General features: G+C 59.8%; 55 protein-coding genes and 2 pseudogenes (1 of these 57 cut by a window edge). 30 read left to right on the top strand and 27 right to left on the bottom strand.

Going from position 1 to position 56383, the window contains the following annotated elements:
• The 3 genes from ABMA59_RS27750 to ABMA59_RS27740 form a co-directional block, all read right to left on the bottom strand.
• Positions 1-374, bottom strand: the 5' portion of a protein-coding gene (locus ABMA59_RS27750) for a LuxR C-terminal-related transcriptional regulator (RefSeq protein ID WP_349008611.1). 346 nt of this gene lie to the left of the window's left edge; only the first 374 of its 720 coding nucleotides appear in the window; it begins with the start codon at positions 372-374; its stop codon lies off the left edge, out of view.
• Complete coding sequence (locus tag ABMA59_RS27745; RefSeq protein WP_349008610.1) at positions 371-1753, bottom strand: sensor histidine kinase; 1383 nt, start codon at positions 1751-1753, stop codon at positions 371-373. Before ABMA59_RS27745 ends, ABMA59_RS27750 begins: the two co-directional genes overlap by 4 nt.
• Positions 1754-2034: 281 nt before the next feature.
• A complete protein-coding gene (locus tag ABMA59_RS27740) occupies positions 2035-2391 on the bottom strand; it encodes a low affinity iron permease family protein (RefSeq protein ID WP_349008609.1) in 357 nt (118 codons plus the stop codon).
• A gap of 687 nt (positions 2392-3078) precedes the next feature.
• Between ABMA59_RS27740 and ABMA59_RS27735 the strand changes: the two genes are divergently transcribed.
• Positions 3079-3378: a DUF1236 domain-containing protein gene (locus ABMA59_RS27735; protein ID WP_349008608.1), complete on the top strand. Its 300-nt coding sequence runs from the start codon at positions 3079-3081 to the stop codon at positions 3376-3378.
• Positions 3379-3727: 349 nt separating this feature from the next.
• Entirely contained in the window at positions 3728-4366 is a 639-nt protein-coding gene (locus ABMA59_RS27730) for a BA14K family protein (protein WP_349008607.1), read from the top strand.
• Between the two features lie 93 nt (positions 4367-4459).
• Here the strand turns inward: ABMA59_RS27730 and ABMA59_RS27725 are convergent, their stop codons facing one another.
• From ABMA59_RS27725 to ABMA59_RS27700, 6 genes are all read right to left on the bottom strand, one after another.
• The gene (locus tag ABMA59_RS27725) at positions 4460-4927 is read right to left on the bottom strand and encodes a phage terminase small subunit P27 family (protein WP_349008606.1); all 468 of its coding nucleotides are present in this window, start codon (positions 4925-4927) and stop codon (positions 4460-4462) included.
• The gene (locus ABMA59_RS27720) at positions 4927-5244 is read right to left on the bottom strand and encodes a DUF7220 family protein (RefSeq protein WP_425475993.1); all 318 of its coding nucleotides are present in this window, start codon (positions 5242-5244) and stop codon (positions 4927-4929) included. Before ABMA59_RS27720 ends, ABMA59_RS27725 begins: the two co-directional genes overlap by 1 nt.
• Positions 5225-6256 (bottom strand): DNA modification methylase, encoded by a 1032-nt coding sequence (locus ABMA59_RS27715; protein WP_349008604.1) that lies wholly within the window; start codon positions 6254-6256, stop codon positions 5225-5227. Before ABMA59_RS27715 ends, ABMA59_RS27720 begins: the two co-directional genes overlap by 20 nt.
• Complete coding sequence (locus ABMA59_RS27710) at positions 6253-6597, bottom strand: ParB/Srx family N-terminal domain-containing protein (RefSeq protein ID WP_349008603.1); 345 nt, start codon at positions 6595-6597, stop codon at positions 6253-6255. The genes ABMA59_RS27715 and ABMA59_RS27710 overlap by 4 nt, the downstream gene beginning before the upstream one ends.
• 388 nt (positions 6598-6985) lie before the next feature.
• Positions 6986-9082 (bottom strand): response regulator, encoded by a 2097-nt coding sequence (locus tag ABMA59_RS27705; RefSeq protein WP_349008602.1) that lies wholly within the window; start codon positions 9080-9082, stop codon positions 6986-6988.
• Positions 9079-14790 carry a hybrid sensor histidine kinase/response regulator gene (locus ABMA59_RS27700; protein WP_349008601.1) on the bottom strand — a complete coding sequence of 1904 codons (5712 nt, stop codon included), beginning with the start codon at positions 14788-14790 and terminating at the stop codon, positions 9079-9081. The genes ABMA59_RS27705 and ABMA59_RS27700 overlap by 4 nt, the downstream gene beginning before the upstream one ends.
• A gap of 272 nt (positions 14791-15062) precedes the next feature.
• Between ABMA59_RS27700 and ABMA59_RS27695 the strand changes: the two genes are divergently transcribed.
• A complete protein-coding gene (locus ABMA59_RS27695) occupies positions 15063-15674 on the top strand; it encodes a cold-shock protein (RefSeq protein WP_349008600.1) in 612 nt (203 codons plus the stop codon).
• Positions 15675-15765: 91 nt separating this feature from the next.
• Here the strand turns inward: ABMA59_RS27695 and ABMA59_RS27690 are convergent, their stop codons facing one another.
• Positions 15766-16794: a toprim domain-containing protein gene (locus ABMA59_RS27690; RefSeq protein ID WP_349008599.1), complete on the bottom strand. Its 1029-nt coding sequence runs from the start codon at positions 16792-16794 to the stop codon at positions 15766-15768.
• Positions 16795-16839: 45 nt separating this feature from the next.
• Positions 16840-17310, bottom strand: a complete 471-nt coding sequence (locus ABMA59_RS27685) for a hypothetical protein (protein ID WP_349008598.1) — start codon at positions 17308-17310, stop codon at positions 16840-16842.
• Positions 17311-17322: 12 nt separating this feature from the next.
• Here ABMA59_RS27685 and ABMA59_RS27680 point away from each other — a divergent pair, with 12 nt between their 5' ends.
• A complete protein-coding gene (locus ABMA59_RS27680; protein ID WP_349008597.1) occupies positions 17323-17604 on the top strand; it encodes a hypothetical protein in 282 nt (93 codons plus the stop codon).
• A gap of 54 nt (positions 17605-17658) precedes the next feature.
• Here ABMA59_RS27680 and ABMA59_RS27675 read toward each other — a convergent pair whose 3' ends face one another.
• Entirely contained in the window at positions 17659-17847 is a 189-nt protein-coding gene (locus tag ABMA59_RS27675) for a hypothetical protein (RefSeq protein WP_349008596.1), read from the bottom strand.
• Positions 17848-18056: 209 nt separating this feature from the next.
• Between ABMA59_RS27675 and ABMA59_RS27670 the strand changes: the two genes are divergently transcribed.
• Positions 18057-18338 carry a hypothetical protein gene (locus tag ABMA59_RS27670; protein ID WP_349008595.1) on the top strand — a complete coding sequence of 94 codons (282 nt, stop codon included), beginning with the start codon at positions 18057-18059 and terminating at the stop codon, positions 18336-18338.
• 54 nt (positions 18339-18392) lie between these two features.
• On the opposite strand, the gene ABMA59_RS27665 is transcribed toward ABMA59_RS27670, so the two are convergent.
• Both ABMA59_RS27665 and ABMA59_RS27660 read right to left on the bottom strand, forming a co-directional pair.
• Positions 18393-19175, bottom strand: coding sequence for a hypothetical protein (locus ABMA59_RS27665; protein WP_349008594.1), 783 nt, complete (start codon positions 19173-19175; stop codon positions 18393-18395).
• A 171-nt stretch (positions 19176-19346) separates the two neighbouring features.
• Positions 19347-19538, bottom strand: a complete 192-nt coding sequence (locus tag ABMA59_RS27660; RefSeq protein WP_349008593.1) for a response regulator — start codon at positions 19536-19538, stop codon at positions 19347-19349.
• 474 nt (positions 19539-20012) lie between these two features.
• On the opposite strand from ABMA59_RS27660, the gene ABMA59_RS27655 reads away from it, so the two are divergent.
• The 12 genes and pseudogenes from ABMA59_RS27655 (at position 20013) to ABMA59_RS27600 (ending at position 33011) form a co-directional block, all read left to right on the top strand.
• On the top strand, positions 20013-21686 hold the full coding sequence (locus ABMA59_RS27655) for an arylsulfatase (RefSeq protein WP_425475995.1): 1674 nt from the start codon (positions 20013-20015) through the stop codon (positions 21684-21686).
• A 146-nt stretch (positions 21687-21832) separates the two neighbouring features.
• On the top strand, positions 21833-23884 hold the full coding sequence (locus ABMA59_RS27650) for an alkyl/aryl-sulfatase (protein ID WP_349008592.1): 2052 nt from the start codon (positions 21833-21835) through the stop codon (positions 23882-23884).
• A gap of 57 nt (positions 23885-23941) precedes the next feature.
• Positions 23942-24985: an HAD family hydrolase gene (locus ABMA59_RS27645; RefSeq protein ID WP_425475992.1), complete on the top strand. Its 1044-nt coding sequence runs from the start codon at positions 23942-23944 to the stop codon at positions 24983-24985.
• Between the two features lie 208 nt (positions 24986-25193).
• Positions 25194-25754, top strand: a pseudogene (locus ABMA59_RS27640) (IS3 family transposase); the annotation flags it as partial.
• 781 nt (positions 25755-26535) lie between these two features.
• The gene (gene groES, locus ABMA59_RS27635) at positions 26536-26850 is read left to right on the top strand and encodes a co-chaperone GroES (protein ID WP_349008590.1); all 315 of its coding nucleotides are present in this window, start codon (positions 26536-26538) and stop codon (positions 26848-26850) included.
• A 59-nt stretch (positions 26851-26909) separates the two neighbouring features.
• Positions 26910-28541 carry a chaperonin GroEL gene (gene groL, locus ABMA59_RS27630; protein ID WP_349008589.1) on the top strand — a complete coding sequence of 544 codons (1632 nt, stop codon included), beginning with the start codon at positions 26910-26912 and terminating at the stop codon, positions 28539-28541.
• Between the two features lie 66 nt (positions 28542-28607).
• On the top strand, positions 28608-28859 hold the full coding sequence (locus ABMA59_RS27625) for a hypothetical protein (RefSeq protein ID WP_349008588.1): 252 nt from the start codon (positions 28608-28610) through the stop codon (positions 28857-28859).
• Between the two features lie 657 nt (positions 28860-29516).
• Positions 29517-30092, top strand: coding sequence for a tyrosine-type recombinase/integrase (locus ABMA59_RS27620; RefSeq protein WP_349008587.1), 576 nt, complete (start codon positions 29517-29519; stop codon positions 30090-30092).
• Between the two features lie 69 nt (positions 30093-30161).
• Positions 30162-30548, top strand: a complete 387-nt coding sequence (locus ABMA59_RS27615) for a DUF3768 domain-containing protein (protein WP_349008586.1) — start codon at positions 30162-30164, stop codon at positions 30546-30548.
• Positions 30549-30632: 84 nt separating this feature from the next.
• The gene (locus ABMA59_RS27610) at positions 30633-31217 is read left to right on the top strand and encodes a hypothetical protein (protein ID WP_349008585.1); all 585 of its coding nucleotides are present in this window, start codon (positions 30633-30635) and stop codon (positions 31215-31217) included.
• A gap of 164 nt (positions 31218-31381) precedes the next feature.
• On the top strand, positions 31382-31657 hold the full coding sequence (locus ABMA59_RS27605; protein ID WP_349008584.1) for a hypothetical protein: 276 nt from the start codon (positions 31382-31384) through the stop codon (positions 31655-31657).
• A 331-nt stretch (positions 31658-31988) separates the two neighbouring features.
• The gene (locus ABMA59_RS27600; protein ID WP_349008583.1) at positions 31989-33011 is read left to right on the top strand and encodes a hypothetical protein; all 1023 of its coding nucleotides are present in this window, start codon (positions 31989-31991) and stop codon (positions 33009-33011) included.
• Positions 33012-33058: 47 nt separating this feature from the next.
• Here the strand turns inward: ABMA59_RS27600 and ABMA59_RS27595 are convergent, their stop codons facing one another.
• Entirely contained in the window at positions 33059-33286 is a 228-nt protein-coding gene (locus ABMA59_RS27595) for a helix-turn-helix domain-containing protein (protein ID WP_349008582.1), read from the bottom strand.
• A gap of 249 nt (positions 33287-33535) precedes the next feature.
• On the opposite strand from ABMA59_RS27595, the gene ABMA59_RS27590 reads away from it, so the two are divergent.
• Positions 33536-33925 carry a hypothetical protein gene (locus tag ABMA59_RS27590; protein WP_349008581.1) on the top strand — a complete coding sequence of 130 codons (390 nt, stop codon included), beginning with the start codon at positions 33536-33538 and terminating at the stop codon, positions 33923-33925.
• A gap of 36 nt (positions 33926-33961) precedes the next feature.
• Complete coding sequence (locus ABMA59_RS27585; protein ID WP_349008580.1) at positions 33962-34597, top strand: DUF4339 domain-containing protein; 636 nt, start codon at positions 33962-33964, stop codon at positions 34595-34597.
• A gap of 571 nt (positions 34598-35168) precedes the next feature.
• On the opposite strand, the gene ABMA59_RS27580 is transcribed toward ABMA59_RS27585, so the two are convergent.
• Positions 35169-36125 carry a LysR family transcriptional regulator gene (locus ABMA59_RS27580; protein ID WP_349008579.1) on the bottom strand — a complete coding sequence of 319 codons (957 nt, stop codon included), beginning with the start codon at positions 36123-36125 and terminating at the stop codon, positions 35169-35171.
• 100 nt (positions 36126-36225) lie between these two features.
• On the opposite strand from ABMA59_RS27580, the gene ABMA59_RS27575 reads away from it, so the two are divergent.
• Together ABMA59_RS27575 and ABMA59_RS27570 are read left to right on the top strand one after the other, a co-directional pair.
• The gene (locus tag ABMA59_RS27575) at positions 36226-36549 is read left to right on the top strand and encodes a nuclear transport factor 2 family protein (protein WP_349008578.1); all 324 of its coding nucleotides are present in this window, start codon (positions 36226-36228) and stop codon (positions 36547-36549) included.
• Positions 36546-37325, top strand: coding sequence for an SDR family oxidoreductase (locus ABMA59_RS27570; RefSeq protein ID WP_349008577.1), 780 nt, complete (start codon positions 36546-36548; stop codon positions 37323-37325). Before ABMA59_RS27575 ends, ABMA59_RS27570 begins: the two co-directional genes overlap by 4 nt.
• A 23-nt stretch (positions 37326-37348) precedes the next feature.
• Here the strand turns inward: ABMA59_RS27570 and ABMA59_RS27565 are convergent, their stop codons facing one another.
• The gene (locus ABMA59_RS27565) at positions 37349-37819 is read right to left on the bottom strand and encodes a MarR family winged helix-turn-helix transcriptional regulator (RefSeq protein ID WP_349008576.1); all 471 of its coding nucleotides are present in this window, start codon (positions 37817-37819) and stop codon (positions 37349-37351) included.
• A gap of 145 nt (positions 37820-37964) precedes the next feature.
• Here ABMA59_RS27565 and ABMA59_RS27560 point away from each other — a divergent pair, with 145 nt between their 5' ends.
• The gene (locus tag ABMA59_RS27560; protein ID WP_349008575.1) at positions 37965-38753 is read left to right on the top strand and encodes an alpha/beta fold hydrolase; all 789 of its coding nucleotides are present in this window, start codon (positions 37965-37967) and stop codon (positions 38751-38753) included.
• Between the two features lie 123 nt (positions 38754-38876).
• A complete protein-coding gene (locus tag ABMA59_RS27555) occupies positions 38877-40493 on the top strand; it encodes a GMC family oxidoreductase (protein ID WP_349008574.1) in 1617 nt (538 codons plus the stop codon).
• 322 nt (positions 40494-40815) lie between these two features.
• Here the strand turns inward: ABMA59_RS27555 and ABMA59_RS27550 are convergent, their stop codons facing one another.
• A complete protein-coding gene (locus ABMA59_RS27550) occupies positions 40816-41058 on the bottom strand; it encodes a hypothetical protein (protein ID WP_349008573.1) in 243 nt (80 codons plus the stop codon).
• On the opposite strand from ABMA59_RS27550, the gene ABMA59_RS37310 reads away from it, so the two are divergent.
• Together ABMA59_RS37310 and ABMA59_RS27540 are read left to right on the top strand one after the other, a co-directional pair.
• Complete coding sequence (locus ABMA59_RS37310; protein WP_425475994.1) at positions 40945-41619, top strand: methyltransferase domain-containing protein; 675 nt, start codon at positions 40945-40947, stop codon at positions 41617-41619. The two genes, ABMA59_RS27550 and ABMA59_RS37310, sit on opposite strands and share 114 nt — an antisense overlap.
• Before the next feature lie 405 nt (positions 41620-42024).
• Complete coding sequence (locus ABMA59_RS27540) at positions 42025-43062, top strand: IS110 family RNA-guided transposase (protein ID WP_349008571.1); 1038 nt, start codon at positions 42025-42027, stop codon at positions 43060-43062.
• Positions 43063-43655: 593 nt separating this feature from the next.
• On the opposite strand, the gene ABMA59_RS27535 is transcribed toward ABMA59_RS27540, so the two are convergent.
• The 3 genes from ABMA59_RS27535 to ABMA59_RS27525 all read right to left on the bottom strand — a co-directional run bounded on the left by ABMA59_RS27535 (position 43656) and on the right by ABMA59_RS27525 (position 47327).
• On the bottom strand, positions 43656-44753 hold the full coding sequence (locus tag ABMA59_RS27535) for a sensor histidine kinase (protein WP_349008570.1): 1098 nt from the start codon (positions 44751-44753) through the stop codon (positions 43656-43658).
• A gap of 82 nt (positions 44754-44835) precedes the next feature.
• Positions 44836-45879, bottom strand: a complete 1044-nt coding sequence (locus ABMA59_RS27530) for a sensor histidine kinase (protein WP_349008569.1) — start codon at positions 45877-45879, stop codon at positions 44836-44838.
• Positions 45876-47327, bottom strand: a complete 1452-nt coding sequence (locus ABMA59_RS27525) for an ATPase domain-containing protein (RefSeq protein ID WP_425475991.1) — start codon at positions 47325-47327, stop codon at positions 45876-45878. The genes ABMA59_RS27530 and ABMA59_RS27525 overlap by 4 nt, the downstream gene beginning before the upstream one ends.
• Before the next feature lie 301 nt (positions 47328-47628).
• Here ABMA59_RS27525 and ABMA59_RS27520 point away from each other — a divergent pair, with 301 nt between their 5' ends.
• Genes ABMA59_RS27520 through ABMA59_RS27510 form a run of 3 tightly spaced genes read left to right on the top strand, consistent with a single transcriptional unit; the run spans position 47629 to position 49892 of the window.
• Complete coding sequence (locus ABMA59_RS27520) at positions 47629-48009, top strand: DUF2147 domain-containing protein (RefSeq protein ID WP_349008568.1); 381 nt, start codon at positions 47629-47631, stop codon at positions 48007-48009.
• Positions 48010-48021: 12 nt separating this feature from the next.
• Positions 48022-49461 (top strand): cryptochrome/photolyase family protein, encoded by a 1440-nt coding sequence (locus ABMA59_RS27515; RefSeq protein WP_349008567.1) that lies wholly within the window; start codon positions 48022-48024, stop codon positions 49459-49461.
• Positions 49462-49481: 20 nt separating this feature from the next.
• Positions 49482-49892: a DUF2177 family protein gene (locus ABMA59_RS27510; protein ID WP_349008566.1), complete on the top strand. Its 411-nt coding sequence runs from the start codon at positions 49482-49484 to the stop codon at positions 49890-49892.
• Here ABMA59_RS27510 and ABMA59_RS27505 read toward each other — a convergent pair.
• From ABMA59_RS27505 to ABMA59_RS27485, 5 genes are all read right to left on the bottom strand, one after another.
• Entirely contained in the window at positions 49831-50463 is a 633-nt protein-coding gene (locus ABMA59_RS27505; protein WP_349008565.1) for a hypothetical protein, read from the bottom strand. The genes ABMA59_RS27510 and ABMA59_RS27505 overlap by 62 nt on opposite strands.
• Before the next feature lie 4 nt (positions 50464-50467).
• Positions 50468-51496 (bottom strand): SAM-dependent methyltransferase, encoded by a 1029-nt coding sequence (locus ABMA59_RS27500; protein WP_349008564.1) that lies wholly within the window; start codon positions 51494-51496, stop codon positions 50468-50470.
• Entirely contained in the window at positions 51493-52323 is an 831-nt protein-coding gene (locus ABMA59_RS27495; protein ID WP_349008563.1) for a DUF1295 domain-containing protein, read from the bottom strand. The genes ABMA59_RS27500 and ABMA59_RS27495 overlap by 4 nt, the downstream gene beginning before the upstream one ends.
• A 77-nt stretch (positions 52324-52400) precedes the next feature.
• A complete protein-coding gene (locus ABMA59_RS27490) occupies positions 52401-53054 on the bottom strand; it encodes a ChrR family anti-sigma-E factor (protein ID WP_349008562.1) in 654 nt (217 codons plus the stop codon).
• The gene (locus ABMA59_RS27485) at positions 53051-53707 is read right to left on the bottom strand and encodes a sigma-70 family RNA polymerase sigma factor (protein WP_349008561.1); all 657 of its coding nucleotides are present in this window, start codon (positions 53705-53707) and stop codon (positions 53051-53053) included. The genes ABMA59_RS27490 and ABMA59_RS27485 overlap by 4 nt, the downstream gene beginning before the upstream one ends.
• 118 nt (positions 53708-53825) lie before the next feature.
• Here ABMA59_RS27485 and ABMA59_RS27480 point away from each other — a divergent pair, with 118 nt between their 5' ends.
• Both ABMA59_RS27480 and ABMA59_RS27475 read left to right on the top strand, forming a co-directional pair.
• On the top strand, positions 53826-55175 hold the full coding sequence (locus ABMA59_RS27480) for an NAD(P)/FAD-dependent oxidoreductase (RefSeq protein WP_349008654.1): 1350 nt from the start codon (positions 53826-53828) through the stop codon (positions 55173-55175).
• Positions 55175-55966 (top strand): DUF1365 domain-containing protein, encoded by a 792-nt coding sequence (locus tag ABMA59_RS27475; protein WP_349008560.1) that lies wholly within the window; start codon positions 55175-55177, stop codon positions 55964-55966. Before ABMA59_RS27480 ends, ABMA59_RS27475 begins: the two co-directional genes overlap by 1 nt.
• A gap of 236 nt (positions 55967-56202) precedes the next feature.
• On the opposite strand, the pseudogene ABMA59_RS27470 reads toward ABMA59_RS27475, so the two are convergent.
• Positions 56203-56383, bottom strand: a pseudogene (locus ABMA59_RS27470) (hypothetical protein); the annotation flags it as partial.

Raw genomic sequence — 56383 nt, 5'->3', positions numbered from 1 at the left:
GTCTCGCCTTCGTTCACGGCTGAAAGAATCTCCGCCAGCGAGCGCGAACCTATACCCTTGAGCACGTAGCCCTTCACCCCGGCATTGAGCGCGGCGATAACATCGTCGCTGCTTTCGGACGCCGTCAACACGACGATGCATTGACAGGCATTGCGGGTCAGTATCGGTTTAATGGCGTTGTGGCCGCCGCCTGGCATTGAAAGGTCGATCAGCAAGATGTCGGGCCGTTGGTCCCCCGCAATGCGCAGGGCATCTTCGGCGGTGCAGCCGGCAGCCACGATCTCGAAGCGCCCCGTCTCGGCCAAACTGCGTATCACGCCTTCGCGAAACAAAGGGTGGTCGTCGACGACTCCGATAGTGATTGGCCGCGTCATGACGGCGCCGGTTCTTTGAGGCTAAGAGTGACCGTAAGGACTGTGCCTTTCTCCGACGTGTCCAGGTCAAAACTCCCACCCAGGCTTTTGACCCGTTCTCGCAGACCAGCCAGACCAAGGCTCCCGGGCGCAACCCCGTCGGGATCGAAACCCGGCCCTTCATCCGATACCGTGACGACGACCTTGTCCTTATCACAAGTCATCGTCACTATCTGGGAGGCGCCGCGACAGTGGCGATAGCCGTTGTTGAGCGCTTCCTGCAAGAAGCGATAAATGCAGATCCGTTCGGAGATCGGCAGCGCCGGAGTGACCGGGTCAAGCCGCTGCTCGACCTGCATTCCTGTGCGCCGCTCATAGGCGGCGATGGCGTGTCCAATAAGCTCCGGCAGGTCGGCCATCTCGATTTGTGGAAGCACGAGACCGTTGCAGATGTCGCGGATTTCCTGAAGCGCTTCCTCCAGGCTGGCGCGGATTGACGAAACCTCGCTCTCACGCTTGTCGTGTGGGATATGCTTGCCCAGTACCGTCTCGCTGTCGAGGCGCATCGAGGCCAACGCGACGAACTGCGTCGGGCCGTCATGCAGATCGGCCGCCAGCCGCCGCAGATAACTTTCATTGAGCGCCGTTGTGCGTTGCGTCGCGGTCTGTACGCGCTGGTGCAAGGCGCGGTTCTGATCAAGCAGTGTCGTCAGCTCTCCGACACGCCTGCTGAGGTCCCTGGCTTGCCGATCGATGGTGCGGCTGCCCCGTACCACAACGGCATAGAGGGCCAGGAAGAAGGCGACGGTCACGCCCGCCACCGCCAGCCAGCTTCGCAGCCGCGCATTCTGCAGCGTCGCTTCGAAGTCGTGGGCATACTCGTAGAACTCGATCACTGCCACCACATTGCCGGACCAAGGTTGTAGGATCGGATTGTAGATTTCGAGCAGGGGACCCGAGGGTTCCATCATATCTTTGTCGAGGATATCGAAGCGGTCATAGTTCGCCACCATGTTTCCCGCAAAGGCGCTTTTGATGTCGGGCGTCAGCACAAAGCGACGGTCAATCAACGACTCGTCTTCGGCATAGAGGATGGTCCCGTCGCGGGACCACAGGCGCATCGCCGCAAGACGCCGCCCGAGCGCGCCTTGTCCCAAGGTTTCATCGAGCGCCTGCCGCGCTGCGTCGTCCAACACCTGCGTATTGCGCATGTCGGGCAGCAGAGGAGCAATCACGCTGTCGACATAAAGGGCGGTCGTGGCGCCTGCATTCCGCGTAACCGCCCTCTCGATAAGTGTGGTAACTACGGCGCCGACCATTAACATGGCCAGCAGCGAGACCAAGCCGCCGACAACGAAGAACTGGACCGCAAGCGAAAGTCCGTTTACCCGGGCGGCCAATCGCCTGAAAAACTCGCTCCCTGGGTTGCCCAACCGGTGGCGCTCAGCGGTCCCCGTCCTGGAAGGCAATTGAACAATGCTCTGCCCCTGCCCAATCACCGTGGTCGTTGCCTTTTCGATCGTCTTAGCTGGAACAGAAATCGCCCTATTTGAACGGCTTACGCGACAGAGTGGTTCCACGCTTGCTTGATCGAGTGACGGGTATGCAAAAGACCTGCCGATGCTTGAAGTCGGGGCTAAGGTGACCGCACTTCGAACGTCCAGGAACCCGCGGAGCTCGCCTAATCATCTACTGGCCATGGCGGCATCTGGTGGGCCTCACGTTCCAACCGACGCACCGTCTCTCGGATGTGCTTCGGATCTTCATGCTCCAGGCCGACGACGTCGTTTCGCGTCTCCTTCAAAGCGACGATTATCTCGTCGAGCTTTGCATGGATTGCGGCGGTGTCACGATAACCTTGGACGAGCACAACGCCTGTGATGACAATTGCCGCAACGCTGAGACCGAAGGTGACGACATCAGTCCACCCGAGGGGGACGAGAAGCGTGCATCCGATCATCAGTACTAGAATGAAGTAGAAACCCGGTGGCCTGCTGAGGAAGTCGGCTGCTCGGAATAGATGTGGATCAGGGCGCATAGCTGTCGTCTCAAACGTTAGATTTCGGACGCGTGGGCTGACCGGTCTGGCAGGTCGGAGAGCCGGATAAGTTCGTCTCGATCTCTGACGCCACGCTGGAACGCGAGGATGAGCGCGCTTGCGATTTCCTCCGACCTCTCCGATCGCGAGTCAAGGAAATGCGTTGCCACGATCACGTCAAAGCACTCCTGGAGGAGCCTAACCTCATCGGGTCGAAATGCCTGTGCCTCGCGGCGACTCCACATGCGCAAACCTCCAGGGTGCACCCGTCGCCGAGAAGAGATTGAGAGAGGCCCGGCGACGGGTAACAACCCTTCAGCTTGCTTCTGGCCGAAGGGCCTGTCAGCGCAGTGAGGGACGGGACCTGCGCATCTGCGAAATTGTGAACTCAACTGACGATCATTCCCAGGCTGAGGAACGCAACGCCGACTGCGATAACTGGGTAGAAAAGCCATCGCGCCTCGCGAACGCTGTTGTTCATGATTGCCTCCCTTAGCGTGCCGGGCCAACGGAATGCGGTGCCGCTACGTTCCCTGACCCTGCGATTATGGGACCAATGCGTCATACGTTGGGCCTTTAGTCCAACCGCCATGCGTCTGAAGTCCCATAAAGGAACATCCAGCTCCGGGCCCCGTTGGTTAGCGCTTCGACGTGATCGAAGCTTTATCCTCCAAAAAGGACATTGCTATGAGATATTTCACAAGCGCTGTCGCCGGCCTGGCCCTAGCTACATTTGCAGGTTCCGCGATGGCTGACGAAGTTGTCGTGTTCAAGCCGGAACAGGAAACGGTCGTTCGCGAATATGTGAAGAAGAAGCCGATCGCTTCGATCCAGTTGCTAGGTGTGGAGCTGAACGTCGGCAACACGGTCCCGGACACCGTGGAATTGTACGAAGTGCCAGACCAGAAGTATCGCTACACGATCGTCGACAACCGGACGGTGGTAGTCGATCCCGCAACCCACAAGATCATCCATGTGATGGACTGATCGGGAGGGTTCAAACCTCGGCCCCAGGCCGAGGTTGGAACCCAGCGGCAACTCAATGGTGAAAAAAGAGGTCAGCGCGAACTTGTTCACCGCCGTTGACCTTCACGGTTTGATTCATGTCGTTGAAGAATCGGATACACCCAACAAGGGGAAGGTTTTCTGGAAGCGCTGTGGCGGGGGCGACATACCGGCAGGAGCCAAGCTCCTGAGCAATCGTGAGGTAACCTGTCCAAACTGTGCGACGATCTTGCAACGTGAGCGCCTCATACGATGAACATCCGGCTGTATCCCGCGCAGACCGAACCAATGCCGCTGCTTTTTGGTTATCGAAGCGCGAGAGATAAGTAGCATGAAACTATTTCTGGCCGGGCTGAGTGGCTTCGTCTTAACACTCGCAATATTTGCCACCGGGGCAATCTTCGCGATCTACTTGACCACCGCCGAGCCCGTTCCAGACTGGGAACTTAATAATGGGTCGCGCTGGGCCGTTGAAACGACCCCAGCCTATGCCGAGCCCTCGAAGCGTCTGCCTGCGAGACCCTCCACCCCCGCTGCCGTAGTAGGAAAAAATCTGGAGTCTCCGCCTGTCGACATGACTGTAACCGGCGCAGTTCCGGATCAAACATCCGAAACTCCCGCTGAGCCAGAACCCGCTGAAGCCATGGATATGGCGCACCTGCAATGGTGCAACGATCATTATCGATCGTATCGGCCTCAGGACAACAGCTACAGATCTTACAGCGGCAGACGGAAGGAATGCGTCTCTCCGTTCAATGCGGGATCCAGCAGTCCCGACGACAAATCATTTGACGCTGCGGAGCCGACTCTGGATGAGACCTATCTTGGGTACGCCGTAACCGAGGACGAGCCCACGGCCTACACCAACTCAAGACATATCGCATCGTGCTTCGCACGCTACCGATCCTACAATCCAGAAGACAACTCCTATCAGCCTTATGGACGCAGATCGCGCCGGCAGTGCGAATAGTCCATTGTGGCGTACCGGAGCGGCCACATCAACATTGTCACCTGCCGTGGCGGCGTTGACAGGCTCACGATCGAGAATAAATGCAGACGGAGCTTAGCGCCTCGGCTTCAGATACGCATCGGCAGGCCGACTACCGAACTCCCAAGGCTTCTGCTCGTGGGAGCGCAGCTTGGTGACTCGGCTGCGTGAGACCGGCGAAAGGCCGAGTTCTGCGGCGTATCTGTGCATGATCTCCAGTTGCTTCGTGGCAATCGCCAGCCAGGGGCTTTGCTGGATGTAGCCAGAGGGTAGCTTGATCAGCAGCGGCGTCTCGACCAGCTTGCGCTCGGCTTCGACCCACCGGCCATAAGCCTGGCAATAAGCCGCCAGCACCGCGCGGTCGTTGTCGCCGATGATGCCGCGCAGATGCAGGCTCGCGATGAGCCTTTTCCACTCGGTCTTGGCGGTCTGGCTGAGATGCGCAGGACAGGTCGGCGGCTTTGGTTTGCGCCTGGATTTCGAGCCGGGATCGTCATCGCCGTCGATGAGGTAGAGCTGCGGTTTTGGCTTGCGTCCACGCATCATGGCCTCCGGACAAGACGCTGCTTCAGCCGCTCGCTGCACTGAAGATCGTGCTGCTTGTCGACATCAGCGAGATACTGGAAGAAGCGTCGCAGCACATAGGGGCGAGCCAGCGAGGCCGTGGTGAAGATGGCCGCGATCAAGCCGTCGGTGGCCAGTGTCGTTTCGATGCCGAACTGGGGATAGGCGAGCCGCTGCACGATGATGGCGACGATATAGCCGGCGATGACGTTGGCGAGGGCCTCCATCAAAGAACCTGTGCGGGACTGGCTACCTATAATGGTGGTGGAAGTGTCATCATGACCGAACCTCGTCATGAGCCTGGCTTGCCCCGCCAAGCCGCTCGGCCCGCACTTCCTCAAAGCTCTGGCCGGTTGCCTCCAGTGTCGCGGACTCGCCGGTAAAATCCTGCCAGCGGGTGATGGTCACATCGACATAGGCAGGGTTGAGTTCGATGGCATGGCAGACACGGCCTGTCATCTCGGCGGCGATGATGGTGGTGCCCGAGCCGCAGAAGGGTTCGTAAACGGCCTGGCCGGGCGAGGAGTTGTTCTCGATCGGCCGCTTCATGCATTCGACCGGCTTCTGGGTGCCGTGACCTGTCTCGGATTTCCTGTGCGGGATCTGCCAGACCGTTGTCTGTTTTCGGTCGCCGGACCAGTGGCCCTTCTTGCCCTTCCTGACTGCGTACCAGCAGGGCTCATGCTGCCAATGATAGTCTCCCCGGCCGATCACCAGCCGGGTTTTATCCCAGACGATCTGCGAGCGGATGGAGAAGCCGCACGCCTCCAGGCTTTCGGCCACGGTGGCGGCGTGCAGGGCGCCGTGCCAGACGTAGATGACATCGCCCGGGAATAGCGCCCAGGCTTCACGCCAGTCGGCGCGGTCGTCATTCAGGACTGTGCCGCGGGCAAGGTCGACACCGGCATGGTCTGGAAGCTGGCTGCGCCAGGTCGGATCATAGGCAACGCCATACGGGGGATCAACCACGCACAGGTGCGGCTTCACACCAGATAGCACCTGCTCGACGTCGGTGGAATTGGTGCTGTCACCGCAAATCAGTCGATGCTTTCCAAGAACCCAGAGATCACCCGACTGGTTGACCGGTTGCCTGGGTGTTTCGGGAACTTCATCGGGATCGGTGAGGCCTGCCGTGCCGTGGGCAAGTAGTGAAGAGACCTCCTCTTCGCCGAACCCGGTGAGCGCCAGGTCAAAGCCCATGCTCTGCAGATCGGCCAGTTCGACGCCGAGCAGATCGATGTCCCACCCGGCGTTCAGGGCCAGCTTGTTGTCGGCAATGATCAGCGCCCGCTTGTGCGCCTCGCTCAATCCGGCAAAAGCTCGATCACCGGCACGTCGGTCATGCAGAGCTTTCGCGCTGCCAGTAGTCGCCCATGGCCGGCAATGAAGCCATTGTCGCCATCCACCAGGATCGGGTTTGTCCAGCCGAACTCGCGGATCGAGGCGGCGATTTCGGCGACCTGCCGCTCCGAATGCGTCCGAGCATTGCGGGCGTACAGGATCAGCGTCGAGACCGGGCGATACTGCACCGCCAGTTGCCGGTCAAACCCCAGTTTAACCCCAGACTTTGTCGAGTGGATCGCGGCGCTTTCGCCACCAATGCCAAGGCCAGAATGGCTGATTTCTGCGGTTTCGGGCGGGATCGTCATTGGCAGATACCCCTTTCCCAATTTCGAGGCAGTGAAAGCGAAGGGGCCGGCCGGGTCTAGGGCTCGATCCCTACCAGCTCTTGACCGCCCCCCCCCGGGGTCATCGGCGGTGTGCCTTACTGGCCAGGGGGATGGCTACGAACCGATTCTATCACGGCAGCTAAAGTCATGATATCCTGACATTTTCCGACATTGGTACGCAGGGGGACGATGATGAGCAGGAGTTCGGCGCCGCGCTATGATCAGAGGTGCGCTATCGCAAGCCACCCGGCCCCGAAGCCCTCATTGGCAACGAATGGCAGTCGGCCGACAATTGCTCTCGTACCGCCTAACGGAGTCCGCGAACGATTGACAGCAGAAGACGTCAGCGCGCTGACGGAGGCAGACGTCACGCAAGGCCTTGCCGCACGGCAGGGTGACGGCTGTTTTTTAAGAGCTGCAAGATGACGTCGACCAGTGCTTCGTCGGGATAAGGCTTGCCAAGAAGTGGAACATCGTCTGGACGCTCTTTCATCTCCGTCTCGTCTGCATAGCCGCTGATGATGATCGCCGGCCAGCCCGGACGCAAGTTGCGGGCGTAACGTACTACGTCTAGGCCGGATAGCAGCGGCATGGCGAAATCCGTGATGATGAGGTCGAAGCGGTCCGGATCGCGCTCGATTGAAGCAAGGGCCTCGGCTCCGCCGGCGGCCGCGAGGACCTTAAAACCGCGATCTCGCAGCATTGCTGCGGTGATCTCCCTTAGGCTTTCGCTGTCATCGACGAGCAAAATCTCAGGTGTTGCTTTCTCCTGTTCTAGACGAGGCGGGTCCGGAGCCGGGGGAAGGGTTGCAACAACGGGAGTGCCGGCTTCGTTGGAGCGGGGCAGCCAGAGTTCGACCCTCGTGCCCTGCCCGACCTCGCTCTGGATATGCAGCCCTCCTCTCGACTGCTGCGCGAAGCCATGAACAGTACTCAAGCCCAAGCCAGTTCCCTTGCCAACTTCCTTGGTCGTGAAGAACGGCTCCACGACCCTGTCGAGCAGTTCGGGTGAGATGCCGACGCCGGTGTCTTCAACACTGATTACTACGTAGTCCCCGGGTTCCATGTTGGACCCGGCTTCAACCCGACCGTTTCGTGCGTCCAATGTGATCGTGCCTCCTTGAGGCATTGCGTCTCTGGCATTGAGGACGAGATTCATGATTGCTAGTTCGAGCTGTCCCTTGTCGGCATGCGCGGGCGCGGTATCTGGGTTTATTTTCCAATTGAGCCGAATGCGCCCGCCGAGCACCGGCTCCAAAAGCCCCTTCAGAGTTGCGGCCAGAGCGGCAAGATCGATCGCAGTCGGCCTCAACTGCTGGCGCCGCGAGAAGGCGAGCATGCGGGTAATAAGCTCGGCACCCTGCTTGGCAGCGTGGCGCGTCATCTCCAGCACCTGCCGCGTATTATCTGGCAGATTTACCTGACGCTGTATGAGCGACAATCCGCTGAGGATCGATCCGAGCAGATTGTTAAAATCGTGGGCGATGCCGCCGGTCAACCGGCCTACAGTTTCCATCTTCCGCGCCTGCGCCAACTGCTCTTCGATCTGTCTCCTCTCGGTGACGTCCAGAAGTGTGCCAAAGAGCGCCCGCTGCTGATCTCCACTCGCCGGTGCCAGGACTCCCTGATCCAAGAAAATCTTCCAGCTTCCGTCTGCAGTCTGCCAGCGGTATTCGCAGCTGTAGCTACCTTGCCCAGCGGCTTCGCGATGTGCCTGGGCAACCCCGTCCCGATCTTCTGGGTGAACTCTGCTCACTCCGAAATCCGGTTCGGAGAGGAAGCGCTCAGGCGTGAAGCCGGTAACAGCTTCAACACTGTCGCTCACGAAAAGAGGCGCGAACGGTTCCTCGGTCGATCGCGAATGAAAGACAATGGGAAGGGACCGCAGGATGGCTTCCTGCTGTTCCTTGCTCCGGCGTAAGGCGTGCTCGGCTTCGAGCTTCTCCGCCTGTGCCTTCAAAGTCGCCTCGAGCAGCCGCTGTTCGCGCCCAGCTTTCTCCTCGATTTCACGGGTCTTTTCATAGAGGTCTACGAATACGGCCACCTTAGAGCGCAAGATCAGCGTGTCGAACGGTTTGAAGACGTAATCTACCGCGCCGGCATCGTAGCCGCGCAGCATGTGGGCATCTTCCTTGTTAATCGCCGAGAGGAAGATAATAGGGGTGCGCTTCGACCGCTCCCTTTGTCGGATCAGGCTTGCCGTCTCGTACCCATCCATGCCCGGCATGAGGACATCTAGCAGTACGACAGCAAAGTCTTCCTTGAGCAGGCAGCGCAGCGCCTCCTCGCCGGAATTGGCGCAAACGACTTCACCAACCGGATCCAGCACCTCCCGAAGGGCAAATAGATTGCGTTCGTCATCATCGACCGCGAGGATGCGCGTTCGACCGCGGGGCACGCCGACCATTGGCATGATGCCCGATTTGCCGGATCGAGGCAGGCGCCCCGCGACTGAACGCGTCATGCGACCACCGTCAACAGGGAAGTCTCGCCTGTGGCCACAGCGCGACGTACACGCGACCTGCCGATCCATACCCGAAGCAGCGCCATGAGGAGGTCTAGATCGACCGGTTTGGCAATATAGTCGGAAGCGCCGGCTTCCAGGCACTTAACGCGATCTCCTTTCATAGCCTTCGCGGTAACCGAAATCAGCGGCAGCTCCTTCAGTTGTGGCCGACGCCGGATTTCCCGCATCGTCTCATACCCATCCATCTCGGGCATCATAATGTCGATTAGCGCCACATCCACATGGGACGTTTGTTCCAGGATACGGATGCCATCCTGGCCACGTTCGGCATGAAGCACTTCGATGCCGCAGGTCTCGAGCACGCTGGTCAGCGAGTAAATGTTGCGAATATCGTCGTCTACGATCAGAACGCGCGAGCCAGTCAGATCGCTGGTGCCGGCTCTTTCCTGATCAGCCATATCAACGTCTTCAGGAACTTCGAAAAGCGCCGACAGTTCTTGCCCGATAAGAGATTGGCTGTGCACGCGCCGGGCGGACTGGAGTTCGGGGTGGTCGGCAAGTGCCTTATCAGTTGCCTCCGACGCCTCATTAAACATGAGGAGCTTGGCCGAACTCGGATGGAAGCCGGCCAGCGTCTGCTCGTTCTCCACGGCCGAGCGACCTAGCCCAACCACCACAGCATCGTACCGGCCGACTTCGTTCTGTTCGGCATTGGCCGGGAGCGTTCCCAGCGCAATTACGGACGTGACCCCGTCGCGCACCGCCTCAACGATAGAAAGCCGGCGGTCTGCATTGCTATCCAGCACCAAAATGTTGCGCTGGACCCGCAGCTTGCGTTGGATATCCTTGAAGACGCCGACGAGTTCTTCCGGCTCGACCGGCTTCGTCCATACGCTTGCCGCACCCTTTTCGGCCAGCGCACTCAGGTTCTCCCCGCCCGAGATGACATGGATCGGGATGCGTCGCGTCTTCGGGTCGTGCCGAAGCAGATCGAACAGTACCCAGCCGTCGATATCGGATAGGCCGAGATCGAGCGTGATCGAATCCGGCATGAAGCGCCGCGCGAGCGCGACCGTGCCGGCGCCCGCAGTCGAAAGGATGCCCTTAAGGCCGGCATTCTGTGCCAACTTCAGCAGGAGCGATCCGAATGTCGGGTCGTCCTCTACGATCAGGACGACCCGATCGTCGGGCGATATGGAGTCGCGGTCATCCGCGAACTCGACCGCGATTTCAGCGCCGACAGGTTCGCTCACTACGTCAACTTGCGTCGGGACGGAGCCGCCCGCAGGACCCGCCACGCTCTGAGGTCCGTCCAGCGGAATGGTCAGCGTGAAGGTCGAGCCCCTTCCAGGCTCGCTCTTAACCTTGAGCTCGCCACCCAGCAACCGAGCGATCTCGCGGCTAATGGAAAGTCCGAGCCCGGTTCCACCATATTTTCTGCTGGTGGTGCCGTCGGCTTGCTGGAAAGCCTCGAAGATCAGTTTTTGCTTTTCAGCGGGTATGCCGATGCCGGTATCATTAACTGCGATTGCCAGCGCAGGACCGCGTCGTCTGCCAGCGTTGTCATGCGGGGACCGGTTGACGATCTCTGCATGCAGCTTGACCTCGCCCTCGGACGTAAACTTGAAGGCATTGGAGAGCAGGTTAAGAACGACCTGCTGCAAACGCTTTTCGTCGGTACGTACGGCTTCCGGCACGTCCGGATCAATTTCAATCGTAAAGCCCAGCCCCTTGTCCGCCGCCAGCTGGCGGAAAGTGCGCTCCATGTGCTGTTTCAGATGCGCCATCGGCATCTCGTTGATGTCGATCGATACAGTCCCGGATTCGATCTTCGACAAGTCCAAGATGTCGTTGATCAGGCTCAAGAGGTCGGTGCCGGCAGAGTTGATCGTGCGGGCGAATTCCACCTGCTTGTCGTTCAGATTGCCCTGCTGGTTGCTAGCCAGGAGTTTGGAGAGGATGAGGAGCGAGTTGAGCGGCGTCCTAAGCTCATGACTCATATTGGCCAGGAATTCCGACTTGTATTTCGAGGTGAGGGCGAGCTGTTCCGCCTTCTCCTCAAGCGCCCGGCGTGCCATCTCTATCTCGAGATTTTTGTTCTCGACCTGCTTCTTCTCGTTTTCGAGAAGCTGGGCCTTTTCCTGCAGCTCCTCGTTGGTGGTGTGCAACTCTTCCTGCTTCTTGGTCAGCTCGGCCTGCCGCGCCTGGAGTTCCGCGGTGAGCAGCTGCGACTGCTTGAGCAGCCCTTCGGTTCTCATCGTCGCGGCGATCGTGTTCAGCACGATGCCAACAGATTCCATCAGCTGATTCAGGAAAGACTGATGCGTGTCGCTGAACTCGCCGAAGGAGGCTAGCTCAATTACCGCCTTGACGTCATCTTCGAACAGCGCAGGCAGGATGATCACGCTCGCAGGGCGTCCCTGGCCGAGTCCAGAGCTGATCTTGACGAAGTCCGGCGGCAGATTATTGAGCACGAGCACGCGCTTATCAGCGGCCGCCTGCCCGACAAGCCCCTCGCGCGCCTCAATCTTCTGGCGGATCGAGGCGCTGCTCTCGGCCCCGTAGGAGGCGGCCAATTCGAGATAGAACTGCTCCTCCTCGCGGTTGGTTACATAGAAAACGCCGTATTGCGCATTCACCAGTGGCGCGAGTTCAGACATGATCAGGCGCGAGACCGTCGACAGGTCTCGCTCACCCTGTAGCATGCGGGAGAAGCGCGCCAGATTGGTCTTCAGCCAGTCCTGCTCGGCATTCTTCAGCGTCTGATCCTTGAGATTGCGGATCATCTCGTTGATGTTGTCCTTGAGCGCGGCAACCTCTCCCGAAGCCTCCACCGAAATGGAGCGCGTTAGGTCGCCCTTCGTAACGGCGGTAGACACTTCCGCGATGGCCCGCACCTGGGTAGTTAGATTGGCGGCGAGCTGGTTGACGTTGTCGGTTAGGTCGCGCCACAAGCCGGCAGCACCCGGCACGCGAGCTTGCCCGCCCAGCTTACCCTCGATGCCCACCTCGCGGGCGACATTGGTCACCTGATCGGCGAACGTCGCGAGCGTTTCGATCATGCCGTTGATGGTGTCGGCGAGCGCGGCGATTTCGCCCTTGGCGTCGACCGTCAGCTTGCGCTTTAGGTTCCCCTGCGCGACGGCAGTGACGACATCGGCGATGTTTCGCACCTGGTTGGTGAGGTTGGTAGCCATAAGGTTGACGTTATCCGTCAGATCCTTCCATGTGCCGGCGACTCCCTTCACCTGCGCTTGGCCGCCAAGCTTGCCTTCGGTGCCCACCTCGCGCGCGACGCGCGTCACTTCCGAAGCAAACGAGTTCAGCTGATCCACCATCGTGTTGATGGTGTCCTTGAGCTCCAAGATTTCGCCGCGAACGTCGACGGTAATTTTCTTAGACAGGTCACCTCTGGCGACCGCGGTCGTCACTTCGGCGATGTTTCGCACCTGGCCGGTCAGGTTCTGCGCCATTGAATTGACGTTGTCAGTGAGGTCTTTCCAGGTCCCTGCGACGCCCTTCACCTGCGCCTGACCTCCAAGCTTGCCTTCGGTGCCCACCTCGCGAGCGACGCGCGTCACTTCCGAGGCAAAGGAGTTCAGTTGATCCACCATCGTGTTGATGGTGTCCTTAAGTTCCAGGATTTCGCCGCGGACATCGACTGTAATCTTCTTCGACAGGTCCCCCTGCGCCACCGCCGTGGTCACCTCGGCGATGTTGCGCACCTGACCAGTCAGGTTCGCGGCCATGGCGTTGACGTTGTCGGTCAGGTCCTTCCAAGTGCCCCCGACGCCCTTCACCTGTGCCTGGCCGCCGAGCCGGCCTTCTGTGCCGACCTCGCGCGCGACGCGCGTCACTTCGGAAGCGAAGGAGTTGAGCTGGTCCACCATTGTGTTGATGGTGTCCTTGAGTTCGGCAATCTCGCCTTTGACGTCGACGGTGATCTTCTTCGACAGGTCGCCACGGGCCACCGCGGTAGTCACCTCGGCGATGTTGCGTACTTGGCCAGTCAGATTGCCGGCCATGGCGTTGACGTTGTCGGTCAGGTCCTTCCAGGTGCCGCCTACGCCGTCCACATGCGCCTGACCGCCAAGCTTGCCGTCGGAACCGACTTCGCGGGCAACACGTGTCACTTCCGAGGCGAAAGAGTTAAGCTGGTCTACCATCGTGTTGATGGTGTCTTTGAGTTCGGCAATCTCGCCCTTTACGTCGACGGTAATCTTCTTCGATAGGTCGCCTCTCGCGACGGCGGTAGTCACCTCCGCAATGTTGCGCACCTGGCCGGTCAGGTTCTGCGCCATGGAGTTGACATTGTCAGTCAGGTCTTTCCAGGTCCCTGCGACGCCCTTCACCTGCGCCTGACCTCCAAGCTTGCCTTCGGTGCCCACCTCGCGCGCCACGCGCGTTACCTCACCGGCGAAGGAGTTAAGTTGGTCCACCATCGTATTGATGGTCGATTTCAGCTCCAAAATCTCGCCCTTCACATCGACGGTGATCTTTTTTGAAAGGTCGCCGGATGCCACCGCCGTCGTCACTTCGGCGATGTTGCGCACCTGACCGGTCAGGTTCTGCGCCATCGAGTTGACGTTGTCGGTCAGGTCCTTCCAGGTGCCGGCCACACCCTTTACCTGCGCCTGGCCACCGAGCTTGCCTTCGGTGCCAACCTCGCGGGCCACGCGCGTCACTTCGGAGGCGAATGAATTCAGCTGGTCCACCATGGTGTTGATGGTGTTCTTCAACTCGAGGATCTCGCCTTTCACGTCGACCGTTATCTTCTTCGACAGGTCGCCGGAAGCTACCGCGGTCGTCACCTCCGCGATATTGCGGACTTGGCTAGTGAGGTTCTGCGCCATTGAATTGACATTGTCGGTTAGGTCTTTCCAGGTGCCACCCACACCCTCGACGCGCGCCTGGCCGCCAAGCTTGCCTTCAGTGCCCACCTCGCGGGCGACGCGCGTCACTTCGGAAGCGAAGGAGTTGAGCTGGTCCACCATTGTATTGATGGTGTTCTTCAGCTCGAGAATCTCGCCTTTCACGTCGACCGTAATCTTCTTTGACAGGTCGCCGGAAGCCACTGCTGTCGTTACCTCAGCAATGTTACGGACCTGGCTGGTCAGATTGGTCGCCATGGCATTGACGTTGTCGGTCAAGTCCTTCCAGGTGCCGGCGGCGCCCTTGACGCGTGCCTGGCCCCCGAGCTTTCCCTCGGTACCAACCTCGCGCGCGACGCGCGTCACTTCGGAGGTGAAGGACGCAAGCTGGTCCACCATGGTGTTGACGATCTTACCTATGCGCAGGAACTCGCCGCGCAGCGGCCTACCGTCGATCTCCACCATCATCTGCTGCGATAGGTCCCCTTTGGCCACGGAATCGATGACGCGTGCTACTTCTGCAGTCGGCTGCACCATATCTTCGATCAGGTCGTTGACTGAGCGGATGCTGGATTCCCAACTGCCGGTGGCATTGCGCACATGACCGCGTTCACCAATCCGACCGTCCTTCCCCACCACGCGTGCCAGCCGCTCAAATTCGTATGTCTGCTGCTGGCTCATTTCGACGATTTCGTTAAACGTCTCTGCAATTTCTGCATCGACACCGTCGAGTTGCATTGGGAGGCGGATAGAAAAATCGCCCCGGCGGAAGGAGCGAAGCGCAAGTAGAAGATGTCGGCGATCAAGCTGATCTCGCGGAACCTCGACGTTCATGACGATTTAATTCCTCCCCAATCTCCGAAACCGATTCCGAACGGCGAAGCTACTTTGTCAACGGTTATCATATGAGCAATGCGCGGCGCACGAGGCCCCCTAGGCACCGCAACGCAAAGAAACGCACGGGTGTGGCGATGGTTCCGGTTAAAGCTTCTTGCTCCGGGACAAAAATCGCTCCGCATAGGCAGAACCATCGATGAATTTGAACGTTTGATGCCGGACCACCTCGGTGGTATCTCAACGCCCTGCCGCGCCAAACCGAGAGACCCATGGGAAGCCGAGGAAATCACCGCGACCGGAAACGTGGCTTTGATAGCAATGCCGAGCCGTCGTTTCCCGACTCGGCTGCAGAGCCTAGTTACTTCCAGCGGCCTGCGCGCCCCAACCCTGCGCCTGCAGTTGACGCTGAGGTTCTGTGGTTCAATCCGGACAAAGGGTTTGGATTCGTCAGGACCGTCGACGGTTCCGAGGCGTTTCTTCACATCCGGTCGCTCGAAAGCGCAGGTCACCCTAGCACTACACAGGGCACCCGGTTGAAAGTCATTCTCGAAGACTCACCCAAGGGCAAACAGGTTTGCCAAGTGCTTGAAGTGGCCGCAGCGGTCGATCCACCGCCACGGCGACCGTCAACTCGCTCCGTTGCTAATCTTCCGACCCAACCGACCTCTGCCGACCAGACAGGCGAAGGCACAGTCAAGTGGTACAATCCGGACAAAGGATTTGGATTCATCAGTCTAGGCGAAGATAAGGCTGATGTCTTTGTCCATGCCAGCGCCTTGACTCGCGCGGGGATGAGTCCACTTACCGACGGCCAGCGAGTGAACATCAGCTACGGCCAAGGCAGCAAGGGTCTGGAGACCCGAACCATTCGACCGGCCTGACGCGGGCGAACGCACAAGGGTTGCGCGTGCATCACAGGGATGACTACTCGTCGCCCACCATGCTGGCGACCGCCGCACCCAGCGCATCTTCCTATGGCAGTGTCGGATCCCGTTCAAATCCATGTCGGATACGTTCGGCAAGGTCGTCGGGCAGTTTGGCACCGGCAGCATGATCGCGGGCAGACTGTTCGAGGTCGGCAACATGCAAGCTAAGATGACGCAGCCCTAGCAGCTGACGCGCGTGCGCTTCGATGATCTCCGGCGACGGAACGATTTTATGAACGCCGTTTTTGATCAGGCCCTGTTCGATCCAAGCGATAAACTGGTCGGAGGGCATGGCGTTCAACTCGACGCGCGAGCCACCGGCGATGAATCCTAACTCGTCATTGCTTGCGCCGTGCGCTTTCAGACCTTCGAGCACGCGACGGTGTTCGCCCTGAATTTCCTGGCGCTCCGCCTGCAGATTCATTGCATCAGCCTGTTCAAAGGTCAGCCCAAGGCGGTGGATGTCGGGCTTGTTTTGGAACTGGTATCGGCTGCTGTCAGCGCCGAGCGTTCCAAAAATGCGGATTCCCGCGACGTCTAGGTCGTGAGCCACGAGGATTATTATGCCCTTCGCCGACAGCCTGTCGACCAGCGCCCGTGCCGCGACGACCGACATTCCCTTGGTGGACATGATGGCGATGTCGAACCGCTCGGCGATACGTGCGGCGCGCAACAGTGGCTCAAACCCCTCCTTCTCGATGAACAGGACCGCACCATAGCGGTCGCCGGGGCCAGTAGTGGGATGGAGCCCTGCGGCCGTCGAGAGCAGCGAACCATTGCTCGTCCGCGGCCGGCGTTGCAGATACTCGCGGACATGGAGGGTGCCGAGCGGCAGACTGTGACCGGTATGCGGCTCGATCAGGTGACCGCGGGCATCGTAAACCACATCCCAATTCTCCGTCAGATCGGGATGCTCGTCCATGAAGGTGGGGAGGAGCGCCTGGGTGAAGTAGGCGTCGTTGAGCTTGTTTAGTCCAGTTTGTTCGAGAATGAACGGCCGCGCGGCATACATGATCTGTCGGGCGTTGGCAGGTAGTTTGCCGCCGGCGCTGGCCTTGAGATACGCTTCCTCCATGACGGCAAAGGCCGCGTCCTTGATCGATACTCCTTTGCTGATCGGTCAATGCGCGCGTCGCAAAGCGGGACCGACGGTGTTGCCGATTGTCCCTCCAAACGGCGTCAGGTCCGGCGTCTTCCCGTCGCTGACCAGCGCGATGGCCGGCGTGGTGATGGCGATCGTCACCTGGTAGGCGCCTTTGGCGACCTGACCAAGGCCGCAGTAAAGCCCACCAGCTCTCAGGTAAGCATCGCCGCCTGGATAGAGGGATATCTCAGCCACTACCGGCGTTCGGTTTACAATCAGCTGGATTGTTGTGCGTCCACGCTGGCCGCTTTCAACCGCCCATACCTGCACAATCGCCGGGACTGTTGCGCCGGCAACGATACCCTGGGCAGCATTGCTTCCAATTGCGCCCGCGGTACCAGCCTTGGCCTCAGGGTTTAGAAGTTCATAAACTGCCTTGCGCCTGGCCGTACTCTTGGCCCTGTCGATGGGCGACAGTTCGGCCCGGCACAGATTCTCGTCGATCATCGCCAACTCAGCGTGGAGATCATCGTCATCGGCCTGCACGGCGAGGATTTCCGTCTCGCCGAGACCGGCGTCTACGCAACGGCCCACGAGATCGCCGTCGCCGAGAAGATCAACCGCTCCTACATCAGCCGCCTGCTGCGGCTCACGCTTCTCGCACCCGATATCGTCGAGGCAGTGCTCGATGGGCGGGCGCCGACAATCATCGCCGTGGATATCTCGCTCAAGAGCCTGCCCGATGAATGGGATGCTCAAAGGCGAATGCTGGCGATATGCAACTACGTCGGGGCAGCATAACTGAAGCATCCAACGAATATCGAATAACCGCCGGGCAGGATCGTGCGGCGAGGCTCATTGCGAGATCGGCTCCTGGGCGGTGCCCGCGGCGCCCGGAGTTCTCAGGTCGCTGAGATCGCTCTGATCCAAAGGCACGACGACGACCTTGTAGCGGGAGCGCATCTCTTCGAGTGCGCTACGCTTCACCTCCTGGTAGCGGGCGTCGAGCCACGCCGCCTTCACATCGGGCTTCAAGCCAAGCAAAACTGGGAAAATCCATCACGTTCTAGTTGTTGCGGAGGGGCACGAAAAAGGGCAATCATCATCTTCGTGATATCGGTGCCGAAAGGCGGCACGGGTCTGCATACCGATCGTGGTTCCAAAAAAACACAAACATGGCATTGGCCGGTATCCGCGGAGAGAGCCAAATGTCTATAAGACGGAAAAGCTACCTTTCGGCAGGCGTTTTCTCCTTGATCACGCTGGCCGGATGCCAGGGCTCCCCCGGTACGAATGCTTCGGTAGCCACTGGGCAAGTGGTGTCGGCAGGTCAGATGTCCGACTTCTGCCGCGCCCAGTTTGCCAGTAAAACAGGAGTGAGCCTGGGAGAAATCTCAGCCGACAATCCCGTCGCGGGGGCGAACGGAACCACGATTCGCGGCACATGGACTTTGCCGAACGACGACGACACGGCGGGAACTTTCCTGTGTCGCTTCGGACCCACAGGCGCGTTTCAGGGCGTAAACCAGATCTGACACAGCGCCCACTTGGGCCTTTAGCTGCCGGCGTCCCGCACCGCCCGGTCAAAACTAGAAGCGGATGGTCATCCCCATTATTGGACCTTGCTGCACTGCATCAAACAGAAACCCGTCGTCGTCGCTGTAGTCCACGCCTAATGCCCTGTAGCCGAGCGTTGCCGAAAAACGGTCGTTGATCCGGTAGCCCAGTCCGCCGGCGACGTCCCAGTCGATGTCGGCGCCGCCGGCGCCGACCAGAGCCCAGCCTGTGAAATAGAATTGCGGCGTGAACGAGTAGTTGCCCCGGACACCGACGAGACCGTCGACCCAGGTCGCGCCGTCGCTAAAGGATCGGCCGTTCAAAAGGCCGCCGTTGAAGGAAAGATTCGTATCCACCGACCAGACTCGGATGCCGCCCACGACATCCAGGCGCCCGGAAGGGCCTTCGAGTAGCGAGTAGCCAGCCCCTACCAATCCGGCAAACGTCTCCGACGCTACGTCGACGTTCGAGGCGAGTATGCCTCGCGGCGTGTCGGCGCCCGCCGAGAGCCTTGTGTAGATAATATCTCCGAAGATGCTGTAGCGACCGTATCGTGCATCGGCGATCGCCATCGCCGCGAAATCCAGATTGTTCAGGATGTCGCCAAAATCCGCGTCGATGTGGATGACCGGAAGTCCAAATTGTCTCGTGTCGCCTGAAAGGCCAGCCGCCCAGAAATAGGGAGTGACGGAGAAGGTCCAATCCTCGGTAGCGATGGGCTGTGCATCGGGCGCAGTCGCCGAGATGACATCGGCGGCGCGAACCGGGAGTGCGAATGAGGTGCTGACAAGTAGGCAGAGTAACATGATTTTCATTGGGGATCGTTTTTGCAACTGTCCCTCCGCAGGACCATGACAAGTCATTCGCCCGAAACGACACAGACTACCTCAGGTTTGACCGACCGACATTGGCCATATGGGCCGGTTGTTGCCTCGAAGGCTGATTATGCCCGGGTGTGACCGGATCGATACACATTCTTCGATCTTCTATGCCTCCGACATAGCCCAGCCGACGGCGGACAGCAGAAGCTTGGCTTCGAACGGCTTGTGAAGATATGCTAGGCAACCGGCTTCACGGGCTTCTGCTTCGACGGCATCGTCATCGATGGCAGTGATAAAGATGACAGGCAAGCCTGAACCGGCGCTCCACCATCGCCGCCCTAACTGAATTCCGGACATCTGACGGAGATGGGTATCGAGCACAAGCAGCCGATTGTGGTTGTGACGGCTTCCTTCAGAAATGTCTCTGCCGATGCGTATCCTTGGGTCTGATAACCGTGCGCGCTCAGCAGCCGTTCGATGCAATCGGCTGGGCTCGATATTGACCTTTAGGGAACAGAGAATTTCCAGTTTGACTTTTGCTCGCTCTCATTGTTCCATTCCCTTTGTAGTTGCAGATAACTACGACAGCTTGCGGAGTTCGACTCCGCTCGCGGTGTATCGAAAGTACACCGGCTAAAATTGAACTAAATCGTGCCGTTTCCCCAAAGGACAATATGAAGATCGCTTCGATGGTCTACCGTTACGTCAAACGGAAGTAGGGGCGGGGAGCACGCACGCAGATATCGGGGAACAGCGGGAGGCAGGCATTTTCATCGGCAATCGGAGGAGAAGGAAATGAGTCGTAAAGTCCTCAGTTACGCAATCGGGGCAATGGCTGCTGCGACTATGCTCTGCAGTGCCTATACGCCGGCACAGGCCCAGGAAGCGCAAAGGCCCAACATCCTGTTCATCATGGGTGACGATATCGGCTGGATGCAGCCCAGCATCTATCATCAGGGTCTGATGGTGGGCGAAACACCCAACATCGATCGCATCGGCAAAGAGGGTGCGAAATTCATGACCTACTACGCCGAGCAGAGTTGCACGGCGGGGCGGACCGCGTTCATCACCGGCATGCAGCCGGTGCGTGTCGGCATGGTCCTGCCGGAAATTCCCGGAAGCCCGTCCTACCTCCGGGCCGGCACCCCCCACCTCGCCAGATTCCTGAATGATCTCGGCTACTCGACAGGTGAGTTCGGCAAGAACCACCTCGGAGATACCACCGAATCCCTGCCGACGGCGCACGGGTTCCAGGAATTCTGGGGCTATCTCTATCACCTCGACGCCATGCAGGGGGTGAGCTTCCCCGACATCAACAAGACCCCGACCGAGCAGGGGATCGCGCCGCCTTGCAGAAACACGCCGATCCCCGGCCTGACGGAAGACCCGGCGGCCGTGGACCCGAAGACCACGACCTGCCTGACGCCGCCGCGTCCGATGCTCGCCTGTACGTCCTCCGACGGGTCGCCGGCCAACCAGACATGCAAGGACGAGGGGCCGCTGACGCTGGAGCGCTCCAAGACGATCGACGAGGAGATTTCCGGCAAGGTCATCGACTTCCTCGACCGCAACGACCCGGAAAAGACCAAGAAGCCGTTCTTCGTCTGGTACAACCCGGCCCGCATGCACATCACCACCGTGCTGCCCGACAAATATCTGAACATGATCGGCGAGCCCGGCGGCAAGGACTGGGGCATGAACGAAGCCGGCATGAAGCAGATGGACGACAACATCGGCTACGTCTTGAAGAAACTGGAGGAAATGGGCGAACTCGACAACACCATCGTCGTCTTCACCACCGACAATGGCGCCGAGACGATCACCTTCCCCGACGGAGGCGTGACGCCGTTCAAGGGCGGCAAGCTCAGCACGTGGGAAGGCGGCATGCGTGCTCCGCTTGTGGTTCGCTGGCCGGGGCACATCGAGCCCGGCACGGTCAAGAACGACATCTTCGCCTCGCTCGACTGGGTGCCAACGCTCGTGAACATCGCCGGCGGCCCGAAGGGCGACGAACTGAAGAAAAAGATCGAGGCGGGCCAATATCCCGGGATCGTCAAGACCACGCTCGACGGAATCGATCAGCGTGACTTCCTGGAAGGCAAGGCGCCATCCGCGCGCGACTCTTTCCTGTATTATTCCGGCAAGGAGCCCTCGGCGGTCCGCTACAAGAACTGGAAGATGTACTTCGCCATGGTATCCGACGATCCGGCTGGCTTCATAAACGGGGTGATGCCGTACTCGTGGACGCAAGTCGTCAACATCAAGCGCGATCCGTTCGAGACCTCGGTCGGACAGCAGATCAAGACGCTGTTCGGTATGGGCGGCGCCATCGCGTCTCCGTCCACCGCCTACGTCTATGACTGGAACATCCTGCCGATCGGCCAGCAGTTGTGGCTGAAGCATCTCGAGACCTACATTCCCTTCCCGCCGCTTCAGGATCCTGCAAGCTACAATCTGGAGCAGGTAATGCAGCAGGTCAAAGATATGAAGGCAGGTCACGACTGAGGCACCACGAGCAACGCTTTAAATACCGCGATGGACGGGCACCCAAACAGGTGCCCGCTCTTCGAAGCGGGCCTGTCGAAAGCATTCCTCTGCACTAGGTGCCTGGTTGAGCCAACATGTCATAGGGGCTTCAGATGATTAGATCGATGAAACTTTGGCTTGCGCTTGCAGCAACCATCGCCGCCGGGCTGACAAGCGCTTCGGACGCGCAAGAGGCGACCCATTTCAACGCAAAAGGGAAAATGCCTTCGCAATTTACAATCGAGGCGCAACAAGAGCAGCGGCGAGTCTTGCCTTTATCTGACAAGCAAGACTTCGAGGAGGCCAAGCGGGGCTTTATCGCTGCGCCATCTTTCCGCAAGATCATGAACGACAAGGGCGACGTCGCCTGGGATATTGACAAGTGGGCCTTCCTCCTGAGCGGAAAGGACTACGACAGCATCCATCCGTCGCTTGAGCGTCAAGCCGTGCTCAACATGGAGTATGGATTATTCGAGGTTGTTCCCGGTATCTACCAGGTCCGCGGTTTTGATCTGGCGAATATCTCCTTCATCAAGGGCAACACCGGTTGGATCGTGATCGACCCCTTGACTGTCAAGGAGACTGCCCGCGCCGCACTCAAATTTGTGAACGACAAGCTCGGTGAAAGACCTGTGGTGGCTGTGATTATCTCACACTCGCATGCCGATCATTTTGGCGGAATACGAGGGGTCGTGGATGACGCTGCGCTTGCAGCGGGCAAGGTAGAGATTATTGCTCCGTCCGGGTTCATGAACGAGGCCATCGCCGAAAATCTCTACGCCGGCAACGTAATGACCCGTCGCAAGACCTATACTTACGGCGACCTTATTCCGACGAACCCCTATGGCCAGGTCGATGCATCGATTGGAAAATCGGCCGCCAGCGGCGATGTCGGCATTCTGCCTCCGACCAGAAGCATCGAACAGCCAATTGAGGAACTGACCATCGACGGGGTGCGAATGGTCTTCCAGAACACGCCAGGCACCGAGGCTCCTGCGGAGATGAACACCTGGTTTCCGGACCTCAAGGCATTCTGGGCCGCTGAGAATATCGTCGCCGGCCAGCACAACATTCTCACGCTGCGAGGCGCACCGGTGCGTGATGCATTGGCGTGGTCGCAATACATCAACGAGGCGCTCTACCGTTTTGGCGACCAGGCAGATGTGATGTTCGCATCGCACAGTTGGCCACGTTGGGGGAAAGAGCGGATCACAGAGGTGATGCGCGGACAACGAGACATGTATGCGAACTTGAACAACCAGGTCCTCCATTTGGCCAACACCGGCGTGACGATCAACCAGATTCATAACGTCTACGCGCCGCCCAAAAGTCTGCAGGCTCTTTGGTACACCCGCGCCTATCATGGGTCCTACCTGCACAACAGCAGAGCCGTGATCCAGCGCTACCTCGGGTTCTGGGACCTCAACCCTGCAACCCTTGTCCCACTTTCGCCCGAAGATTCGGCACCGCTGTACATTGAGATGATGGGTGGCGGCGCGAAGGTGATGGCGAAGGCAAGTGAACTCTACAATCAGGGGAAATACCGCCTCGCCACCGAAATACTCAATAAGTTGGTTTACGCCGAACCAGAGAACCAGGACGCGAAAGACCTGCTCGCCGACACCTACGAGCAGATGGGCTACCAGTTTGAAAGTCCGAGCCTCCGTAACAGCTTCCTGGCCGGCGCCAAGGAACTGCGGGACGGTATAGTGGCCGTAAAGGCGCCGAAAGCCGGAAGCCCCGACTTCGTGCGCGGCACGAGTACGCTGCTATTCCTCAATTATCTCGGCATCCAGATGGACAGCCGTAAGGCCGAGGGGATGAAGTTCAAGATCAACATCTTGACGCCAGACAATGGCGAGAAATTTGTGGTTGAGATGAGCAATGCCACGCTGACGACAGTCTCAGGCTTCCAGGTCAACGATGCAGACCTGACAATTACGATCGATCGCCGCGAACTGGAAGATGTGATGATCGGTAAGGCCAAGCTGGCGGAAAAGGTTGCCGCTGGGAAAGCCAAAATGGACGGCAATCTGCAAGTGATGGCGCAGCTTGCCTCGACAATGGCCAAGTTTGACAACTGGTTTGAGGTTTTGCCTGGCACCAAGAAGGCGGTCGCGCCATCACAGAATCCAGAAGTATTCCTGGATGACGCGACATATTACGAGGGACAATAGACGCTTCCCGTAATTTGAGCGCAATCATAGAAAAGTCCGAATGGCCAAGAGACCGCTATGAGTGATCAACACATATTCTGGTTCAGCCGCCGATCATTGCATGCCGCAATAGCGGTTCCGGCCGTAATGGCCTTCACTGTTCTTTTGTCGCAGGCGCAGGAAAACCCGCTGCCCTCCTGGAATGACACGGCGACGAAAAACGCGATCGTCGAGTTTGTGGCGGACACGACGAAAGAGGGCAGCGCGACCTTTGTCCCGCCCGCTGAGCGCATCGCAACCTTCGACCAGGACGGGACGCTCTGGGTAGAGCATCCAATGTATAGCCAGGTCATTTATTGTCTGGACCGTGTTCCGTCCTTGGTCGCGGAAAAGCCCGAACTAAAGGACGTCGAGCCTTTCAAGACGGTCCTGACCGGCGACAGGGCAGCGATCGCCAAGCTGCCTATGGAGGAACTCGAAAAGCTGCTCGCCGCTACCCTCTCCGGTATGACCGTCGAGCAGTTTCAAGCCGAGGTTCAGAAGTGGATTGCATCGTCAAAGGACCCTCGCTGGAAGCGACCTTACACCGATCTGACCTATAAACCGATGAACGAACTTCTAGGCTATCTGCGCGATAATGGATTCAAGACCTATATCGTGACCGGCGGCGGCCAGGATTTCGTCCGCGTCTACTCGGAGACGGCCTACGGAATTCCGCCGGAGCAAGTGGTAGGAACGGCCGGCGGAACAAACTACACCTACGGCAAGGACGGCAAGCCGATCCTTACGAAGGAGCCTAAGCTGCTTCTCAACGACAACAACGCCGGCAAACCCGAAGGAATCCATTTGATGATCGGGCGTCGACCTATTATCGCAGTCGGGAACTCGACCGGCGACAGGCAGATGCTTGAATACACTGAGGCAGGCGACGGCCCTCGGCTCGCAATGCTGGTCCTGCACGACGATTCCGAGCGCGAATACGCCTATGGGCCCGCCCAAGGGCTGCCTGACACCAGGGTCGGTGCATTCACGCAGGAACTCTACGACGAAGCCATGAAGGATGGCTGGGTCGTGATCAGCATGAAGAAGGATTGGGGCAAGATCTTCGCAATAGGGCAGTAGCCGGATAGGCTTTGCGATCGGCGGTCCTCGTTGAAGGACAACGGGTCGCGCAGTGACGGGCAACGCGACTAATACTGTTAGCCGTCTTAGAGTCTGACTCAAAAAGGTGTCAAGGATTGCAATGCCTTGCGAGCCTTCGTGTGAGGAGGCGGATATGGGCGACGAGGAGCCAAGCCTCGGCGGATTCGATGGTCTTCTCGAAGTCCTTGGCCTGCCGAAGGACACAGGCGAGCGAGCGGTCGTGTCGAACAACCTCCTCGATCGCGCCTTCGAGGCATCGGCCCCGAACCAGAAATGGATCGCTGACTTCACCTACATCTGGACCGCCGAAGGATGGCTGTACGTTGCGGCCGTCGTCGACCTGTTCTCACGGCGCGTCGTCGGCTGGTCGATGAAGACAGAGATGACAGCCCAACTCGTCACCGACGCTCTCATCATGGCGATCTGGAGGAGAGGCAAGCCCGACAGCCTGCTGCACCACTCCGACCAGGGCAGCCAATACACTAGCGACCAGTTCCAGCGCCTGATGTCCGATCACGGCATCACCTGCTCGATGAGCCGGTCGGGCAACGTCTGGGACAATGCTGCGATGGAGAGCTTCTTCCCGTCGGTCAAGACCGAGCGGACAGCCCGTAAGGGCTACAGGACGAGGGACGACGCCAGGGCGGATGTGTTCGATTACATCGAGCGCTTCTACAATCCTCGGCGAAGGCACTCGACATTAGGCTATCTGAGCCCCATCGAGTTCGAGGAACAAGTTATGTTAGCTTATCTCGGTGTCCCAAAAACCCGCAGCAGGCCAGTAGCCCTCCATTTGCAGCCTAAACTTACGGCTCACGATCGCCGTCATACCTTCTCCTCTTCTCACTCAAGCATCCAAACGCTGTCGTTCAAGGCCACGGCTCACTTCCCCATCCCCGTCGACCGTCGAACCGAAACGGTCGAGCCCGGCGAAGGGCATTCATGATGGCGTCAAAAGTGATCGGCTGCTGGGCGCCGTACAGGCGAAGCAGTGCGGGCATGGATTTCGACGGCGCAGGCGTATGAGGCCCATGATGAAAGGATGGCGCGCTTTTCAGTCAGCTCGAGAGTGGCGTCTCCAACGACATCGTCAGGGTGTTTGTAGTGCCGTGCAGGCGATAACAGCCGGTCGAGCGCGGGATCATTTGATTCCGGTGCGAGTGAAGGGATGATTGTCGAAAAGTCTGTTCGCGACATCGTTACCTCCAGTCGAATTCTGCCGTTTCGAAGCTCCAATTACTCTCGTGCGAACGCGCACGGATTATCACGCATTTTGTTCGATCGCTTGGGAACTTTCAAGCCTCTTGCGTGATGGAGATCGGCGTTTGGTCCCAACGTTTTCAGAACGCTAGCGCTCTTATCGAGCGAGTGCTAAAAAATTTTGTTGCAGCTCTTGAAACCCCAAAATCGCAAAACTAGCTCGATATTCGCGCGATGCCTGAGAGGGGTCGGCGCACCCCGCACCGAACCGATATTGCCGGTCGGGTGCGGAGGAACCTCAAAATCTATTTTTCCATGAGGAGAACGACATGGCGTTCCGTCCATTGCATGACCGTATCCTGGTCCGCCGCATCGACGCCGACGAAAAGACGGCCGGCGGCATTATCATTCCCGACACCGCCAAGGAAAAGCCGCAGGAAGGCGAAGTCATCGCCGTCGGGCCCGGCGCACGCAACGAAGCCGGCCAGCTTCAGCCGCTTGACGTCAAGGCGGGCGACCGCATCCTGTTCGGCAAATGGTCCGGCACGGAGATCAAGCTCGACGGCGAGGACCTCATCATCATGAAGGAAAGCGACGTGATGGGCGTGATCGAGCAGACCGCCACGCTGAAGAAGGCCGCTTGACGGCTTTTTCGAACGTCAACCAGTCAATGAAAGCTGCCTAGATTTGAAGGAGTGATCCAATGGCTGCCAAAGAAGTAAAATTCCATACCGAAGCCCGCGAGAAGATGCTACGCGGCGTCGACATCCTCGCCAACGCGGTGAAGGTGACGCTCGGTCCCAAAGGCCGCAATGTCGTCATCGACAAGTCGTTCGGCGCGCCACGCATCACCAAGGATGGCGTCACGGTCGCCAAGGAAATCGAGCTCGAGGACAAGTTCGAGAATATGGGCGCCCAGATGGTGCGCGAGGTCGCCTCGAAGACCAACGACCTCGCCGGCGACGGCACGACGACCGCGACTGTTCTTGCCCAGGCGATCGTACGCGAAGGCGCCAAGGCCGTGGCCTCCGGGATGAACCCGATGGACCTGAAGCGCGGTATCGACAAGGCGGTCGATGCGATCATCGCCGAGCTGAAGGCCAATGCGCGCAAGGTGACGAAGAACGACGAGATCGCCCAGGTCGGCACCATCTCGGCCAATGGCGACGCCGAGATCGGCCGGTTCCTGGCCGAGGCCATGGAAAAGGTCGGCAACGAGGGTGTCATCACCGTCGAGGAAGCCAAGACCGCCGAGACGGAACTTGAGGTGGTCGAGGGCATGCAGTTCGACCGCGGCTATCTCAGCCCGTACTTCATCACCAACCAGGACAAGATGCGCGTCGAGCTCGAAGAGCCCTATGTGCTGATCCACGAGAAGAAGCTGTCCAACCTGCAGGCGATGCTGCCGGTGCTGGAAGCGGTGGTTCAGTCGGGCAAGCCGCTGCTGATCATCGCCGAGGATGTCGAGGGCGAGGCGCTTGCCACGCTGGTCGTCAACAGGCTCCGTGGCGGGCTCAAGGTCGCAGCCGTCAAGGCGCCGGGCTTTGGCGATCGCCGCAAGGCCATGCTGGAGGACATCGCCATCCTCACCGGCGGCACGGCGATCTCGGAAGATCTCGGCATCAAGCTGGAGAACGTGACGCTGCAGATGCTCGGCCGCGCGAAGAAGGTGGTGATCGAGAAGGAGAACACCACCATCGTCGACGGTGTCGGCAAGAAGGAGGAGATCCAGGGCCGCGTCGCCCAGATCAAGGCCCAGATCGAGGAGACCACCTCCGACTACGACCGCGAGAAGCTGCAGGAACGGCTGGCCAAGCTCGCAGGCGGCGTTGCCGTCATCCGTGTTGGCGGCTCGACCGAGGTCGAGGTTAAGGAGCGCAAGGATCGCGTCGATGACGCGCTGCATGCAACGCGCGCTGCGGTCGAGGAAGGGGTTCTGCCGGGCGGCGGCGTCGCACTGCTGAGGGCCGCAAAGGCGCTTGATGCGGTGCAGGTCGATAATCCCGACCAGAAGACCGGCGTCGAGATCGTGCGCCGCGCCATCGAAACCCCGGTTCGCCAGATCGCCGAGAATGCCGGCGCCGAGGGCTCGATCATCGTCGGGAAGCTGCGCGAGAAAAGCGAGTTCGGCTGGGGCTGGAACGCCCAGACCAATGAGTTCGGCGATCTTTACAGCCAAGGTGTCATCGACCCGGCCAAGGTCGTGCGCACCGCCCTCCAGGACGCCGCCTCCGTTGCCGGCCTGCTCGTCACCACCGAAGCGATGGTGGCCGAGAAGCCAAAGAAGGAAGCGCCGGTACCTGCAATGCCGGGCGGTGGCGGAATGGACTTCTGATCATCGACTAGCTTGCCCGCCCCTCGGCCGTGAGGGGCGGGCATCTCAAGAGATAGGAGGAAGCCGATGAACGCATCACACGGTTTTGGAACCGTTCCTTCGCCGACACATCCCGCGAAGGACTTCGTTAGGCATGAATCCGAATGCCGCAGCGCATTGAAGCCGCTGATGACTAGCTTGCTCGACATGGCCGAATCCGCGGGTTGGAACCGGCGCACGGGAGCGTCGACCCTGATGTTCTTGGCGGTGCAACAACTGACGACAACAGTTGGCAACTCACGTGATGTCGCATACGAGGCGGAACCGTCGCCATGGTGATGGGATGTCGGATCGGAAAACAAGCATCGGGGACTTTTTGTCCTTATCCGGATCGGCAGCTTTCGGGGCATCGAGCCAGACTCGGGAACGACCGAAAGGAGGTGCGAAGCAGACGTAAGGCGGGTGGAATCTACACTACCTCCTGTCAGCGCATGGAACTGATGCCGCAGTTCTCACAAACGAGTCCTGAGGTTTCGATTTCTGACACTTTCGCCACTCCGGAGGATACCCAAACCGGCGGTACTCACGATAGTCACTAAGGCCTTGAATTTCCTGCATCGGGAACCTGGGTACTAAAATTGCCAAGTCCCCAGCTTCGGAGAATTTCCGCGAAGACAGAGCAAAGTCCGCGGTTGCGCCCTGCTCGTCTGGTTCACAGCTTTCTTCGAAAAAGCCGGAATTCTGCGCCGTTTCAGGCGCTCCCATTCGGCGCGGAGAATGTTGTCTTTGAGTCGACTGGCGGAGTGAGTGGGATTCGAACTGCTGGTCACGCATTGAACAAAGGACGTGTTCGTTCATGGGGGATATACAACCTGTGCTTGAATTTTGAGCTGGTTAATGCTATAGTGACTTCACGCTGGCTTTGAGCCACGTGCCACCTCGGGCGCCCTTTGGCGCTCGTTTTGATTCCAGCCATCACCCTTCAGGAACCATCCAATGAGACGACGACCCGCCAAGATATTGCGGCCTGGCGAGCTGCGAACACTACTCAAAGCCGCCGGCCGTGCACGGCACCCCGAGCGAAACGTCGTCATCGTGCTGCTGAGCGTTCGCGCTGGTTTGCGCGCCTGCGAAATCGCATCGCTCCAATGGGGCATGGTGCTCACGCCAAAGCGCAAGATCAATCACGTGATTGAATTGCCGGATTGGGCGGCGAAGAAGGGCAGCGGCCGTAGGGTACCGATGCATCGAGACCTGCGGAAGGCATTGGCACGATTAGCCGCCGTTGATGGGCAGGACGGTCCGGTTGTGATGTCAGAGCGCGGTAGGGCCATGACTGCTCGAACCGTGGTCAACTGGTTCTCCCGAATGTACGCACTCTGCGACTTGGATGGCTGCTCGTCTCACTCCGGCCGACGGACCTTCATCACCAATGCCGCTCGGTTGGTGTATTGGGCTGGCGGTTCGCTACGCGACGTTCAGCAGCTTGCCGGTCATCAATCGCTGAAGACAACACAGGCCTACATCGACGGCGATACCGATGCGCAGCGGCGGCTTGTCCGGCTGCTTTAGAACAAATCATGAACACACTTAGTTCGACAGCATCTGACTTCGAACGAGAACCTCTATGGAGACCCCATCATGCCGAAAGACAATGAGCCGTGGGACGAAAAGACGGTCGCCGAAATCAATGAGCTGCTTGATGCCAACACCGCCAAGCTACGGCAACTAAACGATGCGCTACGCATGTATCACCAGGGCGGCATCGTGGTGATAACGCCGGGCATCTCTGGTTTAGGCCCAACGTTTATGAGCCGCATCCTCACCGCAGTGGCCGAGTTCAAGGACTTCACTGAGGATAATGACCCTCATGGCGAGCATGACTGCGCCGTGATGACGGTCGAAGACATCCGGATCATCTGGAAAATTGATTACTACGACAAGCGACGCCGGTACGCTTCGTCGGACCCGACCGACCCAAGTGTCACATCGCGGGTGCTGACCGTCATGCGTGCTGACGAGTATTGAGCTCGGCCATGGCGGGTGCGCTGACCACAATCCCCGGCGCCCGGGCAATGGCCGGCTCTCGCTGTTGCGTTGCACGGCGGAGGCTTGCCGATGGCGCGCCATAAACCCCAACCCCTGAAGCAGGGCGATCTCGACGGCCTTTGTGGCGTCTACGCGATCATCAATTCGATCCGATTGGCGCTTGGCGAAGCCGAAAGACCTTTTCGACGACCGGATTGGGAGGAACTCTTCTACAGCCTCCTAGGCTCGCTCGACGATGATCAGCGAACACTAGGCGCGGTCGCCTCGGGTATAGGCACAAAACCATTCGCCAAACTCATTCGAACCGCTGTCGACCATATGCGCGACGACTACGAGATCGCCTTGACAATCGCTCGGCTGTTTCCTCCCGGTTCAAAACCAAAAAGCCGGGAGGCGATCCGCGCCATCAAACATGCGACGGCCAATGGCACGCCGGTGATCGCCTGCTTCTCCGGCAAGCTGAACCACTGGAGTGTCGTCAACAAAATCGGTGCATCGAACATGTCGCTGTTCGACAGCAGCACTCACCGGCGCATTCGGCTGGCCAACGTGCGAATGGCCTATGAGCCGAGCAAGTCGCCACCGCAGTACATCTTGCAGCACAGCGGGTTATGGTGCGTCGCGCTCAACGGGGACGGCGAGCCATAGCCCTACTCCCCTCTTCATGGCGCGCTCTGATGATCAGAGCAAGATTGCAGCCGGCAAGTACGCAAACGTCTTCGACGATGACAAACATCGCAGCCCGACTGCAATTTGCGTGTTCGGGCGTGCGTACCCATCAACAAAATCAGTTGTGAGAAAGGACCATCCCGATGCCGATAGAAGGCGACGAACAACCCAAAAGCGCTGCAAACAAGAACGAGGTTGTCGGCGATCTGCCAAAGGATCCCTACCGGGCAGCAGCCACGGCCGCGGGCTGGCGAGAGGGCGGTGGCTACATATTCGACGGCGCCGTATTCGACAGCTGGAAGGAAGCGGTGAGTTGGTCGGGTGATGACGGCCGCGACGAACGCGAGCGATCGAGCAACCTCTACGACACCTGGAAGCAATGCTGCGAGGCGGAAGATATCGAGATCGTCGCGACGTAGTTGGCCCGGAAACAAATCGGCAGCCAGGCTGCCTGCAATCCCCCCGTCGCGCGTACAGCACTTCACGTCGAGCACGACGCTGGGACAGTTCCTGGTCGTGCTCGCAGCCAAATTGCGACGGTCATTGCGATTGCACTCGACCACGGCTTCTGGGCCAACTCGTGACATAAACGGTGAAATACAACGAGTAGAGGCAATCGCCATAGGATGACGTCGACCGCCCTTCTACACCACCTTGGGTTGCATACGTCACCGAGCTATGGTGTGACTATCGTCGGGGTCCTGCCGCGTCATCGCATCGCGGGATCGTCCAAAAAATGGAGTGCAAGCCATGACTACAAACATCGACGATGCCGTCCGCCATGCCGCAAACCTGCTTGCCTTCACGCGCCACCGCGGCCGCGAACAAGGGGCTTCAGAACCTTCGTTTCTCGACCAGGCCATTGAGCGTCACGACACAGCCGTCCTCTATCGATCGCTGATGGATGGCTTCAGCTATCAAGGCATTTCGGATGCCGTCGCCCAGAACTTCGTCGCAAAACACGGCAACTCCGAATGGTCCGAAATCCAACGAATGCTCGAGCACTCCGGGGCCGAGCGCTGCCCGAAGCTGGAGAGCTTTCACAGCTTCTCGGCATGCGGATACCGCAAATCGTCACATATCTGCGCCAACATGGCCACCCTCCCCTCATGTCCGGTCCCCACGCTCCCGCTCAGGAAAGGCGTCCTTAACCAACAAGCCTTTGCCCTCTACCTGCTCATTCGCGACATCTGTGGTGGTGACCTGGTCCAGTACATCGATCAGATTCTGGCCATTGCCAAATGTGAACCGGATCCGGTGACGACAGGGCGGGAGGCACTCCTAGCGCTGTTCACCAGCATCACCGGCGTTTCACGAAAGCTAGCAAGCATGATGCTGGCAACTATCCTGCTGGCCGCCAGCAACAGCCGACAGGACTGGACGTCTGTCGGCAGCTCGATGGTCGCCATCGACTCACTCGTTCACAATCACTTGCATCGGACCGGCATTTTGAGGGTCTATTGCGCCGAGCACCGGTATGGCGAACACTGCGCCGGCAACCAGGGCTGCGAACGCATCGTTCGGGATCTCGCAGCGAGACTTGGCTGTTCGACGTCGAGTGCCAACGCCATGTCACCCCGTCAGCTCCAGCATGCGATTTGGCGCTTCTGTGCCGGGAGCGAGCTGAACATCTGTAACGGCAATCGCATGGACGACAAAGCGCCCTGTCGGCAGATACATTGCCCCGTAGGCCATGGCTGCGCGCGCATGGTTTTGAAACCATTGTTGTCGGATTCGACTTCGTCTTTCGGACCCCTCGCAGCTGGGTCATGATCTTTAACTTCCAACTCGTGCCAGGAGCGGCCCCGAAAACCGACCTACTAGCCGCGTTCCGTTGTCGGCGTGGCCATTAAGAGGTCGGACGCTGAAACGTCTAATTCGCGAGCCAGTCGATCGACCACATCGATACCTGCCGCATATTGGCAGCGCTCAAGCGCGCTGATGTAGGTGCGATCGATGCCGGCACGATGCGCGAGTTCCTCCTGGGAAAGACCCGCAGCTTTGCGATAACGGCGCAGGTTGTTGGCCAGAATCTGACGTATCTCCATGGACACGAGAAACCGACATTGTAGAGTATTCCACCACGGAGTATTCTCGACATCGCTTATCCCGCGTGGCTTTTAGCGCTCCCGCGTTGTGAGCCGGTTTGATGTGTCGCAGCGCGCCAGCCATCGATCGAAAGCACTCTTGATCGCAGTTAATTGAATCAGTCGCCAGCGTGGCGAAGGCCTTCGCATTCCAACACGTCACAGAGACGGGAGAAATGATGATCTGGGTAAGAGTAATTGTCGCCCTAATTGCTGGTCGCGACACCTTTACAAGGGCGTAGCTATGCGCAGGCCGGCATCTCGCCGGAATTGTTGCAGAGCCACCCCCTCATGATGGAGCTCATTACGCTCTACACTTACATCGGCGCCGCCCAAGAATGCAGCAGAAATGAGTTGGCGTTTTCTCCGGACAATGTTGCCACGCTACTCCGCGCCTTCGGGTCGTCGACCGTAGACATTCCCGACAGGATCAAAAATCAGGCGTGGACAGTGGCGAAGAAGCTCACTGCCGAGAACCCGCCAATTGCGAGTTTCGAGGCCTGTACTGCCCTGAAGCTAAGCCTGAGCTACGGCGATCCGGAGTTGTTCGAAAACGATCGCCAGCTCGAACTAGGGCCTCTGGAAAAGGCCCCTTTCTAAAGATCTCATCCGAAACACGAGCCTATGGAGACGGCTATGGCCGAATGGTACTATTCGAAGGATGACAAGCCACAGGGCCCTGTACCAGCAGACGCAATCAAGGCCATGGTCAATAGCGGATATCTGTCCACCGACACTTTGGTCTGGATGCCCAAATTCGGCACGCAGTGGAGATCCCTGGGGGAGACAGCATTGGTTTCGGACCACCCGGGTGATGTGCTGACCCCGCCGCCAATTCTTCGTCGAAGCCAGGAAACATCGTCCGGTGTCTCCATTGGGCCACAAACGAGGGAGGGACGCGATGACGCGATAACCCTTTCTGACGAGGAGCCGCCGGTTTATGCGATAACTCTTGCTCTCTCGCCGATCGCGATGGTCGTCTCTGACATCGCCTTCCTTGCCGCTGGATACGCCCCGTACGAGGGGTCGCTTTGGCGCTTGAGTAGCATTGCGTTCGTGCTCGGACAGATAATCCTTGCCGCCTTAGACACTTCAGCGTTGGATCGAGGCGGATTGAACCCACGCAAGCGACGCATCGTGCCGTTCGTACTGTTGACCCCGATAGCCTATTTTTGGCGCCGTCGTCACCCAAGGGACATACTTCTATCTGTGGTTGTTTCTCGCCTGCGTAGCCATTCAGGCAATCTACGGCTTCACCTTCGCCTTTCCTGAAATTGCCGACGATGTGCGACCGTTTTAGCAGACCGTCGTGACGGCTCGGGAATTAGAAGCGACCGGTGTACGTGTAGTTACCGAAAGGGTTACCGCAGCTGACAAACGGTCCCATTTCTGAGCAATTGTAGAACCAGATGCATCAGTCCAGATGCGGATTTCCGCCGTTCCCTTGAGGCTGTTCGGGCTTACATTTGGGGCTACTTACCCCAAGCGCTTGGCTGATACGGGATGCAATTTACCGATCAATCACCGGGTCCGTTTTGCGCCCTCATTTCAGACGCTGCGGCAATTCTCGCCTGCGCCCAGGAGCGGACATTGCTGACGTCAGTCCTAGCGTCCGCTACGGGCCTGTAAGTCGGTCGCGATGCGATCTGAATGTTCAAAGCGGGCATTCGGATCTCAGTTGCTAATGAGCCAGATACGCCATGTTCAGAAGCTCGCAGTTGCTTCAAGGCGAGCGTCTCTCCGCATATGCGAGCGATCGACCGCCGTGCCACTATCCAGCGGCCGCGGGAGGAACTCGCACGCAGATGCTGCTGCTTACAATCCATGGTCTCCACATAATCTTCTAAGCAGAGCCCCCCGTGACAGGCAAAGTCGGCGAATAGGTGCCGTATTTCGTCCCGTTGCGAGCAGCCGCCAGTTCGCGCGCCATCTCCACGAACGCTCTATGCGCCGCCGATGGATTGCGTCGACCCGGGTAATAAATGCAAAGCTCGTTGGAGGGTGGCATCCATTCTTGCAGAACGCTGACCAGACGCCCTGCGTCAATGTCGTCGCGCACGTCGCGCTCTATGACGTATCCGAGGGCCACGCCTTCGAGCACCGCACCACGCGTGAGGCTCGCCTCATCGAGCGTCATCGGTCCGTTCACATCGATCAGCAGCGGTTCCCCATCCTTCTCGAAGCGCCAGCGCAACAGCGCGCCGTTCGGCAGCCGGACACGGACACAGCGATGTTGGAGAAGATCAGTAGGCGTTGTAGGCGTACCGTGCTGCCTGAAGTAGTCGGGCGAGCCGATGACCACATTTCTCTGCGGCCGACCCAGCGAGATCGCGATCATGTCGCTTGGGACCAGATCGGCGCGGCGTACGCCCATGTCGAAGCCTTCCGCGACGATGTCCACTAGCCGTCCTTCCGTGACCAGATCGATATGGACCTGCGGGTAACGCCTGATGAACTCCAGCAGCAGGGGAGAAAGGATTTCTCGCGCGGCGGTCGCGTAAGAATTGATGCGGAGCGTTCCCGTCGGCACGGCTTGTTTTGAGCGCGCCGCGTCCATTGCGCCGTGGATCTCCTGCAAGGCAGGGCCGACGCTTTCCACGAACAGGCGTCCAGCATCCGAGAGGGACACGCTGCGCGTGGTCCGATTGAACAGGCGAACACCAAGGTGGGCCTCCAGCTTGCCGACCGCGTTGCTCAGGGCAGTCGTCGACATTCCCAGCTCAAGTGCCGCGGCGCGGAAGGAGGATTTGCGGGCGACGGCGACGACAGCCTCGAGATCTTGCAAACCCGGCCTGACCATTGTCCCTCTTTTCGCAATCCGACATCCCTCTTTATCCCAATTATCGGCACAGCGGAATACGCCTACTTGTGGACCGGTAAGTTCCTCGAGGAGATGAGACATGCAATTGCCCCAAGCGATACAGGCCTATTTCGAAGCGGATCGAGACAACAATTGTGAGGCTTTGCTGGACTGCTTCGCAGCGAATGCCGCTGTCCATGACGAGGGCCGCGCCCACTCCGGCCACCATGCCATCAGCGGCTGGTGGGAATGGGCGAAGGCCAGGTATCGGCACGTCGCCGAGCCACTCGAAGCAGTGTCCGACGAGCATGGGACCAAGGTTATCGCCCAGGTCACCGGCGCGTTTCCCGGCAGCCCCGCCAATCTCACCTACGTGTTCCACCTCGCGGGCGACAAGATCGCGGCGCTGGAGATCGGCGCATGAGCGACTTCCTCAACCTTGCAGGCAAGCGCGCCCTGATCACGTCAGGGACGAAGGGCGCCGGGGCCGCAACCGTCGACCTGTTCCACAAGCTCGGCGCGCGCGTGCTGACGACGGCCCGCTCTGTCCCCACAAACTCCTCGGCGGATTTTTTCGTGGCTGCCGACCTGACCACCAGCAAAGGCTGCTCCACGGTCGCCGAGGCCACCAGGGAGCAGTTGGGCGGCCTCGACATCATCGTCCACATGCTCGGCGGTTCTTCGGCGCCGGCGGGCGGGTTCTCGGCGCTGGGCGACAGCGATTGGCACAAGGAACTCGACCTCAACCTGTTCCCCGCCGTGAGGCTCGACCGCGAACTCGTACCGGGACTGATCGCGCAGGGAAGCGGTGTTGTGATCCACGTCTCCTCAATCCAGAGGCTGCTGCCTCTGCCGGAGGCCACGACGGCCTACGCCGCAGCGAAGGCGGCGCTGTCGACCTACAGCAAGAGCCTCTCGAAGGAAGTGTCGCCGAAAGGCGTGCGTGTCGTTCGCGTATCGCCCGGCTGGATAGAAACCGAGGCCTCCGTCAAGCTAGCCCAACGCCTCGCGGACGAGGCAGGCACCGACGTCGAAGGCGGCAAGAAGATCATCATGGCAGCGCTTGGTGGAATCCCTCTCGGCCGCCCTTCCAGCCCCGACGAAATCGCCAATCTCGTTGGCTTTCTGGCCTCCGATCGCGCCGCTTCGATCACAGGCGCGGAATATGTCATCGACGGAGGGACGGTGCCTACAGTGTAGGGAAGCGGCACGAGTCTGCCGGCTCAGGCCATGCTGCTCCAGGCGCCAGTATGTCCATAGATGGCGTCGCGCAGGCCCCTGACATCGCGGTTGATCTGGTTGAGATGCGCGGGGCTTTGTCCGGAGGACGAAAGCAGGGCGTCGGCAAGGCAGCCCGCGCGGGATCTGAGTTCGCGTCCCGTATCAGTCAGCGCGACCACGACCTGTCTCTCGTTCGCGGGGTTTCTTGTTCGGCGCAACAGGCCTGCCGTTTCCAGGCGTTTGAGCAAGGGTGTCAGGGTGCTCGATTCCAGAGCGAGCCTTTCGGCGATGTTGCCGACGGTCAGCTCGTCCTCGCGCCAGAGGACATTGAGCACGAGATATTGGGGATAGGTCAGCCCGAGATCGTCCAGCAGTGGCTTGTACACGCGCTGGATCGCCATACCGGCCGAGTAGATCGCGTAACAAAGCTGGTCGTCCAGCGGCACCGGGTTGTTGGGTTTTTTAGCGGGCATGGCGGCTCTCCTTCGACTCCATATAGCCCACCCAATCGCAAAAAAGAATATCGCGATAAAGATTATGCTGGACAGACGTCATCGCAACGCATAGGAGACAGATATTGCGATAAATGTTATCGCGCCTAGCGAAAGGAATACGAACATGACCACGAAGACGACGAACCTCCTTGCAGCGACCGCGATGGTGGTCATGGCTGCAGCTTCCGCTCACTCAGCCGAAAAAATCCCAGACAAACAGCCCGTTCGGAACGTGGTGCTTGTGCATGGCGCCTTCGCTGATGGCTCGGGCTGGCGCGGCGTCTATGACGAACTGACAGGTCGCGGCTATCGTGTGTCGGTCGTCCAGAACCCGCTGACCTCGCTTGCGGACGATGTCGCCGCAACCAAACGCATCCTGGACCGTCAGGAAGGTCCCGCGATCCTCGTCGGACATTCCTGGGGCGGCACCGTCATAACCGAAGCTGGCACTCATCCGAGTGTCGAGGGGTTGGTCTACGTTTCGGCATTGTCTCCGGATGCCGGAGAGACGACAGCGCAGCAGTATGAGGGCTACCAGACCCCGCCCGAATTTGTCCTGGAGACCACCCCGGACGGCTTTGGCTTCGTGGAACCCCAGAAATTCAAGGTCGGCTTCGCCAACGACACGACGGACGCGGATGCCGCTTTCATGCGGGACTCCCAGGTGCCGATCAACATGTCCGCCTTCGCGACAAAGCTCGAGCATGCCGCCTGGCGGAGCAAGCCGAGTTGGGCGGTGATCGCCGCCGACGACAAGGCTTTCGACCAACGCATGCTGCAAGCAATGGCGAAGCGCATCGGAGCGACGGTTACCGAGGTCGCCGCAAGCCACGCCGTCTTCATGACGCAGCCGAAAGTCGTCGCGGACGTGATCGACGGCGCTGCTCGCGAGCGGTCCATCGGGTTGCGATAGTTCGTCCGCACCCGGCGGACAACATACCAGGATCGACGAGACAATTGCCTTCGCCGTGCCGGATTTCTCGCGGGCAATCCGGCACGCCGGCTGATCATTCATTGCAAGAAAAGGCCAAAATCAATGGCAAGCACTTCCTTCACCGACGAGAGCAAAGACTTCTACAGGCGTGCGCGCAACAACCAGGCGCAACTGACGGCCAATCTCAAGCCGACCTACGACTTTATCGTTTGCGGCGCCGGCTCGTCAGGGTCCGTGATTGCCCGCCGCCTTGCCGAGAATGCCGCGTGCGACGTGCTCCTGATCGAAGCAGGAGGGCATGACGAGGCCGAAGCCGTGCTCGACCCGAGCCAGTGGCCCGCCAATCTCGGCAGCGAGCGCGACTGGGGATTCCAAGCGGAGCCCAATCCCCATCTCAATGGACGTGCACTCTCGATGTCCATGGGCAAGGGGCTCGGGGGAGGCTCCAGCGTCAACGTCATGGTATGGGCACGCGGCCACCGCGGCGACTGGGATCACTTCGCCGAAGTATCCGGCGATCCGGGCTGGGGCTACGAGTCCGTGCTCGACATCTATCGCCGGATCGAGAATTGGCAAGGCGCGCCTGACCCGCACTATCGCGGTACGTCAGGACCGGTGTGGGTCCAGCCTCCGTGCGATCCGAGCCCTCTTGCCGGAGCTATGCTCGACGCCGCCGAGGAACTTGGCATCCCGCGGTTCGACAGCCCGAACGGCCGGATGATGGAAAGCGCCGGCGGCGCCGCCTACAGCGACATGCTCGTCCGTGATGGGAGGCGCCACTCGCTCTACCGGGCCTATGTCCAGCCTTGGACGGATCGGCCCAATCTCACAGTCTTGACCGAAACGTCGGTTCGCCGGATCCTGTTCGACGGGCGCCGCGCCGTGGGCGTGGAGATCGATCGCGGCGGCGCGATTTTGTCGATTGTCGCAAGCACTGAGATCGTCCTCTCCACGGGCGCGATCAATACCCCAAAGGTGCTCATGCTGTCGGGTCTTGGCGATTGCAGCGAGCTTGAACGCCACGGCATTCCGCTCATGCAGCACCTTCCCGGCGTAGGCTACAATCTGCAGGACCACGTGTCGTTCGGCTGCACCTGGGAGCATCGCGAGCCTATGCCTCCGCGCAACAACGGCAGCGAGGCGACGCTCTATTGGAAAAGCCGGCCGGAGCTTGATGCTCCGGACCTGCTGTTCTGCCAGGTGGAGTTTCCAGTACCGAGCGAGCGCACGGCCGCGCGGGGCGTCCCTGCGCACGGGTGGACGATGTTTGCCGGGCTCGCGCACCCGACGAGCCGTGGCCGGGTCCGGCTGAAGACGGCGGACCCTTCGGATACACCCCTTGTCGATGCCCACATGATGTCGACCTGGGCGGACAAGGACGCTGCCAGAGCCTGCGTCAAACTCTGCCGCGAACTCGGCAGCGCCAAGGCGTTCCGGCCCTACGTAAAACGCGAGGTCATTCCTGGCGCGGGCAGCAAGGCAGACGACAATTTCATTCGCGATGCGGCGGTCACCTACTGGCATCAGTGCGGCACCGCGAGGATGGGTCTCGATGAGATGTCGGTTGTCGACGCCACGCTTGCAGTTCACGGGGTAAAGGGCCTGCGCGTGGCGGACGGCTCGATCCTGCCGAGGGTGACAACTGGCAACACACAGGCACCCTGCGCGGTCATCGGGGAGCGGGCAGCACAAATGCTGCGGCGCATGTATGGCCTTTAGGGCTGTCCGCGTCCAGGCGCAGACGAGCGAGATAGCTGCCCCTCCCTACCTACGAGTGCAACGAATGTCTGAGACCTTTATCCCGCGAATTCAAGAGTTAGCTAAATCCACACGGATGCAGGCGCTTGTCGGTGCTTCCATCAGGCTGCGCTCCGGCCCTCCAGTAGCTCCGGACATTCGAGAGCAGATTGATCTTGGTGCAAAGATGGCTCTCGGGGATGTCGTGGATGGAACCGATAAGGTGCAGGCGTCACTTGCCTTGGCCATGGTCGAGATGGCTCTGAGCGAGGCCGGCGAACTTTTTCACAATCCGGAGCGGGGATCAAACTGGGAGATTTTTGATCCCGCTGCGATGCAGGTCATGGGTCGCGCTTCCAAAAGCGTCTTCACACGCATCAATGCCATCGCCGACGTGCACCCGAAGATGCGTGAAGCGTTCCAGGGCACATTTCTGGATGTCGGCACCGGGGTTGCTGGGATTGCGCTCGAAGCGGCCAGGACTTGCCCCAATATCAGGGTTGACGGGATCGACATCTGGGAACCGGCGCTGGAACTCGCCAAGCAAAACGTCGCCGAGAGCCCTTACGCGGATCGCGTGAGTGTGCGTAACCTCGACGTTTCAAGGCTGGACGAGTACGACAGGTACTCGTTGGCTTGGCTGCCGACAATGTTCCTGAAGCGCCCAATCGTCGAGGCTGCCCTTGATCGCGCGCGCCTCGGTCAGCAATGCCTATCTCGTCGCTGGCGTCTATACCCATCCAGAGGACCCTTTTTTGGCGTTCATGGCCAATCTGAGAACACTTCGAAGCGGTGGCGAAATAAGCGATCCGGCCGACATCAAGGCGATGATGGAAGCCCAAGGATATGTCGAAGTCGAGATGAGCGCGACGCCGCTTGCAACTTTCGTCTTCGGAATGCTCCCTTGAGATTGTTCAGACATGCTACCCTAACGTCATGCTGCAATCGGGGCCGGGGGCGATTGACAGGTCCGGGCGATGTAGTGTTCCCAGATTTCGGGAGTGAGGCCTCAATTGTGCGCTACGGGCGTAGGGGCGCACCTCCTACTGCCGCAACCGAATCCGACGCACTATCGCTTGACGTCCTTGAAGGGGTGGAGGCCGTGTGAAAACTCGGCGCTCAGCGAAGTTCTGAGAAGGTCATTCCCGATTATCCCCAGTGCAGGAACGGCATGCTGCCTATGCGCTGCCAAAGCCATTCACAGAGGATAGAATTCTACGGGTTGTGCGATGGGTCGAGTTTTCACACAGCCTCGGGGTCGTGAGCTGACTAGGCAGACCTTTCCTGATAGCCGTGGATCCAGAATGGCAGTTTTATTACTGCCAAGGTTTCTCAAAAGCGGACCCTCCGGACACGGCCCCGAAGCTGCCAGTCAGCAACGCGCCCAACGTCGGCCGGTGGCCGGGTGGCGACCGCATCCTGAAAGCAGATGAGGTGGATGGCTCCCGCTCCCGGCATCTGAGTGCCAAATTGGGTTTGCTATCAGGCAACCCGAATAAAGGAGCCATCCGCCATGCAGGTTACCACCGTGGGCCTCGATCTGGCCAAGCGTGTTTTTCAAGTTCATGCCGTTGACGCGTCTGGAGACGTTGTTGTGCGCAAAGCACTGCGGCGATCGCAAGTTCTGCCGTTCTTCACCAAGTTGCCGCCCTCTCTGATCGGCATGGAGGCGTGCGGGACATCGCATCATTGGGCTCGAGAGCTGACAAAGCTGGGCCATGAGGTCCGCATGATGCCGCCAGCCTACGTGAAGCCTTATGTGAAGCGCGGCAAGAACGATGCGGTGGACGCGGAGGCGATCTGCGAAGCCGTGACACGCCCGACCATGCGGTTCGTGGCCATGAAGTCTGCCGAGCAGCACGCCGCCTTGTCGCTTCACCGCACGCGCAATCTTCTGGTCAAGCAGCGCACGCAACTGGTCAACATGATCCGAGGCCTGCTGGCCGAGTTCGGCATCGACATACCTGAAGGTTTGTTGCGGGCGCTTGGGCTGGCACGGCAGATCGCAGCGAAGGAAACGACACCAGCTGTGCCGCCGATGGCGATGCAAATTCTAGGCCTCCTGTGCGGACAGGTTCTCGAAACCCATGTCCGTTTGCAGGCGATCGACCGTTCGATCCTTGCCCTGCAAAGAACTGACGAAGTGGCACGGCGTCTATCGAACATTCCTGGCATTGGCCCGGTCGGTGCAACAGCACTGGCTGCATCGGTCGCCAATCCTGCACAGTTCCGTTCAGGTAGAGAGTTTGCTGCCTGGCTGGGGCTCACACCCTCGCAAAACTCGAGTGGTGGTAAGGACCGGCTCGGCCGCATCACCAAGATGGGTGATCGGTATCTGAGAAAGCTCCTGGTGATTGGCGCCACCTCTCTGATCCGCCGAGCGAGGCATAAGCCCGAGGCGGCGGATCCGCGCCTCCTAGCATTGCTTGCCCGCAAACCGGCGCGCGTGGCGAGTGTAGCCATGGCCAACAAAATGGCCCGCGTCGTCTGGGCGGTCATGGCCCGCGGCGAGACGTATCAAGCTCGCCACGCCCCGGTCTCTGCAGCGTAAAGCTGCGACAGAGATGAAACCTTGAAGAAAAATCCAGTTCGAGCCGGTCGGCCGGCTCCATGAGGTTGTGAGAGCGAAGCGATGTGATGGCGAAACCGGTCAGGCCGGGAACAGGGACAACCCGTCGAATGTCGGAGGCATCATAGCCTGCAAAGCAGATTGGGATCTTGTTCGCCGACCCCATCAGGGCCAGCAGTCTCCAATGGCTGCATCAACAGGCCGGACAGAAGACTGCACCCGACCAACGCGCCATAATCTCGAATTACCTCTTGCAATGCGGGAGCCATCCACAGAGGACATTCTAATGATTCTGTCGATATGGAACGTTTTCCAAAGCTGGCGTCCAGTTTTGATTGGAGAGGCCCAGCAAAAGGGTGTGCAGTCACGACGGACAGGCCCGTCATTTGCCAGGTTTCAAGAGGGCAGGCCGCACGCCGGACGCCCGTTTGGGGTGAATGATCAATGAAGCTGTTGACGGGCCGAGGCCTTCAGCGCCAAATTGAGGTTGCGCTCGGCACGCACCGAATTGGGGGTGGATCGCGCAATGTAAAAATTTTGCTCGACCATCTGCCACTGTTGACTAGCGAATTCGGTCAGCCAGCCTTTGCCGGACCCGAGGCAGCTTCTGATCGCTTGAATACGATTGTCACGCGGGTACCCTTTTCGGCGCTCGACTTCACCTCAAATTCGGCCTTGGCGTTTTCGGTCAGCGAACGTGCGATAAGCGCGCCGAGTTTACCCTGCTTGGGCCAGGTGTCTCCCTCGGGGAGCCCGATCCCGTCATCCGCGACCACAACGCGGCAGCCGTCGCCGTTCACGATGCTATGCAAGGTAATGGTCCCACCGTCACGCCCTTGAAAGGCATGCTTGAGCGCGTTCGTCAGTAGCTCGTTCACCACCAGCCCGGTCGGCATGGCGACGTTTACCGAGACCGGGTAAGTGTCGACCTTCATATCCAGTCGGATGCCTTCCACTGCATGCGACGTCATCACCGCCGAAGCGATCTGGCTCAGATAGACGCCCAGATCCACCTCTTCCTTGTGGCTGTCGGCAGACAGCGTCTGGTAAAGGATTGCAAGCGCATCGACACGCCCCGCAAGCCGCTCGAACCTCTTATGGTCCGAATCGGTCGCATTGCGCGTCTCCATCCGGATGAGGGCCGTAATCATTTGAAGGTTGTTTTTGACGCGGTGCTGAAGTTCGCGCAGCAGCGTGTCCTTTTCGCGGACACGGTCCTCGACGTCGCGCGTCTCGCTCTCCCCGTGCGCCGAGACGTCAACCAACGCAACCAGCCGGAAGCAAAGCTTGCCGTCGTCGTCCTCGATCACATTCGAATAAACGTCGACCACCGGTGACTTGGCTTCGCCCCGCTCCAGGCGGAACGTCCCCACGAAATCAGTTTCCTCGACCACCGCGTTAACCAGCGCCTGATCTTTTCGCTCGCCGACCCCGGTTCCGGCGAGCGAGGACCAGTTGTCCTGCGCAAGTTTTGCCGCAGCGATGCCCGAGAGCCTCTCGAACTCTGGGTTTGCATAGACAACCCGTTCTACCCCGCCCAAATCGGAAACAGCGATTGCGATGGGTACCTGGTCAAGAAACTTCTTGAACTGTTCGCTTTCGAGGGCACTTGCGAGATCGGGCGTATCGAGCAGCTTCTCGACCGTCTCCGGCGTATGGGTATCGGAGGTCATGGAAGGCCGTTCCTAGCTTTCGCCACCCTTATCAACGATAGGCCGCCCCCGCCATAGCAGAACCTGATCGTGAGGTTGAGCCTCAGGAGTACGAGGGGACCAGCCTGGTGTCGCGAAGCGGAAGGGCCATGGTGAAGCGCAGGCCGCTCGGATGGTAGTGGAGTGCAACTTTGGCATCGCACTGCACCGCGACCACCTTCTCCAGCAATATCGTACCAAATCCCCGTCGCTTCGGTGGATGGACTTCTGGTCCGTTGTACTCCCGCCAATCCAGGTTGACCTGACGCATGGGGCCGGAATCGTCAATCGTCCAACGCACGTCGAGACCACCCTGCGAAGTCGACAGCGAGCCGAATTTCGATGAGTTGGAGGCAAGTTCGTGGAACGCCATCCCGACGGGTATCGCTATGTCGGCCACAAGAGCGACCTCTGGACCATCCAATAGAATTCGCGGATGATCCGTCGTGTCGTAATGGCGCAACTCCCCCAGCAGGAGTCGTTGCAGCGAGGCAGTTTGCCAGTAGTCGTCGGTCAGCATTGAATGCGTCTCGGCAAGCGACACGATCCTGGCCGAGAAGTCTCGCACGAAGCCGTCGACGCTGTCGCTCGAGCGAGCCGTGGCGCCCATCATCGCCCGCACATTGGCCAAGGTGTTTTTGACCCGATGATGCAGTTCGCGGATCAGGAGGCGCTGGCGATCGGCAACTTCCTGCTTCTGTTCGATGTAGGACTTCACTTCGAGCTGCCGGTCACGGGCTCGCACGGCGGATCGAACCGAATTTGTGAGGCTCGACGCCAGGAAGGGTCGTTCGAGCACGATCAGGTACCGGTCGAGAAATGTCAGACGCTTGTCGACCTCCTTTCCTCGCATAACCAACAACACGATTGGGAAATCGGACCACGCAGGCTGATTGTCGAGCCAACTCGCAAACTCGTTGCGATCGGCACTGGTCAAGGCTTCTTCGGCGATTACCAGGCAGTGCGCAACGTCGAGAAGCGGCAGCGTCGCTTCAAGAGTGTCGCAGATCCGAGTGCGGATGTTGCCGGTCGCCAGAATAGCGCTAGCAATTTGCGCATCTCTTCCGACAGGAGCAAGCACGAGAGCGACGGGCTCAGGCAGCGTCATGGCTTTTCGTCTGCCAGCAGGTCGGAATGCTTGCCTTCATAAGACGGCACCCCCGTTAGAATTCCATGGAATTGGGCGAGAGGTTCGCCGACATTCACGCCATCGCCGGTAATCCGAAACTCGCGGATCGTATCCTCATGTGGACCGACCCGCTTCTTGACGACTGAAATGGCGCGCCGAACGCGGCCGCCGCTTTCAAAAAACCGAAGGAGCATGACTGAATCACAGAGGTAGGTCATGTCGACCGGGGACACCATCTGTCCGATCAATCCGTGATTGGCCAGCAGCAGGATTGTCACCACGCCCTTCTGGTTGAGATACGTCAGAATCTCATGCATCTGCAGGACCAGATGCTGCTCCTCCGACATGGCGTTGAGGTAACCCGTCAAGCTGTCGATAACGACGATCCTGGCGTCGAGGCCCTCGACCGCCGATTGTATCCGCGCCGACAATTCGCCAGGAGACAATTCCGCCGGATCGATTTGTTCCAGGATCAGGTCGCCGGTCTCCACGAACGGCCGGAGATCCATTCCCAAGCCTGCCGCCCGCGCGAGGAAAATCCGCTTCGTCTCATCAAAAAGCAGCACGAGCACCCGTTCTTCACGAACAAGCGCCGCATGGCAGTACGAGGCCGCAATAGTCGACTTGCCGACGCCGGAGGGGCCCATCACCAGCGTGCTGGTACCGCGGTCGAGGCCGCCGCCAAGCAGGATGTCCACAGCGTTCCCGCTGGATGCGGGCGATCCGTGGGTGGCCTCTTCGTGGTCCGAGGCGACAAGACGCGGGAAGACGATCACACCGCCTGGCCGGATCACGAAATCATGAAACCCGCCGCGGATCTGCACGCCGCGCATCTTGATGACGCGCAGTCGCCGACGCTCCCCTCCATAGATGGGCGTAAGCTGCTCCATGCGAATGACGCCGTGGCTGATCGAGTGCAGATTGAGATCGTCATGCTCCGCTGTAAGGTCGTCGAGCAGCAGTACGGTCGCATGGTTAAGCAGGAAGAAGCTCTTCAGCGCCAACACCTGCCGGCGGTATCGCAATGAACCCTGCGACAGAAGTCGGATTTCCGACAGCGAGTCGAACACAACCCGGTCCGGCTTCATGCGCTCGATCTCAGCCAGCGCCGCGTTTACCGTCTCGCCCAGTTCAAGGTCAGACGAGTGAACCAGCGTCTGCAACTGGGACGGGTCGAGACTGAGTTCCGGCGGCACCAGTTCGAGAATTTCGACACCGGCCAGGTCCCAGCCGTGTCTGCCTGCAACCGAAAGCAGTTCGCGCTTGCTCTCCGAAAGGGTGATGTAGAGGCATTTTTCGCCACGGGAGGCGCCGTCGATCAGAAACTGCAAACCGAGTGTAGTCTTGCCTGATCCTGGCCTACCTTCGACCAAATGAGAGCGGTACTTAGCATAGCCGCCTCGAAGAACGTAGTCGAGACCGACCACTCCACTCTCTATAGGTGATGCATCGTCGCTGAACACGTCGCCCCCAGCCTTTTGTTCCGGCACCGTAAACGGCTGCGGATTGACGTAGTTCCATTCACGGCTCGACCTCGCCACTGCAGCTGTGGGGACGCCACGAGTGCCTTTGGCAAATATAAGCGGTTGTGGGCGAGAGCTCCCACGTGGCGTTGGTCGTCATGCGGTCATTCGCAGGTGGCCGGCAGGGTGCTTGCGGGCTGCGGTGTGAATGATCCCTCCTTGGGCTTACCTCGTAGAAGGGCTGTGGATTCTGAGAGGTGAACTTATGCGATGGATGACCGTATTCGTTGCAGGCCTGTGGCTGCTGCCTCAACTTGCGATGGCCGACGCAACCTCCAACGCTTCCGGCGTATGGAATCGCGATGACGGCAACGCCCGCGTGCGGATCGCACCTTGCGGAAAATCGCTGTGTGCGACCAATCTGTGGATCGGCGACACGAGCAAGGGCGAGGCTGTCGGCGACAAGCTGATCATGACGCTGACGCCCAAATCAGCCACGACCCTTACGGGCAAGGCCTACGATCCGAAGCGCAACCTCACATACGCGATCTCGCTCCAGGTCACCGGCAAGCGCTTGAAGACGAGGGGCTGCGTTGTCGGCGGGCTGATCTGCAAGGACGTATTCTGGACGCCGGCCAAGCCCTGACGCGCCGCGCCCATGGCTGATCGGTCCCCTCCCGTCATCGTCCTCTTTCGCCGCGATCTTCGGATCGGGGACAATGCAGCGTTATCGGCCGCCGCGGAAAGCCGCAAGCCTGTCGTGGCACTCTATGTGATCGACGAGGAAAGCGAGGGCGTGCGAACGGTCGGCGCCGCCAGCCGATGGTGGCTGCATCACTCGCTGGACGCGCTGCAGCGCGAGCTGAGGAAGGCCGGCGCAACCTTATTGCTGCAACGAGGCAGTATGTCCCACGTGGTTGCGGAAGCCATAGAAGCCAGCGGAGCGGACACCGTCTTCTGGAACCGTCGATACGATCGCGCCGATGCGGCGGTCGATGCGGCATTGAAGAAGCGATTGCGGGACCATGGCTTCGTTGCCCACAGCTTCGAGGGGGCTTTGCTGCACGAACCTTCTCTGGTCAAATCCGGCTCGGGCGGCTTTTACAAGGTCTACACGCCGTTCTGGAATGCGCTGGAGCAAGGGCTCGAACCTCGCGACCCAATCGATCCGCCGCGGCCGATTCAGGGCTGGGAAGGAGATATCGCCGGGTTGAAGCTTCAGGATCTGGAGCTCCTCCCGGTAAAGCCGGACTGGTCCAAAGGCCTGTCCGAAAGTTGGACGCCCGGCGAACAGGGCGCCCGCCGGCGGCTCCATGATTTCATTGAGGAAGACCTCGGCGGCTACGAGCAACGCCGCGACAGGCCGGGTGTCGCCGGAACCTCGAGGCTGTCTCCGCATCTGGCGTTCGGCGAGATCACGCCGTTCCAGATCCTCGCCGCGCTCAGGAAGGCGAAGGGTGGCGGGGCGGCCAAGTTTCGGAAGGAGGTCGTGTGGCGCGAGTTCTGCTCCCACCTCCTGCTCCACAATCCGAACCTGCGGGACCGGAGTTTTCGGCCGGAATTCGACGGTTTCGTATGGTGCAACGATCCTACGGGTTTGAAAGCCTGGCAGCGCGGTCTCACCGGCTACCCGATCGTTGACGCGGGGATGCGCGAACTCTGGCAGACCGGTTGGGTCCACAACCGTGTGCGCATGATTGTTGCGTCATTCCTCATCAAAGACCTGCTGATCGACTGGCGTGAAGGCGAGCAATGGTTCTGGGACACGCTCGTCGATGCGGACGCCGCCAACAACCCCGCCAACTGGCAGTGGGTGGCCGGAAGCGGCGCGGATGCGGCTCCATACTTCCGCATCTTCAACCCGGTTCTGCAGGGGGAAAAATTCGATCCAGTGGGCGATTATGTTCGCCGCTATGTGCCGGAACTTGCCGGACTGCCGAAACGCTACCTTCACCGGCCATGGGAAGCGCCGGACGCGGTTCTGGAAGAGAGCGGCATCAAGCTCGGCGAAACCTATCCCCGGCCGATCGTCGATCACGGCAAGGCGCGTGACCGAGCAATGACGGCTTACCGGACAATGCAGTCCGGCAAATCGTAGAGATCAATATTGGAGCTGCCATGACAAAATATGCAGTAGCCTATGTGGCTACCTTCGTCATTTTCATCGGCATCGATGCGATTTGGCTGACGAGCATGTCGGAGCGACTCTATCGCCGATATCTCGGAGAGGTGCTAGCCGACAGCGTCAACCTGATGCCTGCCGCGCTTTTCTATGTCGTCTATGTGGCCGGCATCATCGTCTTCGCGACCACACCCGCATTTTCGAGCGGCAAATGGACGACGGCGGCGCTCTACGGCGCCCTATTCGGCTTCTTCGCCTATGCAACCTACGATCTGACCAACCATGCCACGATACGAGGGTGGCCGGCGGTCATCACCGTCGCGGACCTTTGCTGGGGTTCGCTGCTTACCGCTCTTTCGGCAGCCCTGGGCTTCCTGCTGACCCGCTACTTTTTCCCTCAGGAATGAATGCGCGACGCTCAGCAGCGTCGACAACGCCAGAAAGCAGCACTCCAATGAACACCGTGAGCGTTGCCGCGCTGACCGCATTCAGTCCGAGCATGGCCGCACTTTCCGCCGTGCTGTAGGCTGCGAGGGGTGCTCCATAGCGGTCGTGCAGCCCAAAATAGATGGCAGCGCAGCCGGCGATGATCGTGAGCCCGATCGCTCGTTCGGCGGGCCTGAAGAGCGCGGCGGCAATCAGCGCGCAGGGAATGAGGAACAGCTCCACCCCGGAGCCCACGCCGAACGCCTTGGTGCTGACGACGGCATTTGCCATGCCGGTCAGGGGTAGGAGCAGCCGGGCGCCCAGCGGATGACGCTTCGATAGCCACGGAACGGCCAGGAAGAAGGGCGTCGACAGGAACGTCAGCAACGACGGCGCGAGCTTGTCGCCGCCGACGATCGCATAAAGATAGAGCGGATAGAACGGCTGGTTCCACACGACGACCAGCGCGATCCAGTTTACGCAGGACGTCAGCGGATCGTCATGCGCGGCGTAGGCGCCGATCCTTCGCCAACAACCAACAAGGCGCTTCATCGCACTACTGCGCGGGCCGCAGCAGATAATGGCTGACGCCCCATTCCGTACCGCTGGCATTGCCGAAAAGCCCTGCGGTAGCGAGGTAGAATATGCGCCAGCGTCGCCTCCAAAGGGACGCGTCGTCGCCATACACCGCACTCAGGATCTGGTCGATCCGCTTATGGTTGGTGTCGAACCGCGCAAGCCAGTCGAGCGCGGTCTTCTGATAGTGCAGGCCGCTCCACCGCCAGTCCCGCTCGATCGAGAAGGAATTTGGGAAATGCCCCATCAGGCCATGACTTGGCATCACGCCGCCGGTGAAGAAATGTTGGGCTATCCAGTCCGCGTCGTCACGATGGTCGAAGCGGTAGGGCCTGTGGCGGTGGCTGAAGACATGTACGAATAGCTTTCCATTAGGCACCAGCCAGATCCTGATGCGCGAAAGCAGTTCGGCCCAGTTCGACATGTGCTCGAACATCTCGACCGAGATCACGCGATCGAATTTTTCCTTTGGCTCGAAGGCGTTCATGTCGGCGGTCAGGATTTCGACGTTCCGAAGCCCGCGCGCCGCCGCCTCGGCCTGAATATGCAACCGCTGGGGTGCCGAGTTCGAGACCGCCACGATGCGCGCGGATGGATACCGTTCCGCCATGAACAGCGTCAGAGAACCCCACCCGCAGCCGAGCTCCAGAATCGTCTGTCCGTCGGCGAGAGCGGCGTGTTCGATCGTCAGCGCCAGTGCCAGATTCTCGGCCTCGGCGAGCGTCTCGTTTCCGGTCTCATAGTAGCAGCTCGAATATTTTCGGCGTGGGCCGAGTGTGAGCGCGAAAAACTCCGGCGGCAGTTCGTAGTGTTGCTTGTTCGCCGCGTCCGCATGATACGCGATTGCATGGCTCGTCATGCTGCTGGCGAAATGTGCCTCCTCGGCGGAGGGGGCATTTGCCAGCCGACGCCTCGTCCGGTCGACCAGGTAGTCGATCCCGTATTGTGTCGCCAAGTCAGGCAGGGGGATGCGTTCAAAGGCGCGGATTGCGTAGGACATCAGGCTCATGATCGATTTCGCTGAAGGTTTGTCGTGATACGGGGTGGGCCTGGCCAGAAGGAGTTGGTCTGTTCCTGGTAGCGGCGGAAACGCTCGCCGCGTGACCGCAGCATATGCGCTTCAAGCGGCGGGACGCCCGACACATGGACGAGCAGCCAATACATCAGCGCCGGGCCGACAAGGGCTGCCCAGCCCCACGCGTAGCCGCCCGCCAGATCCACCGCGATGACCGGATAGGCTAGCCAGCCGAGCCATTCGAAGAAGTAGTTCGGGTGGCGCGACAACCTCCACAGGCCGGCATCGCAGACCTTGCCCTTGTTGGCCGGGTCGGACCGGAACGAGACGAGCTGCCGGTCTGCCACGGCCTCGCCGGCGACCGCGACCAGCAGGAGCAAGATGCCCGCCCAATCCTGTGCGCCGAGGCCCGGGGCCGGGTTATGCGCCGCCGCCATCATCGATAACACCAGTGCAAAGGCGGTCGCGGCCTGGATTTGGAGGAACCAGAACAGACGAGGGCGATACGCCGTGCCCCATTCGCGGCGAAACTGCGCATAGCGTGGATCGTCCTGATCGCTTCGCGCCGTCCTCACTGCAATATGAATGCCCAGCCGCAGTGACCAAAGCAGCGCAAGGCCCGCCACCAGGAGCTGCCTGTCGGTCAGCCCCGCACCGCCAAAACTTGCAAGCGCCGGGACCGCCCCGCATATTCCGACGGCAAACGACCAGATTGCATCGATCCAGCCGGATTTTCCGGATTTCGTCGCAATCCACCAGGCGCCCGTCATGGTCAGCGACAACGCCAGCCCCGATGCGACGAGCGAGCCGTAGGGCGTCATGCCTCAGGGCCTTCCGCGTACGGCGCCGTCGCGCAGGGGCGGCCGGGCTTTGGAGAAAATTTGCATTGGCGATGTGCTCAGCCGATAAAGGGTTGGATTATCCGGCCGAAGAACCCGCGCAGGCGCATTTGCCCCTCCAGCGCAGCGATGCAGATACATTCCGCCTGAGGATCGACGATCGGTTGATGCTCGACCTTGGAATCTGCCTCGTCCATGTCGCCTGGCCGATAGCGGCCGCGCGCATCGGCGAAAGAACCCGAAAGCACCTGCATATACTCGCGCCCGGAATGGGTATGCTTCGGCAGTTTGCGGCCCGGCGCGACTTTCAGCAGCATGACATTGGCCTCCGGCTCGCCCGGAAGCGTGACACGGCTGAAGCGGATGCCGGGGCCGATCCATCGCCATCCCCCGACATCGCAATTGTCCAGCACATCCGGCAGGCGGATGCCGATCTCGGCGCGGGCAGGTTTCCGCCCAACCGTCCGCGCGGAATCCTTGCCGGACATCGCGTCGATCCTCACCATCATGTGATCGAGCGCGCTCGCGCTCAGCTCGACCGCCTCGATATCTTCGAGAACCGATCCGCCGATCGCCTCGAAGTCGGCGCCCCGATCCTCGCACGCCCGGCAACCGCTGACATGAACGGCCACGACGACGCGAGGCCCGGGTTCCAGCGTACCGCTGGCGTATCGGAGCAGCGTCTCGTCGCTCGGATGGTGATTGATCGTCATTTCAGGTCGTCCAGGATCTGGCGCAGTCGGGCAAGAGCAAGCCGGACGCGCGATTTAACGGTGCCGAGCGGGATGCCGAGTTCGCTAGCAATCTCTGTTTGGGCCTTGTCGCCGTAGAAGGAGAGTCGAACGACTTCGGCTTGTTCCGCGGACAGCATGGCGAGAGCGGCCCTGATACGTTCCGCTCGCTGGCTGGAAATCACGATCGCCTCGCCCGTCAAGGGCTCGTCGGGCTGGTCCGACGGATCGAACGGCTCGGATTGAACCTGCGGCCGATTCTCGCGCCGCAAGCGATCGATCCGAAGGTTGCGGGCGATCGTGAAAATCCAGGTGGAGACGCTGGCGCGCGAGACGTCGAAGGAACTCGCCTTCTTCCAGACCAGGAGCATCGTTTCCTGCGCGAGTTCTTCGGCCGCGCACGACGGAAACCCGGACCGCATCATGAACGCCTTGATCCGGGGTCCGTAGAAATCGAACAGCGCCGAAAACGCGGCGCGATCCCGCTCATTTGCGGTTTTCGCCATGAGCCAGGCGGCTTCATCGGCTGAAAGGCTGGTCCGGGTCTTGCGCATGTTCAACGACACTTCACATCCCGCTGGGCGGAAGGGAAGCGAAGTTGAACGGGAAAACAAATGATCTGCGTAGGCATACATACGCCTTCCTACGATCTGTCACAGCGTACGGATCATTGAGGTGAAGTGATCCGTGTCGAGTCTGCGTTCGTAGCCAGCATATAGGGTCGAGACGACCGTAGTGCGGGATGCGGAATTTATGAACTTGAGGAACACGGGAATGGGACCCGAGCGTCCGCTGAAGATCGCGGTCATCGGCAGCGGCATATCCGGGCTTTCCGCAGCATGGCTCTTATCCCTTCGGCACGACGTTTGGTTGTTCGAGCAAGCTCCGCGGCTTGGTGGTCATAGCAACACGGTCGAAGCTGACGGCGTCCAGGTGGATACCGGGTTCATCGTCTACAACCAGTCGACCTATCCTAATCTGACTGCGCTGTTTCGGCACCTCGGCGTGCCTACAAAGCCCTCGGAGATGTCGTTCTCCGTGTCGATGGATGGCGGGCGCCTGGAGTATTCCGGAACGGGTCTTGCGGGCCTGCTTGCACAGCCCGCCAACATCGCCAGACCGCGGTTCTGGCAGATGCTTCGCGAGTTGCTGCGCTTCTACCGACACGCTCCGTTCGACATCGCCCGGATCGGAGAGATTACGCTGGCCGAATATCTCGACTCAAAGGGATACGGGGCCGCGTTCCGCGAGGATCATCTGTACCCGATGGCGGCGGCGGTGTGGTCGAGCCCGGCTGCCGAGATTTGCAACTATCCGGCCGCAGCCTTCATCCGGTTCTGCGAAAATCATGGGCTGCTGAGAATTGCAGGCAGGCCGATCTGGCGGACTGTCGAAGGTGGCAGTCGTGAATATGTCAAAATGCTGGCCGAACGATTGGAAGGCAAAGTTGTTCTCGGCCATGCGATCCGCTCGATCGTCAGAAGCCCCGGCTCAGTGGAGATCGTCGACCGGCAGGGGACCAGCCGGCGTTTCGACCATGTGGTGATCGCAACCCATGCGGACCAGGCGTTGGCCATGTTGAGCGACACAACCGCAAACGAGCGCGAATTGCTCGGCACTTTCGCCTACAGCCGGAACGAAGCCGTATTGCATTCCGATCCCCGCCTGATGCCCAGGAGGAAGCGCGCTTGGTCGGCCTGGAACTATCTTGCGGAAACCCAGGACGATGCCAGAAAGCTTTCGGTCACGTACTGGATGAACAGGCTGCAGTCGCTTCCAGACGAAAGGCCACTGTTTGTGACACTGAACCCTGCCATGCAGCCCTTGCCCGAAACCGTGAAGCACCGCGAGACCTATGAGCACCCGCTCTTCGACGGCGCCGCCATGCGAGCGCAAAGGAGGTTGTGGACGCTTCAAGGCGTGCGTAACACTTGGTTCTGTGGCGCCTATTTCGGCGCCGGCTTTCACGAGGACGGGTTGCAGGCGGGGCTTGCGGTCGCCGAGGCCCTGGGTGGCGTGCGCAGGCCCTGGCAGGTGGTGGACGAATCCGGCCGCATCACCATACTAGACCTACCCCGCTCTCGGGATCTGGCGGCGGCCTGATGTTCACCACCGAATCGGCCATCTATACGGGGAAGGTGATGCACCAACGGCTGCATCCCCGAAAACATCGCCTCAAATATGGCATGTTCTCCTTGCTGCTCGATCTTGATGAGATTGGCGGCCTTTCCCGGCGATTGAAGCTGTTCTCGTGGAATCGATTCAACTTGTTCAGCTTCTTCGACCGCGACCACGGAGATGGTTCAGGGCGTCCGCTGCGCGGTCATGTCGAGCAGCACCTTCGCGCAGCGGGCCTCGAGACGGACGGCGGCGCCATTCGCGTGCTTTGCATGCCCCGTCTGCTCGGCTACGTCTTCAACCCTCTCAGCGTCTATTATTGCCATCGTCGGGACGGCGGACTGCAAGCCGTGCTTTACGAAGTTAACAACACATTCGGTGAGCGCCACAGCTATTTGATACCAGTGCAAGACGGTGGAGGTGCCGGCCTGGTCGATCAGCGCTGCGAGAAACGGTTCTACGTATCGCCGTTCGCGAGCATGGGCATGCACTACAAATTTCGCCTCAATCCGCCGGATGACAAGCTGTTCCTGCACATCACTGCCAGCGACGCCCGGGGGCCGGTGATCGTGGCTGCCTTTTCGGGCCTCCGACGTCCACTCACGGATGGCCAACTGGCCAGGATGTTCTTTCTCTATCCGCTTCTCACGCTCAAGGTGGTTGCCGGTATCCATTGGGAGGCGCTTCTCCTTTGGAACAAGGGAATCAAGATCAACGAACGCCCCGCACCGCCGGGCACATCTGTGACTTACGTCAGAACACCGGGTTCGCTTTGAACACGTCGGCTCCTGTTGCTCGCTGATGGACTGTCTCATGCGCGCCGGCGCGGTGATCGGCCCGGGCGGGTGAAGCATGCGGCCTCAGAAGTCGCCCGATTGCCTCCGGGTCACCAGGGATCGGCTGCAGAAGTTAGTCACCTCTCACGCGCCCTATCCACACCGTCACTTCCCGCTTGCGTTCAGCATGCGATGTCTGTGAAGTCGCAATGTTATCTTCGAACGTAAGCGCCCGGTTATGACCCGGGCTCTTGTGGGCTGCCGTTTTGGCTGTCGCCGCGATTGGCTTTGTGCTCGCGGATGAAGTCGATCAGACTTTCGAGTCCGAAGTCTGTGAAGGCGGGGATCTGCTGTTCGTCGGGCCCGTAGACCCAGAGGCAGCCGTCCTCCGGTTCCATGTCGATATAGACCTCCCAC

Source organism: Mesorhizobium yinganensis (assembly GCF_040081985.1).
In the GTDB taxonomy this organism is placed as follows: domain Bacteria; phylum Pseudomonadota; class Alphaproteobacteria; order Rhizobiales; family Rhizobiaceae; genus Kumtagia; species Kumtagia yinganensis.
Note: the sequence above shows the minus strand (reverse complement) of the source record. Positions and strands in the feature narration are given on the sequence as shown.

Coding starts and splice junctions, on each gene's coding strand:
- ABMA59_RS27645 (WP_425475992.1), top strand. CDS start 23,942: ATGAGTGATCAACACATATTCTGGTTCAGCCGCCGATCATTGCATGCC.
- groL (WP_349008589.1), top strand. CDS start 26,910: ATGGCTGCCAAAGAAGTAAAATTCCATACCGAAGCCCGCGAGAAGATG.
- ABMA59_RS27730 (WP_349008607.1), top strand. CDS start 3,728: ATGAAACTATTTCTGGCCGGGCTGAGTGGCTTCGTCTTAACACTCGCA.
- ABMA59_RS27575 (WP_349008578.1), top strand. CDS start 36,226: ATGCAATTGCCCCAAGCGATACAGGCCTATTTCGAAGCGGATCGAGAC.
- ABMA59_RS27665 (WP_349008594.1), bottom strand. CDS start 19,175: ATGAAAATCATGTTACTCTGCCTACTTGTCAGCACCTCATTCGCACTC.
- ABMA59_RS27690 (WP_349008599.1), bottom strand. CDS start 16,794: ATGGAGGAAGCGTATCTCAAGGCCAGCGCCGGCGGCAAACTACCTGCC.
- ABMA59_RS27625 (WP_349008588.1), top strand. CDS start 28,608: ATGAACGCATCACACGGTTTTGGAACCGTTCCTTCGCCGACACATCCC.
- ABMA59_RS27605 (WP_349008584.1), top strand. CDS start 31,382: ATGCCGATAGAAGGCGACGAACAACCCAAAAGCGCTGCAAACAAGAAC.
- ABMA59_RS27585 (WP_349008580.1), top strand. CDS start 33,962: ATGGCCGAATGGTACTATTCGAAGGATGACAAGCCACAGGGCCCTGTA.
- ABMA59_RS27740 (WP_349008609.1), bottom strand. CDS start 2,391: ATGCGCCCTGATCCACATCTATTCCGAGCAGCCGACTTCCTCAGCAGG.
- ABMA59_RS27710 (WP_349008603.1), bottom strand. CDS start 6,597: ATGACGATCCCGCCCGAAACCGCAGAAATCAGCCATTCTGGCCTTGGC.
- ABMA59_RS27580 (WP_349008579.1), bottom strand. CDS start 36,125: ATGGTCAGGCCGGGTTTGCAAGATCTCGAGGCTGTCGTCGCCGTCGCC.
- ABMA59_RS27570 (WP_349008577.1), top strand. CDS start 36,546: ATGAGCGACTTCCTCAACCTTGCAGGCAAGCGCGCCCTGATCACGTCA.
- ABMA59_RS27490 (WP_349008562.1), bottom strand. CDS start 53,054: ATGACGATCAATCACCATCCGAGCGACGAGACGCTGCTCCGATACGCC.
- ABMA59_RS27555 (WP_349008574.1), top strand. CDS start 38,877: ATGGCAAGCACTTCCTTCACCGACGAGAGCAAAGACTTCTACAGGCGT.
- ABMA59_RS27540 (WP_349008571.1), top strand. CDS start 42,025: ATGCAGGTTACCACCGTGGGCCTCGATCTGGCCAAGCGTGTTTTTCAA.
- ABMA59_RS27695 (WP_349008600.1), top strand. CDS start 15,063: ATGGGAAGCCGAGGAAATCACCGCGACCGGAAACGTGGCTTTGATAGC.
- ABMA59_RS27685 (WP_349008598.1), bottom strand. CDS start 17,310: ATGATCGACGAGAATCTGTGCCGGGCCGAACTGTCGCCCATCGACAGG.
- ABMA59_RS27600 (WP_349008583.1), top strand. CDS start 31,989: ATGACTACAAACATCGACGATGCCGTCCGCCATGCCGCAAACCTGCTT.
- ABMA59_RS27705 (WP_349008602.1), bottom strand. CDS start 9,082: ATGACGCGTTCAGTCGCGGGGCGCCTGCCTCGATCCGGCAAATCGGGC.
- ABMA59_RS27515 (WP_349008567.1), top strand. CDS start 48,022: ATGGCTGATCGGTCCCCTCCCGTCATCGTCCTCTTTCGCCGCGATCTT.
- ABMA59_RS27485 (WP_349008561.1), bottom strand. CDS start 53,707: ATGTATGCCTACGCAGATCATTTGTTTTCCCGTTCAACTTCGCTTCCC.
- groES (WP_349008590.1), top strand. CDS start 26,536: ATGGCGTTCCGTCCATTGCATGACCGTATCCTGGTCCGCCGCATCGAC.
- ABMA59_RS27510 (WP_349008566.1), top strand. CDS start 49,482: ATGACAAAATATGCAGTAGCCTATGTGGCTACCTTCGTCATTTTCATC.
- ABMA59_RS27595 (WP_349008582.1), bottom strand. CDS start 33,286: ATGGAGATACGTCAGATTCTGGCCAACAACCTGCGCCGTTATCGCAAA.
- ABMA59_RS27530 (WP_349008569.1), bottom strand. CDS start 45,879: ATGACGCTGCCTGAGCCCGTCGCTCTCGTGCTTGCTCCTGTCGGAAGA.
- ABMA59_RS27700 (WP_349008601.1), bottom strand. CDS start 14,790: ATGAACGTCGAGGTTCCGCGAGATCAGCTTGATCGCCGACATCTTCTA.
- ABMA59_RS27535 (WP_349008570.1), bottom strand. CDS start 44,753: ATGACCTCCGATACCCATACGCCGGAGACGGTCGAGAAGCTGCTCGAT.
- ABMA59_RS27725 (WP_349008606.1), bottom strand. CDS start 4,927: ATGCGTGGACGCAAGCCAAAACCGCAGCTCTACCTCATCGACGGCGAT.
- ABMA59_RS27520 (WP_349008568.1), top strand. CDS start 47,629: ATGCGATGGATGACCGTATTCGTTGCAGGCCTGTGGCTGCTGCCTCAA.
- ABMA59_RS27500 (WP_349008564.1), bottom strand. CDS start 51,496: ATGAGCCTGATGTCCTACGCAATCCGCGCCTTTGAACGCATCCCCCTG.
- ABMA59_RS27505 (WP_349008565.1), bottom strand. CDS start 50,463: ATGAAGCGCCTTGTTGGTTGTTGGCGAAGGATCGGCGCCTACGCCGCG.
- ABMA59_RS27480 (WP_349008654.1), top strand. CDS start 53,826: ATGAACTTGAGGAACACGGGAATGGGACCCGAGCGTCCGCTGAAGATC.
- ABMA59_RS27660 (WP_349008593.1), bottom strand. CDS start 19,538: ATGTCCGGAATTCAGTTAGGGCGGCGATGGTGGAGCGCCGGTTCAGGC.
- ABMA59_RS27650 (WP_349008592.1), top strand. CDS start 21,833: ATGAAACTTTGGCTTGCGCTTGCAGCAACCATCGCCGCCGGGCTGACA.
- ABMA59_RS27735 (WP_349008608.1), top strand. CDS start 3,079: ATGAGATATTTCACAAGCGCTGTCGCCGGCCTGGCCCTAGCTACATTT.
- ABMA59_RS27615 (WP_349008586.1), top strand. CDS start 30,162: ATGCCGAAAGACAATGAGCCGTGGGACGAAAAGACGGTCGCCGAAATC.
- ABMA59_RS27720 (WP_425475993.1), bottom strand. CDS start 5,244: ATGACGAGGTTCGGTCATGATGACACTTCCACCACCATTATAGGTAGC.
- ABMA59_RS27655 (WP_425475995.1), top strand. CDS start 20,013: ATGGCTGCTGCGACTATGCTCTGCAGTGCCTATACGCCGGCACAGGCC.
- ABMA59_RS27475 (WP_349008560.1), top strand. CDS start 55,175: ATGTTCACCACCGAATCGGCCATCTATACGGGGAAGGTGATGCACCAA.
- ABMA59_RS27565 (WP_349008576.1), bottom strand. CDS start 37,819: ATGCCCGCTAAAAAACCCAACAACCCGGTGCCGCTGGACGACCAGCTT.
- ABMA59_RS27620 (WP_349008587.1), top strand. CDS start 29,517: ATGAGACGACGACCCGCCAAGATATTGCGGCCTGGCGAGCTGCGAACA.
- ABMA59_RS27560 (WP_349008575.1), top strand. CDS start 37,965: ATGACCACGAAGACGACGAACCTCCTTGCAGCGACCGCGATGGTGGTC.
- ABMA59_RS27495 (WP_349008563.1), bottom strand. CDS start 52,323: ATGACGCCCTACGGCTCGCTCGTCGCATCGGGGCTGGCGTTGTCGCTG.